Annotated in this window: 57 protein-coding genes and 1 riboswitch (2 of these 58 only partly in view); of the genes, 22 read left to right on the forward strand and 35 right to left on the reverse strand. The window is 67.9% G+C overall.

The annotated features are described in order from the left end of the window. The 4 genes from dapD to J0J01_RS23300 all read right to left on the reverse strand — a co-directional run. Nucleotides 1-341 carry the 5' portion of a 2,3,4,5-tetrahydropyridine-2,6-dicarboxylate N-succinyltransferase gene (gene dapD, locus J0J01_RS23285; RefSeq protein ID WP_296385058.1) on the reverse strand. Its footprint begins 619 nt before the window's first position, so the window shows 341 of its 960 coding nt (coding positions 1-341); it begins with the start codon at nt 339-341; its stop codon lies beyond the left edge, outside the window. Between the two features lie 59 nt (nt 342-400). Then, the gene (locus J0J01_RS23290; RefSeq protein WP_296385060.1) at nt 401-778 is read right to left on the reverse strand and encodes a hypothetical protein; all 378 of its coding nucleotides are present in this window, start codon (nt 776-778) and stop codon (nt 401-403) included. 103 nt (nt 779-881) lie between these two features. Then, on the reverse strand, nt 882-1709 hold the full coding sequence (locus J0J01_RS23295) for an NAD(P)-dependent oxidoreductase (RefSeq protein ID WP_296385062.1): 828 nt from the start codon (nt 1707-1709) through the stop codon (nt 882-884). Continuing rightward, a complete protein-coding gene (locus J0J01_RS23300; RefSeq protein ID WP_296385063.1) occupies nt 1706-2419 on the reverse strand; it encodes a FadR/GntR family transcriptional regulator in 714 nt (237 codons plus the stop codon). The genes J0J01_RS23295 and J0J01_RS23300 overlap by 4 nt, the downstream gene beginning before the upstream one ends. A 194-nt stretch (nt 2420-2613) precedes the next feature. Here J0J01_RS23300 and J0J01_RS23305 point away from each other — a divergent pair, with 194 nt between their 5' ends. Next, nucleotides 2614-3036 (forward strand): GNAT family N-acetyltransferase, encoded by a 423-nt coding sequence (locus J0J01_RS23305; RefSeq protein ID WP_296385065.1) that lies wholly within the window; start codon nt 2614-2616, stop codon nt 3034-3036. A gap of 22 nt (nt 3037-3058) precedes the next feature. On the opposite strand, the gene J0J01_RS23310 is transcribed toward J0J01_RS23305, so the two are convergent. From J0J01_RS23310 to J0J01_RS23325, 4 genes are all read right to left on the reverse strand, one after another. Further along, on the reverse strand, nt 3059-3241 hold the full coding sequence (locus J0J01_RS23310) for a hypothetical protein (protein ID WP_296385066.1): 183 nt from the start codon (nt 3239-3241) through the stop codon (nt 3059-3061). 345 nt (nt 3242-3586) lie between these two features. Further along, a complete protein-coding gene (locus J0J01_RS23315) occupies nt 3587-4855 on the reverse strand; it encodes a hypothetical protein (protein ID WP_296385067.1) in 1269 nt (422 codons plus the stop codon). Between the two features lie 123 nt (nt 4856-4978). Next, nucleotides 4979-6283 carry a tetratricopeptide repeat protein gene (locus J0J01_RS23320; protein ID WP_296385068.1) on the reverse strand — a complete coding sequence of 435 codons (1305 nt, stop codon included), beginning with the start codon at nt 6281-6283 and terminating at the stop codon, nt 4979-4981. A 282-nt stretch (nt 6284-6565) separates the two neighbouring features. Beyond that, the gene (locus J0J01_RS23325) at nt 6566-7792 is read right to left on the reverse strand and encodes a Zn-dependent hydrolase (protein WP_296385070.1); all 1227 of its coding nucleotides are present in this window, start codon (nt 7790-7792) and stop codon (nt 6566-6568) included. 80 nt (nt 7793-7872) lie between these two features. On the opposite strand from J0J01_RS23325, the gene J0J01_RS23330 reads away from it, so the two are divergent. After that, nucleotides 7873-10011: a protein-disulfide reductase DsbD domain-containing protein gene (locus J0J01_RS23330; RefSeq protein WP_296385072.1), complete on the forward strand. Its 2139-nt coding sequence runs from the start codon at nt 7873-7875 to the stop codon at nt 10009-10011. A 9-nt stretch (nt 10012-10020) separates the two neighbouring features. Next, nucleotides 10021-10653 carry a thioredoxin family protein gene (locus J0J01_RS23335; protein WP_296385074.1) on the forward strand — a complete coding sequence of 211 codons (633 nt, stop codon included), beginning with the start codon at nt 10021-10023 and terminating at the stop codon, nt 10651-10653. Between the two features lie 61 nt (nt 10654-10714). Here J0J01_RS23335 and J0J01_RS23340 read toward each other — a convergent pair whose 3' ends face one another. The 4 genes from J0J01_RS23340 to ugpB form a co-directional block, all read right to left on the reverse strand. After that, nucleotides 10715-11806: a sn-glycerol-3-phosphate import ATP-binding protein UgpC gene (locus tag J0J01_RS23340; RefSeq protein ID WP_296385076.1), complete on the reverse strand. Its 1092-nt coding sequence runs from the start codon at nt 11804-11806 to the stop codon at nt 10715-10717. A gap of 1 nt (nt 11807) precedes the next feature. Next, nucleotides 11808-12659, reverse strand: coding sequence for a sn-glycerol-3-phosphate ABC transporter permease UgpE (ugpE, locus tag J0J01_RS23345; RefSeq protein ID WP_296385078.1), 852 nt, complete (start codon nt 12657-12659; stop codon nt 11808-11810). A 13-nt stretch (nt 12660-12672) separates the two neighbouring features. Next, nucleotides 12673-13554, reverse strand: a complete 882-nt coding sequence (gene ugpA / locus J0J01_RS23350; RefSeq protein ID WP_296385079.1) for a sn-glycerol-3-phosphate ABC transporter permease UgpA — start codon at nt 13552-13554, stop codon at nt 12673-12675. A 96-nt stretch (nt 13555-13650) separates the two neighbouring features. Further along, nucleotides 13651-14967 (reverse strand): sn-glycerol-3-phosphate ABC transporter substrate-binding protein UgpB, encoded by a 1317-nt coding sequence (gene ugpB, locus J0J01_RS23355; protein ID WP_296385081.1) that lies wholly within the window; start codon nt 14965-14967, stop codon nt 13651-13653. Between the two features lie 173 nt (nt 14968-15140). On the opposite strand from ugpB, the gene J0J01_RS23360 reads away from it, so the two are divergent. Next, on the forward strand, nt 15141-15848 hold the full coding sequence (locus J0J01_RS23360) for a DUF2927 domain-containing protein (protein ID WP_296385083.1): 708 nt from the start codon (nt 15141-15143) through the stop codon (nt 15846-15848). Here J0J01_RS23360 and J0J01_RS23365 read toward each other — a convergent pair. After that, nucleotides 15845-16534, reverse strand: coding sequence for a glycerophosphodiester phosphodiesterase family protein (locus J0J01_RS23365; protein WP_296385086.1), 690 nt, complete (start codon nt 16532-16534; stop codon nt 15845-15847). The genes J0J01_RS23360 and J0J01_RS23365 overlap by 4 nt on opposite strands. A gap of 83 nt (nt 16535-16617) precedes the next feature. Between J0J01_RS23365 and J0J01_RS23370 the strand changes: the two genes are divergently transcribed. The 3 genes from J0J01_RS23370 to J0J01_RS23380 all read left to right on the forward strand — a co-directional run bounded on the left by J0J01_RS23370 (nt 16618) and on the right by J0J01_RS23380 (nt 18954). Continuing rightward, nucleotides 16618-17382, forward strand: coding sequence for an SDR family oxidoreductase (locus J0J01_RS23370; protein WP_296385088.1), 765 nt, complete (start codon nt 16618-16620; stop codon nt 17380-17382). Between the two features lie 114 nt (nt 17383-17496). Beyond that, nucleotides 17497-18189 (forward strand): hypothetical protein, encoded by a 693-nt coding sequence (locus tag J0J01_RS23375; RefSeq protein ID WP_296385089.1) that lies wholly within the window; start codon nt 17497-17499, stop codon nt 18187-18189. Between the two features lie 84 nt (nt 18190-18273). Then, on the forward strand, nt 18274-18954 hold the full coding sequence (locus J0J01_RS23380) for a hypothetical protein (RefSeq protein WP_296385091.1): 681 nt from the start codon (nt 18274-18276) through the stop codon (nt 18952-18954). Between the two features lie 12 nt (nt 18955-18966). Here the strand turns inward: J0J01_RS23380 and J0J01_RS23385 are convergent, their stop codons facing one another. The 10 genes from J0J01_RS23385 to J0J01_RS23430 form a co-directional block, all read right to left on the reverse strand. Beyond that, nucleotides 18967-19473, reverse strand: a complete 507-nt coding sequence (locus J0J01_RS23385; protein ID WP_296385093.1) for a hypothetical protein — start codon at nt 19471-19473, stop codon at nt 18967-18969. An 8-nt stretch (nt 19474-19481) separates the two neighbouring features. Then, the gene (locus tag J0J01_RS23390; protein WP_296385094.1) at nt 19482-20939 is read right to left on the reverse strand and encodes a saccharopine dehydrogenase NADP-binding domain-containing protein; all 1458 of its coding nucleotides are present in this window, start codon (nt 20937-20939) and stop codon (nt 19482-19484) included. A 91-nt stretch (nt 20940-21030) separates the two neighbouring features. Beyond that, nucleotides 21031-22161, reverse strand: coding sequence for a type III PLP-dependent enzyme (locus tag J0J01_RS23395; RefSeq protein WP_296385096.1), 1131 nt, complete (start codon nt 22159-22161; stop codon nt 21031-21033). A 400-nt stretch (nt 22162-22561) separates the two neighbouring features. Then, complete coding sequence (locus tag J0J01_RS23400; protein ID WP_296385098.1) at nt 22562-23827, reverse strand: MFS transporter; 1266 nt, start codon at nt 23825-23827, stop codon at nt 22562-22564. Then, nucleotides 23824-24972 (reverse strand): dATP pyrophosphohydrolase, encoded by a 1149-nt coding sequence (locus J0J01_RS23405; protein WP_296385100.1) that lies wholly within the window; start codon nt 24970-24972, stop codon nt 23824-23826. Before J0J01_RS23405 ends, J0J01_RS23400 begins: the two co-directional genes overlap by 4 nt. A 4-nt stretch (nt 24973-24976) precedes the next feature. Continuing rightward, a complete protein-coding gene (locus J0J01_RS23410) occupies nt 24977-25897 on the reverse strand; it encodes a metallophosphoesterase (protein WP_296385102.1) in 921 nt (306 codons plus the stop codon). A 10-nt stretch (nt 25898-25907) separates the two neighbouring features. Next, nucleotides 25908-27149, reverse strand: coding sequence for an aminotransferase class I/II-fold pyridoxal phosphate-dependent enzyme (locus J0J01_RS23415; protein WP_296385104.1), 1242 nt, complete (start codon nt 27147-27149; stop codon nt 25908-25910). A gap of 6 nt (nt 27150-27155) precedes the next feature. Next, a complete protein-coding gene (locus J0J01_RS23420) occupies nt 27156-27449 on the reverse strand; it encodes an acyl carrier protein (protein ID WP_296385106.1) in 294 nt (97 codons plus the stop codon). Nucleotides 27450-27736: 287 nt separating this feature from the next. After that, entirely contained in the window at nt 27737-28639 is a 903-nt protein-coding gene (locus tag J0J01_RS23425; protein ID WP_296385108.1) for an NAD-dependent epimerase/dehydratase family protein, read from the reverse strand. A 1-nt stretch (nt 28640) separates the two neighbouring features. Further along, nucleotides 28641-30377: a fatty acyl-AMP ligase gene (locus tag J0J01_RS23430; protein ID WP_296385110.1), complete on the reverse strand. Its 1737-nt coding sequence runs from the start codon at nt 30375-30377 to the stop codon at nt 28641-28643. Between the two features lie 152 nt (nt 30378-30529). On the opposite strand from J0J01_RS23430, the gene J0J01_RS23435 reads away from it, so the two are divergent. From J0J01_RS23435 to J0J01_RS23450, 4 genes are all read left to right on the forward strand, one after another. Beyond that, a complete protein-coding gene (locus J0J01_RS23435) occupies nt 30530-31726 on the forward strand; it encodes an aspartate aminotransferase family protein (protein WP_296385112.1) in 1197 nt (398 codons plus the stop codon). A 6-nt stretch (nt 31727-31732) separates the two neighbouring features. Next, complete coding sequence (argF, locus tag J0J01_RS23440; protein WP_296385114.1) at nt 31733-32659, forward strand: ornithine carbamoyltransferase; 927 nt, start codon at nt 31733-31735, stop codon at nt 32657-32659. A gap of 136 nt (nt 32660-32795) precedes the next feature. Continuing rightward, the gene (locus J0J01_RS23445; protein ID WP_296385116.1) at nt 32796-33731 is read left to right on the forward strand and encodes an Hsp33 family molecular chaperone HslO; all 936 of its coding nucleotides are present in this window, start codon (nt 32796-32798) and stop codon (nt 33729-33731) included. Nucleotides 33732-33984: 253 nt separating this feature from the next. Then, nucleotides 33985-35499 carry an ABC transporter substrate-binding protein gene (locus tag J0J01_RS23450; RefSeq protein WP_296385118.1) on the forward strand — a complete coding sequence of 505 codons (1515 nt, stop codon included), beginning with the start codon at nt 33985-33987 and terminating at the stop codon, nt 35497-35499. Between the two features lie 142 nt (nt 35500-35641). Here the strand turns inward: J0J01_RS23450 and J0J01_RS23455 are convergent, their stop codons facing one another. Genes J0J01_RS23455 through nikR form a run of 6 tightly spaced genes read right to left on the reverse strand, consistent with a single transcriptional unit; the run spans nt 35642 to nt 40454 of the window. Then, entirely contained in the window at nt 35642-36835 is a 1194-nt protein-coding gene (locus J0J01_RS23455) for a mandelate racemase/muconate lactonizing enzyme family protein (RefSeq protein WP_296385120.1), read from the reverse strand. Nucleotides 36836-36845: 10 nt separating this feature from the next. Next, the gene (locus tag J0J01_RS23460; RefSeq protein ID WP_296385123.1) at nt 36846-37715 is read right to left on the reverse strand and encodes a 2-dehydro-3-deoxygalactonokinase; all 870 of its coding nucleotides are present in this window, start codon (nt 37713-37715) and stop codon (nt 36846-36848) included. Next, nucleotides 37697-38869: an acetylornithine deacetylase gene (argE, locus tag J0J01_RS23465; RefSeq protein ID WP_296385124.1), complete on the reverse strand. Its 1173-nt coding sequence runs from the start codon at nt 38867-38869 to the stop codon at nt 37697-37699. Before argE ends, J0J01_RS23460 begins: the two co-directional genes overlap by 19 nt. Before the next feature lie 19 nt (nt 38870-38888). Continuing rightward, nucleotides 38889-39512 carry a GTP cyclohydrolase I FolE gene (folE, locus tag J0J01_RS23470; protein ID WP_296385126.1) on the reverse strand — a complete coding sequence of 208 codons (624 nt, stop codon included), beginning with the start codon at nt 39510-39512 and terminating at the stop codon, nt 38889-38891. A 25-nt stretch (nt 39513-39537) separates the two neighbouring features. Continuing rightward, on the reverse strand, nt 39538-39930 hold the full coding sequence (apaG, locus tag J0J01_RS23475) for a Co2+/Mg2+ efflux protein ApaG (protein WP_296385128.1): 393 nt from the start codon (nt 39928-39930) through the stop codon (nt 39538-39540). 56 nt (nt 39931-39986) lie between these two features. Then, the gene (nikR, locus tag J0J01_RS23480; RefSeq protein WP_296385130.1) at nt 39987-40454 is read right to left on the reverse strand and encodes a nickel-responsive transcriptional regulator NikR; all 468 of its coding nucleotides are present in this window, start codon (nt 40452-40454) and stop codon (nt 39987-39989) included. Between the two features lie 42 nt (nt 40455-40496). Between nikR and J0J01_RS23485 the strand changes: the two genes are divergently transcribed. Next, nucleotides 40497-42551 (forward strand): TonB-dependent receptor, encoded by a 2055-nt coding sequence (locus J0J01_RS23485; RefSeq protein ID WP_296385132.1) that lies wholly within the window; start codon nt 40497-40499, stop codon nt 42549-42551. Here the strand turns inward: J0J01_RS23485 and J0J01_RS23490 are convergent. Then, a complete protein-coding gene (locus tag J0J01_RS23490; RefSeq protein WP_296385134.1) occupies nt 42548-43039 on the reverse strand; it encodes a PaaI family thioesterase in 492 nt (163 codons plus the stop codon). The genes J0J01_RS23485 and J0J01_RS23490 overlap by 4 nt on opposite strands. Before the next feature lie 59 nt (nt 43040-43098). On the opposite strand from J0J01_RS23490, the gene J0J01_RS23495 reads away from it, so the two are divergent. Then, nucleotides 43099-43551, forward strand: coding sequence for a MarR family winged helix-turn-helix transcriptional regulator (locus J0J01_RS23495; RefSeq protein WP_296385136.1), 453 nt, complete (start codon nt 43099-43101; stop codon nt 43549-43551). Nucleotides 43552-43577: 26 nt separating this feature from the next. Here J0J01_RS23495 and J0J01_RS23500 read toward each other — a convergent pair whose 3' ends face one another. Beyond that, a complete protein-coding gene (locus tag J0J01_RS23500) occupies nt 43578-44189 on the reverse strand; it encodes a TenA family protein (RefSeq protein ID WP_296385138.1) in 612 nt (203 codons plus the stop codon). A gap of 3 nt (nt 44190-44192) precedes the next feature. After that, a complete protein-coding gene (locus tag J0J01_RS23505) occupies nt 44193-45401 on the reverse strand; it encodes an O-succinylhomoserine sulfhydrylase (protein WP_296385140.1) in 1209 nt (402 codons plus the stop codon). A 62-nt stretch (nt 45402-45463) separates the two neighbouring features. Continuing rightward, nucleotides 45464-45539, reverse strand: a riboswitch (SAM riboswitch). A 49-nt stretch (nt 45540-45588) separates the two neighbouring features. Here J0J01_RS23505 and J0J01_RS23510 point away from each other — a divergent pair. Genes J0J01_RS23510 through J0J01_RS23520 form a run of 3 tightly spaced genes read left to right on the forward strand, consistent with a single transcriptional unit; the run spans nt 45589 to nt 46963 of the window. Then, nucleotides 45589-46317 carry an aminoglycoside phosphotransferase family protein gene (locus J0J01_RS23510; protein WP_296385142.1) on the forward strand — a complete coding sequence of 243 codons (729 nt, stop codon included), beginning with the start codon at nt 45589-45591 and terminating at the stop codon, nt 46315-46317. 11 nt (nt 46318-46328) lie between these two features. Beyond that, on the forward strand, nt 46329-46589 hold the full coding sequence (locus tag J0J01_RS23515; protein ID WP_296385144.1) for a type II toxin-antitoxin system prevent-host-death family antitoxin: 261 nt from the start codon (nt 46329-46331) through the stop codon (nt 46587-46589). Beyond that, entirely contained in the window at nt 46586-46963 is a 378-nt protein-coding gene (locus J0J01_RS23520; protein WP_296385147.1) for a type II toxin-antitoxin system VapC family toxin, read from the forward strand. Before J0J01_RS23515 ends, J0J01_RS23520 begins: the two co-directional genes overlap by 4 nt. A 7-nt stretch (nt 46964-46970) precedes the next feature. Here J0J01_RS23520 and J0J01_RS23525 read toward each other — a convergent pair whose 3' ends face one another. Both J0J01_RS23525 and J0J01_RS23530 read right to left on the reverse strand, forming a co-directional pair. Then, a complete protein-coding gene (locus tag J0J01_RS23525) occupies nt 46971-48668 on the reverse strand; it encodes a thiamine pyrophosphate-binding protein (RefSeq protein ID WP_296385149.1) in 1698 nt (565 codons plus the stop codon). Continuing rightward, entirely contained in the window at nt 48665-48982 is a 318-nt protein-coding gene (locus J0J01_RS23530) for a hypothetical protein (protein ID WP_296385151.1), read from the reverse strand. The genes J0J01_RS23525 and J0J01_RS23530 overlap by 4 nt, the downstream gene beginning before the upstream one ends. A gap of 92 nt (nt 48983-49074) precedes the next feature. Between J0J01_RS23530 and J0J01_RS23535 the strand changes: the two genes are divergently transcribed. After that, the gene (locus tag J0J01_RS23535; RefSeq protein ID WP_296385153.1) at nt 49075-49740 is read left to right on the forward strand and encodes an RNA-binding protein; all 666 of its coding nucleotides are present in this window, start codon (nt 49075-49077) and stop codon (nt 49738-49740) included. Nucleotides 49741-49858: 118 nt separating this feature from the next. Beyond that, nucleotides 49859-50578, forward strand: coding sequence for a DUF1194 domain-containing protein (locus J0J01_RS23540; RefSeq protein ID WP_296385155.1), 720 nt, complete (start codon nt 49859-49861; stop codon nt 50576-50578). Here J0J01_RS23540 and J0J01_RS23545 read toward each other — a convergent pair. Continuing rightward, nucleotides 50553-51887: a hypothetical protein gene (locus J0J01_RS23545; RefSeq protein ID WP_296385157.1), complete on the reverse strand. Its 1335-nt coding sequence runs from the start codon at nt 51885-51887 to the stop codon at nt 50553-50555. The two genes, J0J01_RS23540 and J0J01_RS23545, sit on opposite strands and share 26 nt — an antisense overlap. Before the next feature lie 54 nt (nt 51888-51941). Here J0J01_RS23545 and J0J01_RS23550 point away from each other — a divergent pair, with 54 nt between their 5' ends. The 4 genes in view from J0J01_RS23550 to J0J01_RS23565 are tightly spaced (at most 30 nt apart) and all read left to right on the forward strand, a layout consistent with a single transcriptional unit that may run on beyond the window. Beyond that, the gene (locus tag J0J01_RS23550; protein ID WP_296385160.1) at nt 51942-52685 is read left to right on the forward strand and encodes an aldolase; all 744 of its coding nucleotides are present in this window, start codon (nt 51942-51944) and stop codon (nt 52683-52685) included. A 22-nt stretch (nt 52686-52707) separates the two neighbouring features. Continuing rightward, complete coding sequence (locus J0J01_RS23555) at nt 52708-53319, forward strand: hypothetical protein (RefSeq protein ID WP_296385162.1); 612 nt, start codon at nt 52708-52710, stop codon at nt 53317-53319. 30 nt (nt 53320-53349) lie between these two features. Further along, nucleotides 53350-53898, forward strand: coding sequence for a carboxymuconolactone decarboxylase family protein (locus J0J01_RS23560; RefSeq protein WP_296385164.1), 549 nt, complete (start codon nt 53350-53352; stop codon nt 53896-53898). 13 nt (nt 53899-53911) lie between these two features. Next, nucleotides 53912-54372 carry the 5' portion of a LysE family translocator gene (locus J0J01_RS23565; protein WP_296385166.1) on the forward strand. It continues 154 nt past the right edge of the window, so only the first 461 of its 615 coding nucleotides appear in the window; it begins with the start codon at nt 53912-53914; its stop codon lies off the right edge, out of view.

The raw sequence follows: 54372 nt of genomic DNA on the forward strand, positions 1-54372 counted from the left end.
GCCACGGTCTCGATCTTCTGGAACAGGCCGTCGAGGTTGATCGTGTTCGGCTTGACCAGCCGGTGGCTCAAGAGATGCAGGCGCAGATAGGCATCGTGGGCGTCGACCGGCGGATCCGGCAGCGCGGCGATGTCGGTGCGGATCGGCACGATCTCGACCTGGCGCACCTCGTCGGCGCGCGCATTGCCCGCGGCATCGCGCTGGTAGAGCCGCGTCGTCGCCGGCTTGCCGCCGGCAGGAGCCAAATTGGGTTCGGGAAACCAGGCATCGAGCACGATGCCGTTGCGCGACAGGGTCGCAAAGCCTTCGCCGGTCGCGCCGGATGTGATGAACACGCTCATGGCCTCCCTCCGGCGGCAGTATCGCCGGCCGGAGGGAGCAGTGTCACCGTCTAGTAACGCTAGAACTTGATCTCGACCTTGCGGTCGGCCGGGCTGCTGAGGCCGTCCGCCGTCCTGGCGACCGGCAGGGCGGCCTCCGTCTTCACGACGATGGCCTTCGCCGCCACGCCGTGGCGCTGCAGCTCGGCCTTCACCGGTGCCACGTTCTCGGGCCGGCCGATCAGCGTGACGCGCGCGCTGCCCGCCTCGGCGGCAGCCGTCCGCACGGTCGATGCCGCGGTCGGCGAGAGGTGGCCGCCCTTGTCGGCGAACACCAGGAAGTCGCGCTGCGGCGTCGGCACGGCGCTCGCCATCTCGGTCTGCGCCGTCGCGCCTGTCGCGAGCAGGCCGCCCACCAGGACAGCCAGACCGTGCAAAGCGATATCCTTGTTGCGCATGGGGTTGTCTCCTTCTCAATCGGTGCCCCATGCAACGCGGGAAACGAGGCGAAGGAGCGGTAGATCGATCGCTGTTTTTATGACCTTCCCGGGGAACCTTTGCTCAGGGTCCCGCACGCTTCACGTCGTTGGTGAACTCAGCCGAGGTGAAAGTGCCGCCCTGGAAGACGTCGCCGACCGGATCGGGCCCGATCTTCTTTTGCTCGGCCTCGGCATGGGCGCGATGGTCCTCAGCCCTGCCGGTCGGGCGATAGCCGAGCTTGTGCGCCCGGCTGTTGTCCCACCACGAAGCCGCGTTGTCCGACGCGCCGTACATGATCTCGAAGCGGATGTCGGGATGCTCCAGCCCGATCTGGAAGAGCTGCACGAGATCCTCGGGCGAGACCCAGATCGACAGCCGCCGCACATCGAGCGGCTTGTAGCCGACATTGCCGATACGCAGGCAGGTCACGGCCATGCCGTGCTTGTCGGCGTAAAGCGCGCCCAGCGCCTCGCCGAACGCCTTGCTGACGCCGTAGCGGCTGTCGGGCCGCACCGTGACGTCGGTGCCGATCTTGCGCTTGCGCGGATAGAAGCCGACGGCGTGGTTCGACGACGCGAAGATCACGCGCTTCACATCCGCCGTACGCGCCGCCTCGAACAGGTTGTAGCAGCCGATGATGTTGGCGTTGAGGATCTGGTCCCAGCTCCCCTCGACCGAATGGCCGCCGAGATGGATCACGCTGTGCGCGCCCTTCACGACCGCCGCCACCTCCTCCGGCCTGGTCAGATCGGCCTTCACGAAGGTCTCGTTGGCCTGCAGGTCCTTGGGCTCGACCCGGTCGCTCAGCACCAGGCCGGGATAGAGCTTCGCCAGCAGCGGCCGCGTCATGGTGCCGATGCCGCCGGCCGAGCCGGTGAAGACGATGCGCCGCGACTTGTCCAAACTCATGGCTTCGATCCTTCTGCAAGCTTGCGGTAGCGCTCCAGCGAGCGCGTGAGATGATCGCGCATGGCGCGGCGCGCCTCCACCGGATCGGCGGCGACGATGCCGTCGACGATGCGATGGTGTTCGTTCTGGATGCGCTCGAGGTAGGCGCGGCGCTCGACCGGCGTGTCGACCGAGAGCCGCACGCTCTGGCGCGGGATGACGTGGCTGCCGAGGAAGGCGAGGAAGCGCGGGAACTGCGCGTTGCCCGTCGCCTCGGCGATGGCGCGGTGGAAGGCGAAATCCTCGGCGACGGCGCCGTCGCCCGATTTCAGGGCGCGGTCGATGTCGCGCAGCGCGCCACGCACCTGCACCACCTGCTTGCGGCTCGCGCGCTCGGCGGCGAAGCCCGCCGCCTCGACCTCGACCGCGAGGCGCAGCTCCATGACGTCGAGCACGGCGGCGAGGCTGCCGGACGGCGGCGCGGCGATGCGGAACGGCCCGGTCGGATTCTCGGCGACATAGGCGCCCGAGCCGCGGCGCGTCACCACCAGCCCGTCGGCGCGCAACGCGGCCACCGCCTCGCGCACAACGGTACGGCTGACGCCCATGCTCGAGGTCAGCTCCTGCTCGGTCGGCAGCCGATCGCCGGGCGCGAGGCGTCCGCCGCGGATGTCGGCACCGAGCCGCGCGAGGACCTTCTCGGCAAGATTGCTGGAACGCTTGTCCGCCATCGGGGGTGATGCTAGCGCGGCTGAAGTTGTCAGACAACTTTATAAGATGACAGCCGGGCGGCCCCTGCTGGACGAGTTTTTCCGGCCCTACTGCCAGTTCTGCACCAGCATGGCCGCCGCGCTGCGGGGTCAGTGGCGCACACCCGTTTCCGGCCGCTTGTTCCCCGGCAAGTCCTGAGGCATATGCGCGGGCCATGCCGGGAATCGTCCGACGCGCCATCGAGGCCGACCGCGAACGCATCAGCGAGATCCGTTTCTCCGTGAAGGAGAACGTCCTGCGCGACCGCAGCCGCGTCACCCACGACATGATCACCTGGTTCATGACCAACCCGGGCATCTGGCTGTGGGAAGAGGACGGCAAGGTGCTGGGCTTCTCTGCCGCCGACACGCGCGACGGCACGATCTTCGCGCTGTTCATCGATCCTGCGCACGAGGGCCGCGGCATCGGCCGCGCACTGTTCGCCAAGGCGCTCGACAGCCTGCGCGAGGCCGGCCATCGCGAAGGCTCGCTCACCACCCAGCCCGGCAGCCGCGCCGACCGCTTCTATCAAAAGGCCGGCTGGAAGGTGATCGGCACCAGCGAGCGCGGAGAGCGCATCTTCCTCGGCGTGCTCTGACCGGCGGCCGGCCCGCCGCCGGCTAACGCTCGCGACGGACGCTGCTGGCTATCGTCCCGGGAAGGGCCTCGGTCAGTCCCGCCGCGCCGGCCGCATCGTTTTGGTCCGCCTCGAGGCTTGCCTGACGATCCAGCCCGAAGGCCAGCAGGCTCGTCAGGACCAGCGCCACGAGCAGCACGGCCGTCATCGCGACGATGCCCTTCATCACCACATCCATGGCCGGCCTATCCCACGGGCACGCTCGTGAGAAGATGGCGTCGTTTGAGCATGAAAATCTCCGTTCGCCGCCGCTACCGGTGCGGGGCGTCAGTCCTGAATCGAGGGGAAAAGACCGGCCTGGAAGCCGCGGTGTGTCAGACGGTGAAGCGGGCGCAGCCGGGACACGAACGACAGGAGAGTACGCAAACGGACATGGATCGTGTTCCTGTGACGCCTTCACAATTGGCCGCGAGCGCCGCCGCGGTCAATGAAACGTCTCGGTCGCTTTTGCGACGCCGGACGGCATGAAATGCTTCGCCCTCGGCCCAAAGCGCGATCGTCTGAAGGCTTGCTAGTGAAGGACGCGGCCGGCACGGGGCGCAGGCGGCGCCCAGGCGCCGAGCACCACCTCCGCAACGACGTCGAGCGGCGTCGATTGGCGCACTCGACGGCGCACCGCCCCGCCAGGATTGAAATGGGCGACTGGTGTTTCGAACGCCGTCGGCAGGATCGCAAATCCCAGCACGTGATCGGCCTGCGTGACGAGCGCCGGATCGGTGCGCAAGGCGACCTCACTGGCCAGACCGGCCTTGGCATCCTTCCAGCCAAGCGCCTCGACTTCCGCCGAGCCGCCGCCCGCCCAATCCGCCGTCCCTTCGATCACCTCGATCGCGTCGAGACAGGCGCGCCGGACGAACGGCGATGGCGTGGAAGCCGCATCGGCCAGTCGCTGCAGGACGCGCAACTCTGCCGCGATCGCCGGCGCCAGTGCCGGATTTCCCAGGGCGATCGCCGCCAGGCCGAACAAGGCGTCGAAGGCCTTGAAGGGATGCGGCGCCGCTTCAAGCTTCGCGAGATAGCACGCCACGACCGGCTCGCCGAAAGCCGCTGCGGAACGGGCGGCGCAGGCCGCGAGCCACGTCGTGCGTTCGCGCAACAACGTGAAGCTCGGCGTCCAGTTCACCCAGTCGAACTGGCGCGCCATTTCGCCGAGCCACGGGCTCGCCGCCGCATCCGAGGCAAGCAGGAAGAACTGCGCGGCGGCGTGCATCCGCTGCCAGTACTGACGCAGCAGGTGCGACGGCACCGGCATTCCGGCATGAAGGCTCGGCACGATATGCGCGCGCAGCAGGTCGAGCGTGACGGCAATGGAAGCCGCCGTCTTGTAGGCCACCTGCTCGAGCGCGGGGGCCCACGGCAAGAGCGCCGCGAACTCCTGCCGCGAAGGCGTCTCTGCCGGCCCCAGCAAAGGGCCAATGAGCTTCGTCGCATCGGCCAATGCCGTCGATCGGGCAAGGGCGCCCGCCATCGCGCGCGCGACGGTCCGACCGTTGGCGCGAAGCGTCTCCCCTTCCACCAGGGCAATGCCCTCCGACTTGTGCCTCGCCGCCACGACACGGTCGGCCTCCACGGTCAGCCAGACATCCTGCCCGGGCTGGCTGACGGCGAAGGCGGACCCTGCTGTGGCGCCCGCCAGGCCCCGCAACTCTTCCTTCAGGCCGCGGTCGGCGCCCATCGCCAAGGCGACGGCCAACATGCGCGTGATCTCGGTGTCGCCGACCCTGTCGCGCAACTCCTTGGCCCGGAAGGTCTGCCGCTCGTTCGCCTGCATGATGCTCATGCATCGAAGATCGATCCGGCCTGGCTGGTCGTAAATGATCGGGAAAACCAAAGTGACGGCGTCACGAGGAAACGCTTCCTGCGCGCCGCCTGGTGACGGGCAAAATCTTCCGTCGCGCGACCTTCACCGCATCGCTGCGGCGCCCACGACAGGAATGCCGGAAGCACCCGGCCTCCTGCTGCCGAGCAGATCGCGTGCCTCGCCCGGCCGGTTGGCGCCGAGATAGGCCCGCAGCAAGGTGAAGTCGATCAGGTCGTGTTGCGCGCGGCTGCCGCCGATGCGTTCGTTCTCGCCGGCGAGCGGCGCAAGCGCCTCGATCGCCGCGGAAAAATCGCCATGCGCGAACGCGGCGAAGCCGGGCGCCAGCGCAGGGAGATAGGAGCCGGAGGGGTATCGCCCCTCAGGGGCCAGGGCTTCGATCTGGCGGGCCCGCGTGTCGGGCCCGGCCGCTTCGCGCGCGACGGCCTCCGCCAGGATGACATGCAGGTCGGCCAGCGCGCTGCCCGGCCGCGGCAGCGCGCTCTTTGCGTAGGCATGCAGCGCAGCCCAGGCCGCGGCGTCGCGCGGATGGCCGGCGAGTTCGGAGCGCCACAGGAAAGCGGCGCCATCGGAGACCTTCTGCTGCGGTCCGCCGCTGTGCCGGTCGAGCACGATGGCGTCGCGATAGAGGCGTGACGCCTCCGTCCAGTCGCCGGCCTGGATCTCGAACAGCGAGAGATGCCAGCTCAGATGGCCGTGGAAGAAGCCATCCCGCGGGTAGGTCGTGAGCCACGCGGAGAGAAAGCGACGCCCCGCATCGAGATCGCCGCTCTCGTAGCAAATGTGGGCGAAGCCATGCGCGCCATGCGCGTTGTTCGGGTGCGCCGCCACCGACCGCTCGATCTTCTCGCGCGCCGGCCCCAGCCGCCCATCCTCGGAGAGCGCCATGGCGTGATAGGAGACGAACCAGGAATCGTCGCCATAGGCCGGGGCCAGGCTGTCCATCAGCTCGGCGATCTGGCGCTTCTGCCCGAGCCGGCCGGAGCTGCCGATCAGGCCGTTGGGATTCGCGGCCGTGTTGACGACCAGCGCGTCGCGCGGCCACGCCGCGAGGTGCTTGTACAAGGCCGCGAGCGCCGCCTCGGTCCGGCCCGCGAACACCAGATCGAAGAACGCGATGTGACTGGCCTCGCGCTCGGACACGCCCGCCGCCAGCGCCTTGGCGCCCGCCAGGGCCTCGCGCGCCGCCGCGGCGTCGCCCTGTCTCAGCAGGATCTGCGCCTTGCCGGCATGGGACATGGCAAAGCCGGGATCGGCGGCGATCGCCCGGTCATAGGCCTCGATGGCGCCCGGGTAGAAGGTCAGCGCCAGACCGGAGGCCTCGACGTAGGCATCCCGCGCGGCGGCCGACGCCGTGGTCAAGTCAAGGCCGTAGCGATCCTTCAGCATGAGCCGTTTTCCCCCCGCGGGTTGCGAACAAAGATCGACAGGAATTTACTCTCAGGCGTTGGCCACAACCAGCCGTCGCTTGCCGGGGAAACACACGGAAATTCGCCGGTCGCCTCGCCCGCGCGGGTGCGAATCGCGTCCTGTCAACCCGCATGCTGCCGATCGCGATCGATTCGAATCCGATGCCGTGCCGACGGCGATCGCCTCGGCGCGGTACAATGCCGGCCATGCCATCCGAAGCCTCGCCTCACGAGTCTGAGACGGTCGGGACTCGCCGGACTCTCAGGACTCGGCCAGCTCGAGCATCAGGTTGAGCAGCACCTCGGCGCCGACCGCGAGGTCGGCCGCCTCGGTGTGCTCCTTGACGTTGTGGCTCAGCCCCGCGACCGAGGGCACGAAGATCATCGCCGTGGGGCAGATGCGCTGCATCATCTGCGCGTCGTGGCCGGCGCCCGACGGCATGCGCCGCGTCGACAGCGCAAGAGCCTTGGCATGATGCTCGACGCGGTCGACCAGGCCGCCATCGAAGATCACCGGCTCGAAGCGCGCCAGCACCTTGGCCTCGACCTCGACCCGCTCGGCCGCCGCGACCTCGGCGATGTGCGCAGCGACCTTCGCCTCGGCTTCCTTCAATTTGGCCTCGTCGGTGTTGCGCAGGTCGACGGTGAAGACGCAGCGGTTGGGCACGACGTTGATCAGGTTGGGCCGCAGCGCCAGCGAGCCGACGGTCGCGACCTGGTGGCCGCCCATCTCCCAGGCAAGCTTGCGCGCGAACAGGTTCACCGAAGCCGCGAGATAGCCCGCGTCGCGGCGCAGGCGCATCGGCGTCGTGCCGGCGTGGTTAGAGACGCCGGTGACGGTGTACTCGGTCCACGAGATGCCCTGGACACTCTCGACCACGCCGATCGTCACCTTCTCCTCGTCGAGGATCGGCCCCTGCTCGATGTGCAGCTCGAGGAAGGCGTGCGGCTTCAGAGCGCCCGGCTTGGTCGCCCCGAGATAGCCGATGCGCCGCAGCTCGTCGCCGACCGCGACGCCGTCCTTGTCGGTCGCGGCATAGGCTTCGTTGAGGCGGAGGCCGCCGGCATAGACCAGGCTGCCCATCATGTCGGGCGTGAAGCGCGCACCTTCCTCGTTGGTGAAGACGGCGACGGCAATCGGCCGGCGCGTCGTGACCTGCGCCTCGTTCAGCGCGCGCACGACCTCCAGCCCGGCGAGGACGCCATAGTTGCCGTCGTAGCGGCCGCCGGTGCGCACGGTGTCGATGTGGCTGCCGGTCATCACCGGGGCGGTATTCTCGCGCCCGGCGCGCAAACCGACGACGTTGCCGATGGCATCGATGCGCACCTCGAGGCCGAGATCCCTCATCCAGCCGGCCACCAGGTCACGGCCGGCCTTGTCCTCGTCAGTGAGCGCGAGCCGCGCGCAACCGCCGCCCTCGATGGCCCCGACGCGGGCCAGAGTATCGAGCGTGTCCAAAAGATGGCGGGCGGAAAGAGTTGGTGTCATGACACAGGCACCCTATCACGGCCCGGTGATCCGTCTTGGCTTGCCAGAACGTACCGGCAGGGTCACTTAAGGGCGTGATCATGGCCCGTTTGCTTGCTTTCCTGCTCGCCCTCGTCGTCGCCGGACCTGGGTTCGCGCAGTCGTCCCCGCCGGCGTCCGTGGTGAAGACGGAGAACATCCGCGCCGAGCTGGTTTCCGAGGTTTCCGAGGTTTCCGCCGGCCAGCCGTTCTGGGCCGGCCTGCGGCTCACCATCCGGCCGAAGTGGCACACCTATTGGAAGAACCCCGGCGATTCGGGCCTGCCGACCGAGATCAACTGGAAGCTCAGCGGCGCCAAGGCCGATCCGATCGTCTGGCCGGCGCCCAGCTTCTTCAACATCGGCGGCGTCATCAACTACGGCTATCACGACGATGTCCTGCTGCTGACCAGGATCACGCCGGCCGCCGACGCGTCGGGCCAGCTCGCGCTCAACGCCGACGCCACCTGGCTGGTGTGCGAGGACGTGTGCATTCCCGAAGAGGGCAAGTTCACGCTCATCCTGCCGGTCGGTTCGTCGAAGCCGGCCGATGCCGATACCCGCGCGCTGTTCGACAAGGCGCGCCGTACGGTACCGACGGAGAGCCCGTGGCCCGCGCGCTTCGGGCTCTCGAAGGCGGGCGATCCGACGCTCGAGGTCGCGGCCAAGGGGCTGAAGCCCGAGACGATCCGCGACGCCTACTTCTTCCCCGCCGAATGGGGACCGGTCGCCAACATGGCGCAGCAGAAGGCTGTCGTGACGGCGAACGGCATCACGATTCCGCTGAAGAAGGGCGACGCCAAGGCCGATACCTCGGCCAAGGCCGCCGCCCCGCAGCAGATCGCGGGCACGCTGGTGCTGACCGAGAAGACCGGCGACGGCGAGCAGCGCCAGGCCTTCGACGTCACCGCCAAGGTCGATCCCAATTTCGTGCCGGCATCGCCGCTGTCGGCGAGCGGCGGCGAATCGATCTCGCTGGTGCAGGCGCTGCTGTTCGCGCTGCTGGGCGGCCTGATCCTGAACCTGATGCCCTGCGTGTTCCCGGTGCTGGCGATGAAGGCGGCGGCCTTCGCGCGGCTGGCCGGCCACGAGTGCAGCGCGATGCGGCGCGATGGTCTTGCCTATACCGGCGGCGTGCTGGTCGCCTTCGCGGCGATGGCCGCGGTCGTGGTCGCGATCCGCTCGAGCGTCGGCGACGTGAGCTGGGGCTTCCAGTTCCAGTCGCCGATCTTCTCGCTGCTGATCGCCTACCTGTTCTTCGTCGTCGGCCTCAACCTCGCCGGCGTGTTCGAGATCGGCGGCAGCTTCGCCTTCGGTCAGGGTCTGACCGCAAAGCGCGGCGTCACCGGCGCCTTCTTCACCGGCGTGCTGGCGGTCGTCGTGGCGACGCCCTGCACCGCGCCGTTCATGGCGGCGGCGCTGGGCTTCGCGCTCAGCCAGCCGGCGCCGCAGACCGTGGCCGTGCTGCTCGCCATGGGCGTCGGCCTCGCCCTGCCTTATCTCGCGCTGTCGATGACGCCCGCGTTGCAGCGGCTGATGCCGCGGCCCGGCGTATGGATGGACCGGCTGCGCCAGTTCCTGGCCTTTCCGATGTTCGCGTCGGCGGTCTGGATGATCTGGGTGTTGACTCAGCAGACCGGTCCGGACGGCGTGATCTATGCGCTGGGCGGCATGGTGCTGATCGGCTTCGCGATCTGGCTGCTGCGGCTCAGCTCCCCCGGCTCGATCGGCACCTGGGTGCGGCGCGGGCTGGCCGCCGCCGCGGTGCTGCTGGCGCTGGGTGCCGTGCTCAAGCTGGAGGATGGCCCGGCGACGGCGGCGTCGGCCGCGGGCGGCCCCTCGCAGGGCGTCAATTTCGAGGGCTGGGAGAAGTTCTCGCGCGCGCGCATGACCGAGGCCGCAGCGGCCGGCAAGCCGGTGTTCGTCGATTTCACCGCCGCCTGGTGCATCACCTGCCTGGTCAACGAGCGGGTGGCGCTGGAAACGCCGGCGACCCGCAAGGCGTTCGAACAGACGGGGACCGTGAAGCTGAAGGGCGACTGGACCAACCGCGATCCCGAGATCACGTCCTTGTTGAAGGAACTGGGCCGCGCCGGCGTGCCCTTGTATCTCTATTGGGCACCGGGCGCCGAACGCCCCAAGATCCTGCCGCAGGTGCTGACCGAAGCGGCGATCCTCTCCGAACTGCACGCCAGGCGCTAGGAGGTCTGCATGTCGAAGCTCATCGTCCCGCGTCGCTCTCTTCTCATCGGCGGCGCCGCCGCGGCGCTCGCTCCCGCCGCCGCCTTCGCCACCAGCGATCTCGGCAAAGCGGCCCCCGCCTTCTCCGCCACCGACAGCAACGGCAAGACCTGGTCGCTCGCCGAGCTCAAGGGCGAGGTCGTGGTGCTCGAGACCACCAACCAGGACTGCCCCTACGTCCGCAAGCACTACAGCTCGGCCAACATGCAGACCCAGCAGCGCGAGGCCGCGGCCAAGGGCGTGGTCTGGCTGACCGTCGCCTCCTCGGCGCCCGGCGAGCAGGGCTTCGTCACCGCCGCGCAAGCCAACGATCTCACCAGGACGCGCAACGCCGCGCCGGCCGCTTTCCTGCTCGATCCGCAAAGCAAGATCGCCCGCGCCTACGGGGCGACCGTGACGCCGCACATGTACGTCATCGATGCCTCGGGCCTGCTGGTCTACAAGGGCGGCATCGATTCGATCCCGTCGTCGAGCGTGTCCGACGTGCCGAAGGCCAAGCAGTATGTCCGTGTCGCGCTCGACGAGGTGCTGGCCGGCAAGCCGGTGACCGACGCCTCGACCCGGCCCTACGGCTGCACGCTGAAGTACGGCAGCAACGCCTGAAGGAGCGCGTGCGATGCCGCACGACGGCTGACAGCCTCCGGATCAGCGGCACCGCCGCGCCTCAGGCATCGGCGATGCGCCGCCCGGTCTGCGAATCGAACAGGTGTAGCCGGGTGGCGCCGATCGAGAAGCGGTGGACCTCGCCGAGCGCGGCCGTGACATGGCCGCCCTGGCGCACCGTGACCAGCTCGCGCGCATCGCCGAAGCGGCCGTGCAGCAGGGTGTCGGCGCCCAGCGGCTCGGCCATCTCGATCTCGAACTCGAGCGGCCCGTCGCTCGCCGGCAGCAGGTGCTCGGGCCGCAGGCCCAGCGCCAGCGGCGTGCCGGCGACGGCCGAGGTCGCCACGGCGAGCGGCAGGCTGACCGGCTTCGCCCCGGTGCCGGCAAGATCGACCGACTTCTGGTCGGCGCCGACCTTGGCGGCGAGGAAGTTCATCGCCGGCGAGCCGATGAAGCCCGCGACGAACACCGAGGCCGGCTTGTCGTAGACGTCCATCGGCGTGCCGATCTGGTCGGCGACGCCGGCATTCATGACGATCAGCCGGTCGGCGAGCGTCATCGCCTCGACCTGGTCGTGCGTGACGTAGATCGAGGTGACATCGAGCTCACGCTGCAGCCGCTTGATCTCAAGCCGCATCTGGACGCGCAGCTTGGCGTCGAGGTTGGAGAGCGGCTCGTCGAACAGGAACACCGCCGGCTCGCGCACGATCGCGCGGCCCATCGCGACACGCTGGCGCTGGCCGCCCGAGAGCTGGCGCGGCAGCCGCTCGAGCAGCTTCTCGAGCTCGAGGATCTTGGCCGCCTTGCGCACGCGGGCGTCGATGTCGGCCTTGGGCAGACCGCGGATCTTCAGGCCATAAGCCATGTTCTTGTACACGCTCATGTGCGGGTAGAGCGCGTAGTTCTGGAACACCATCGCGATGTCGCGGTCCTTGGGCTCCAGGTCGTTGACCACGCGGTCTCCGATCGCGACCTGGCCGCCGGTGATGCGCTCCAGCCCCGCCACCATGCGCAGCAGGGTGGACTTGCCGCAGCCCGAGGGACCGACGATGACGATGAACTCGCCGTCGGCGATCTCCATGTCGATGCCGTGGATGACCGCGACCTTGTTGTCGTAGGTCTTCTTGACCCCGCGCAGATGGACTTGCGCCATCCTATTTCTCCGTCTCGACCAGGCCGCGCACGAACTGGCGCTGCATGAACACCACCACGATCACCGGCGGCAGCATGGCGAGCATCGCCATCGCCATCAGCAGGTTCCACTGCGGCACCGCGTCGGTCACCTGGACCTGGCGCGAGACCGTGACGACCACGGTGTAGAAGCTCTCCTTGGTCGTGATCAGCAGCGGCCAGAGATACTGGTTCCAGCCGTAGATGAACTGGATCACGAACAGGGCCGCGATCGAGGTCCGGCTCATCGGCAGCAGGATGTCGAAGAAGAAGCGCATCGGCCCTGCGCCGTCGACCCGCGCCGCCTCGGCGAGCTCGTCGGGCACGCTGAGGAAGAACTGGCGGAACAGGAAGGTCGCGGTCGCCGAGGCGATCAGCGGGACGATCAGGCCGGCGTAGGAATCGAGCATGCCGAGGTTGGCGACGACGCCGTAGGTCGGCACGATGCGCACCTCGACCGGCAGCATCAGCGTCACGAAGATCGCCCAGAAGCAGGTCATGCGCAGCGGGAACTTGAAATAGACGATGGCGAAGGCGGCGATGATCGAGATCAGCAGCTTGCCGATCACGATGCCCAGCGACATCACCATGCTGTTGAACAGCGTCATCGCCAGCGGCACGCTGCCGACCTTGCCGCCGTAGCCGTTGAGGATGACCTCGCGATAGTTCTCGAACAGGTGCGTGCCCGGCCAGATCGGCACCGGCGGACGCAGCATGGTCGCCTGGTCGTGGGTCGAGGCGACGAAGGTCATCCAGATCGGGAAGGCGATGACCAGCACGCCCAGCAGCACGACGAGGTGGCTGAACGCCGTCAGCCAGGGGCGGTTCTCTACCATGTGGAGTTGGGCATCAGTAATGCACCCGCCGTTCGATGAAGCGGAACTGCACGACGGTCAGCAGGATCACCACCAGCATCAGGATCACCGACTGCGCCGACGAGCCGCCGAGATCCTGGCCGCGGAAGCCGTCGTTCCACACCTTGTAGACCAGGATGTTGGTCGCCTGCCCCGGCCCGCCCTGGGTCAGCGAGGCGACCACGCCGAAGGTGCCGAAGAAGGCGTAGATGATGTTGACCACCAGCAGGAAGAAGCCGGTCGGCGAGAGCAGCGGGAAGGCGATGTCCCAGAAGCGCCGGCCCGGTCCCGCGCCGTCGATCGCCGCCGCCTCGATCAGCGACTTCGGGATCGACTGCAGGCCGGCGAGGAAGAACAGGAAGTTGTAGCTGACCTGGTTCCAGACCGCGGCGATCACGATCAGGATCAGCGCCTGGTTGCCGTTGGTCACGTAGTTGAAGTCGATGCCGATGCCGTGGAGCAGCCACGACACCGTGCCGACCGAAGGATTGAACAGGAAGCCCCACAGCACGCCGGCGACGGCCGGGGCGACGGCATACGGCCACACCAGGATGGTCTTGTAGGCCGAGGCGCCGCGGATGATGCGGTCGGCCATCACCGCCAGCAGCAGCGACAGGGCGAGCCCCACCGCCGCCACCAGGAAGCTGAACACCAGCGTGACCCGCACCGAATCGTAGTAGGCGGGCTCCTTCAGCAGGCTGGTGAAATTCTCGAACCAGACGAACTTGGTGTTGCCGCCGAACGCGTCCTCGACCACCACCGACTGGAACAGCATCTGGGCCGACGGCCAGAAAAAGAAGACGATGGTGATGACCATCTGCGGCGCCACCAGAAGATAGGGCAGCCACCGCTCGTTGAAAGTGACGCGCTTTTCCATCGGTTTTAGCCGCGCGGCCTTCCCCCTCCGCCCTTCGGGCGCCTCCCCCGTCTGACGGGGGAGGCAGGGAGGGGGCAGGCCGCCACGCCGTCTCTGCTACTTGTTCGCCGCTTCGAACTTGCGCAGCAGCTCGTTGCCGCGCTTGACCGCCTCGTCGAGCGCGGTCTTGGCGTCCTTCTTGCCCGACCACACCGATTCCAGCTCCTCGTCGACGACGTCGCGGATCTGCACGAAGTTGCCGATGCGCAGGCCCTTGGAGTTGTCGGTCGGCGGATTCAGCGTCAGCTCCTTGACCGCGACGTCGCGGCCCGGGTTGGCCTTGTAGAAGCCCGCGTCCTCGGTCGCCCTGGCGGCGGCCAGCGTGATCGGCACGTAGCCGGTGTCCTGGTGCCACTTGGCCTGGACCGGCGTGCTCGAGAGATACGTCATGAACTTGGCGACGCCGGCATACTCGGCCTTCGGCTTGCCCTGCAGCACCCACAGGGTGGCGCCGCCGATGATCGAGTTCTGCGGCTTCGGACGCACGGCCGGGTCGTACGGCATCATGCCGATGCCGACCTTGTCCTTGCCCAGCGCCTTCTCGGCGCCCGCGGCCGAGCCCGACGAGCCGACGCGGAAGGCGCACTCGCCGCCGTTGAACAGCGAGTCCGACTTGCCTTCGCGGCCGCCGTAGACGAAGCGCTTGTCCTTGCTCCAGTCGGCCAGGCGCTGGATGTGCTTGATGCGCGGCTGGTCGTTGAATTTCAGCTCGATGTCGGTGCCGCCGAAGCCGTTGGCCTTGGTGGCGAACGGCAGGTCGTGCCAGGCGCCGTAGTTCTCGATCATCGTCCAGGTCTGCCACTGCGGCGTGAACCCGCACTTGCCGCCGGCAGCGACGACCTTGCCGGCCATCTCGCCCAGCTCGTCCCAGGTTGTCGGCGGCTTGTTGGGATCGAGGCCGGCCTTCTGCAGCAGCTCCTTGTTCCAGTAGAGCACCGGCGTCGAGGAGTTGAACGGCATCGACAAGAGCTTGCCGTCGGTCGTCGAGTAGTAGCCGTAGACCGGGCCGATATAGGCCTTGGGATCGAACGGCTCCTTGGCGTCGGCCATCACCTGGTAGACCGGATAGATCGCGCCCTTGGCGGCCATCATGTTGGCGGTGCCGACCTCGAACACCTGCACGATGTGCGGCGCCTGCTTGGCGCGGAAGGCGGCGATCGCCGCGGTCAGGGTCTCGGTGTAGGAGCCCTTGTAGACCGCCGTGACCTTGTATTCCTTCTGCGAGGCATTGAAGCCGGCGGCGAGCTCGTTGACCGTGTCGCCCAGGTTTCCGCCCATGGCGTGCCAGAACTGGATCTCGGTTTGCGCGGCAGCGCCGTGCGCGCTCGCCATGACGGCGACCGCCGCAACGGACGACAGCAGAATGCGTGACATGCTCGAAAAGCCTCCCAAATGAGTCCCGGCCCGGCCCCTGTATCGGCGGGACCCGAGACTTCAATGCGACTGTCTTATTTCAGTTAGATTACAGTCCCTCAAGACTATCCCCCGGCGCAACCCCCTTTTCAGCGGCAACCGGGCTAGGATGGGGCGCGGCGCGGGGGCGCACGATGATGCGATTTCTGGCCTGTCTTCTGCTCGCGGCCGGTCTGCTGCCAGCGCCCGTCGGCGCGCAGTCGCGCGACATGCTGGCCGATGCCGCGCGCGCCTTCGACGAGAGCGCGCTCAGGCTCGGCGACGACGACGCCCGGCCGATCGGCGTCCGCAAATGGCTCGAGCCGATCAAGCTCGGCTTCGACAATCCCAGCACCCATCCCGACCTCGTGCGCATCACCCGCGAGGCGGTACGCACGATCGCGGTCGAGGCCGGCGTGCCGGTGGTCGACCTGTCGGCGAGCAGCGGCGCCAACTTCGTCGTCTACTTCGACGAGAACGGCGTGAACGGCAAGGCGGGATACTGCTTCGCCAACAGCTGGTGGAAGAGCTGGGCGATCAATCGCGGCGAGCTGCGCATCAATCCGACCCGCATGCGCGACATCGACCGCTGCACCGTGCACGAGGCGATGCACGCCTTCGGCTTCAACTCGCATCCGCATGCCGCCGACAGCATCCTGAGTTACACCCACGGTCGGCGCGCGCTCAGCCCGCTCGACCTGCATCTGATCCACACGCTCTACGATCCGCGTCTCACGCTGGGCATGAAGCCCGCGCCGGCCTCGCAGCTCGCCTGCCGCATGCTCGGCGAGCGGCTGGGCGCCGCGGCGGCCGCCATCGAGGCGGTCTGCCGCGACCGCAAGGGGCCGACGCCGGCCCTTTAAGCTATCGCGCGCAGGATCACGTCGGGCGCGTCGGTGATGATGCAGTCGGCGCCCATGCCGACGATCGCGCGCGCCTCGTCGGGATCGTTGACCGTCCAGACCGACAGCGCATGGCCCGCGCGCTTGATCGCCACCGCGGCGGCCGCAGTGAGCTTGCGCCTGCCGACATTCATGCCGGCGGCGCCGACCGCTTGGGCGCGCGCCTCCCAGTCCTCGCCGAGCTCGCCGATCAGCAGCGCGCGCGCGAACTCCGGTGCCGCCGCCATCGCCGCCTTCAGCGAAGCGTCCTTGAAGCTCGACAGCAGCGGCGACGGCAGCGCACTCGGCCAGACGCGGCGCAGCGTCTCGACGGCGACGCGCGCGGTCTCCGCCTCGCGGCCCTCGCATGGCTTGATCTCGACGTTGCAGCCGAGCCCCAGCTCGCGGAAGCAGGCGATCGCCTGCTCGAAGGTCGGCACGTCGGCCGGCAGCTCGGCGCGCGGCGTCTCGGCGACCAGGCGGGCGATGCCCATGGTGCGCTCGAGCGAGGCGTCGTGCATCACGATCGGCACGCCGTCGGCGCTGAGCTTGACGTCGATCTCGACCCAGGTCGCGCCGCGCCGCCTGGCCTCATGGAACGAGGCCAGCGTGTTCTCCGGGGCATAGGCCATCGCGCCGCGATGGCCGATCACGCGAGGCAGTTGCAAGGGGGGTAGTTGCAGCATTCGCCAATCCAACGCTTACTCGGATTCATTAAAGACGACCGTGCAATAGACGAGCGTTCCCCCCGATGTCGACGTTTCCCGATCAATTCCGCCTCGACGGCCGCACCGCCCTGGTCACCGGCTCGGGCCGCGGCCTGGGCTGGGAGATGGCGCGCGCGCTGGCCGAGGCAGGAGCGCGCGTGCTGCTGCACGGCCGCGCCGCGGAGCGCCTAGCGAACAGGGTCGACGCCCTGCGCCAGGCCGGCCATGCCGCCGACGCCGTGGCCTTCGACATGGCCGACCGCGCCGCGATGCGCCAGGCGCTGGCCGGGATCGGGCCGGTCGACGTGCTGATCCACAATGTCGGCGAGCGCGACCGCCGGCCGTTCGACCAGATCGAGCCGGACGATTTCGCCCGCCTGATCGACGTCGACCTGTCCGCCGCCCATGCCCTGGTCAAGCTGGTGGTGCCGGGCATGGTTGAGCGCGGCTGGGGCCGGGTGATCCTGGTGACCTCGATCGCCGGCCAGCTCGCGGTGCCCAGCGCCTCCTCTTATATCGCCGCCAAGGGCGGGTTGGCGGCCCTGGCCCGGGCGCTGGCCGCCGAGCTCGGCGCCAAGGGAGTCACCGCCAATGCCCTGTCCCCCGGCTTCTTCGCCACCGAGACCAATGCCGAGCTGATGGCCTCGCCGATGGGCGAGCGCCAGCGCGAGCGCTGCCCGGCCAAGCGCTGGGCCCAGCCGGCCGAGATCGCCGGCGCCGCCCTGTTCCTGGCCTCCCCGGCCGCCTCTTATGTCAACGGCCATACATTAGTGGTGGATGGCGGTGTCTCTGCAACGTACCTGTCGTGAGATAGCGTCGATTCGCCCCCTGGGCATCACGCTTTCCTGAGCGGTCCAACCTTGTCAGGTGCGGTGCGAAATGGCACAAACGAACTCGTCTTCTAGGTGGGGGGTGGACGCAACATGCGTTGGATCACGAAGTCACTCGCGATCGCGGTCGCGGGCGTTCTGCTCGTCGGCGGCGCTCCAAATAGACCGGCATTCGCACAGCTCGATAGTGCAACGACGAACACGCTGAACGCGGCGATCGCCAGCGGCGACGCCAATGCCGTCGCCGTCGTCATGGCCAATGTGGCTGCCGGCGGCAACGCCGCGGCCATCAACGCCGCCGCGGCGGCCATCGTCAATTCGGGCAGCCCGAGCCTGATTGCCTCCGTCGTCGGCAGCAACCTGGTCGCCGGTGGCGCCGGCGGTGCGGCACTCGGCACCTCGCTGGCGGGCACCGGGAACGCGACCCTGATCGCACAGGTCATCGCACAAGCCCCACCGGCGATCGCGAATAACGTCGTCTCGGTCGTGGGCGGCGCCGTTGCGGCAAGCCCCAACGCCGTGGCCTTGGCCCCGGCTGTTGCGGGGGCGATCACCGCTAACGGCGGTTCCAACGCGGCCATCGCCAGCTTTACGGGCCAGGTGAACGCTACCAACCCGACTGCGGGCGCTGCGGTGCAGGCTCAGACCGGTATCGCCCCGGCGCCGCCGCCGCCGCCGCCGCCGCCGCCGCCTCCCCCGCCGCCGCCTCCCCCGCCGCCGCCGCCTCCGCCGCCGCCGCCGCCCCCCCCGCCGCCTCCGCCGCCGCCGCCGGTCGGCAGCCAGTGAGGTAGCATGGGGCGCTCGCCAACGGGCGTCGCGCAAGGAAAGCCTGAGAAGCGGGGCCGCCGCAGGTCAATCGACAAGATCGGATTGACCGCGGCGGCCCTCGCTTTTGGGCTCGGCGTCTCGTTGCTGGCGCTGGCCGTTCCGCGGTCCATCACCGCCACCACGATCGCAAGCGGCCCTGCCGGCTTGTCCGCGCTCCTGTCGGGCCAGCGGATTGCGTTGGGGGAACTGCAAGAGAGCCGCGACACGCTGCAGAAGGCGCTGCGCTGGGATCGACCGGCGCGATACGTGGCCAACCTCAGCGTCGTCGAGCTCGAGCTGGCGCTGGCCTACCCGGACGACAGCCCGCAGCACGCGACCTGGCTGACGCAGGCCGAGGAGCGCACGATCGAGGCGCTGAAGGCCAATCCCGCCGACGGACGGTCGTGGCTGCGGCTCGCCATCATCCGAAGCTTCCGCCAAGCCCCGTCGCGCGACATCGTCGCGCCGCTGATGACCTCGCTCGACATGTCGCCCAACGACCACTCGCTCTGGCGCCAGCGGATCGGGCTGCTGATGTACTACTGGGGCGACTTCTCGCCCGACGAGGTCGACATCATGCGCCACCAGGTGCGGACGATGTGGGACGATCCGAGATTCCGCATCGTCCTCCTCGATGCGGCGATGCGCTATCGCGTGATCGGCCGCCTCGTCGGCGCCTTGACCCCCGATTGGGAGGCGATCAAGGAGCTGGAGGCCATGCAGCGCGCGGTGGCCGGCCCCTGATCCCAGGACGGCTCAGTCGGCTCCGGAGCGGCGGTGTATCCTGTGTCGCGCCGCGGCGCGCAGCGCGATCGCGGCTGCGCCGATCACGCCGCAGGCCAGGCAGGCCTGGTAGAGGGTCTCGACGTAGACCAGCCCGAGCAACGGATTGCCGGTGGCCAGCGGCCACAGCGGATGCATGTCGCGGTGGATTAACCCGTCCAGGACGACATGCGACCAGGTGCCGACCAGCGCGCTGACGCCGGCGACGGTCCAGCCGATCGAAGCGTCCCGCGCGCCGAGGCGGCGCAGGACGAACGCGCTCGCCGGCCGTCCGACGACCGCCGCAACCACTGCGACGCCGAGCGCACCGACAAACGTGTGAGCCGGGCCATGCAGCACCGGATCGCCCCGGACCATGTGCACCAGCGGCTCGAGGTCGATCAGGACCTGCGAGCCGCCGAAGATCATGAAGCTGAAATGCCGGCCCCCGATCGCCTTGAAGACGGCGCCCGGCCCCAGGTGAAAGGGGGTGAACGGCATGGTCGGCCTCAGGTCACCCGGAAGTTCCTGAACTGCCAGGGATCGTCGCGGTCGAGGTCCTCGGGGAACAGCTGCTCGCGGTCCTGCAGTGGCGTCCAGGTGCCGTACTTGCCGACCATCGGGCCGAGATACGGCATGCAGATCTCGAGGTTGCGCTCGAAATCCATCTCGTCGGCCTCGACGATGCCGCGCTCCGGATTCTCCAGCGCCCAGACAATGCCCGAGAGCACCGGCGCGCAGACCTGGATCGAGGTCGCGTTGTTGTAGGGCGTGACCTCGCGCGCCTCGTGGATGTCGAGCTGGCTGCCGTACCAGTAGATGCCCTTCCGGTGGCCCATCAGCAAGACGCCCAGCTCGTCGCGGCCGTCGGTGATCTCGTCGACCATCAGGCGCTGCTGCTTCTGCTGCTGCAGGCTCTTGCCGGCGCACTCGTGCATCGACATGATCGCCTGGTCGCACGGATGGTAGGCGTAGTGCACGGTCGGCCGGTAGGCGACGGTGTCGCCGCCCTCCCCATTCCCATCCCGGACCGTGTAGTAGTCGGCCATCGAGATCGACTCGTTGTGGGTGATGATGAAGCCGTGGAACGGCCCCTCGAGCGGCGTCCAGGTGCGGACGCGCGTCACCAGGCCCGGGCGGTTCAGGTAGATCGCCGCGCCGCAGCCGAACTCGTGGCGCGCGCCGTCGACCGGCAGCACCTTCTCGTGCGTGCCCCAGCCCATCTCGGCCGGCTGGCTGCCTTCCGAGACGAAGCCGTCGATCGACCAGGTGTTGACGAACTCGCCGACCTTCTTGGGCTTCTTCGAGACCTGGGTGTCGCGCTCGGCGACGTGGATCACCTTGACGCCGAGATCGCGCGCCAGCTCGCCCCAGCCCTCGCGGCCGGTCGGCTTGACCGCACCCATGCCGGCATCCTTGGCGAGGTTGACCAGCGCCTTCTTGACGAAGTGCGAGACCAGGCCCGGGTTGGCGCCGTGCGCGATCACCGCCGTCGGGCCGCCCTGGTACCTGGGCTTCAGCGCCAGCATGGTCTCGCGCAGCGCGTAGTTGGAGCGCAGCGAGACCGGGAGGTTCGGGTCGGTGTAGCCGCCGGGCCAGGGCTCGATGCAGGTGTCGAGGTACAGTGCCCCCTTCTCCTGACAGAGCTCGACCAGCGCGGTGGAAGCGACCTCGACCGACAGGTTGACCACGAAGTCGCCCTTGCCGACCTTCTTGTCGAGGGTCTGGCGCAGGTTGTCCTTGGTCAGGCGCTTCCTGATGAAAGTGACGCCGAACTTCTTCATCTCCTTGAGGCCGCCGCGGTCCTCGGCCGAGATCACGGTGATCTGCTCCGGCTTGATGTCGATGTGGCGGAAGATCAGCGGCAGCACGCCCTGGCCGATCGAGCCGAAGCCGATCATGACCATGCGGCCGCCGAACGCGACGTGCTTCTTGAACGCATTCTTCTTGGACTTCTTCGCCATCATGCCCCCTGTCCGGTGCAATTGAATTGGGTCGTTAAACGGCAACGGGGCCTTTCTCAAGGCCCCGTGTTTCGTCTCCGTGAAGGAAGAGAGGCTAGATGCAGATCGCCTTGAGCGGCTGGAAGCCGTTGAAGGCGATCGACGAGTAGGTCGTCGTGTAGGCGCCGGTCGACAGGATCTCGACCTTGTCGCCGGGCTTCAACGACAGCGGCAGCTTGTACTCGGTCTTCTCATAGAGAATGTCGGCCGAGTCGCAGGTCGGGCCGGCCAGGACCACCGGGCCGACACGGGTGCCGTCGCGCGGCGTGCGCAGGCGGTACTTGATGCTCTCGTCCATGGTCTCGGCGAGCCCAGAGAACTTGCCGATGTCGAGGTAGACCCAGCGCTTGCGCTCGTTGGCGGCCTTGCGGCTGACCAGCACGACCTCGGACTGGATCACGCCGGCGTCGCCCACCATGGAGCGGCCCGGCTCGATGATCACCTCCGGCATGTGGTTGCCGAAGTGGCGCACCAGCGCGCGGGTCACCGCCTCGCAGTAGGCCTCGATGCCGTTGACCTCGGCCCGGTAACGGGCGGGGAAGCCGCCGCCCAGGTTGACCATCCTCAGGTCGACGCCCGCCTCGGCGAGGGCGAAGAACATCTGCGACACCTGGCCGAGGGCGCGATCCCACTGCTCGAGGTCGGTCTGCTGGCTGCCGACATGGAAGGAGATGCCGTAGGCGTCGAGCCCCCACTCCTTGGCCTTGCGCAGCAGGTCCTTGGCCATCTCCGGCGCGCAGCCGAACTTCTTGCTGAGCGGCCACTCGGCGCCGCCGCAATCGACCAGCACGCGGCAGAACACCTTGGCGCCCGGCGCGACGCGGACCAGCTTCTGCAGCTCCGCCTCGCTGTCGAAGGCGAACAGGCGCACGCCCTGCTGGTAGGCCCAGGCGATGTCCTTCTCCTTCTTGATGGTGTTGCCGAAGGAGATGCGGTCGACCGAGACGCCGGCGGCCTGGACGAGCTCGATCTCGCCGCGCGAGGCGGTGTCGAACTTCGAGCCCAGGGTGGCGAGGCGGCCGAGGATCTTGTCGGCCGGGTTGGCCTTCACCGCGTAGAAGATGTGCGCGGCCGGCAGCAGCTCCCGCATGCGGCGGTAGTTGTGCTCGACCACGTCGAGATCGATCACCAGGCAAGGGGTCTCGGGCTGCTGCTCTCGGAGATAACGCGAAATACGCTCGGTCATTGCTGGGGGGTTCCCCGTCTAACTTGTCGGAAGATTCGAAAAGGTGAGTAACGCGACGGCGGTGCCTGACAGGCAGCGCTCGTCAGCCGATACTCGACGGGTTCTGTTTCGAAATGGCCCGGTCAAGCCCCGGGCTGACGACATGGTAGCGGGGAACACGCCCCGCGCGGCAAGCAAACATATCAGAAGCTCCCTTCCGGACCCGGCTTACGCCGGCACTGCCAAAAAGGACGCTTTCCGTCGTTGCGTAACCACTATGGGCCAGCGGCACGTGCGTGGGCGTCTTGGTTTGGTATCTACAACTAATGTACGCGGTTACAAGCAGATTCTTCCCCGCCGTGGAAATTTTTGGGGGTCTTGTGGTGCAAAGAACACACGAGCGCCCGGCGAGGTTACCCGCTCACACCTTCGGCGTCGTCGAGCCCGGCAGCCGGATCGTCGCGGCGAGCGCGGTGAGCGGCAGCAGCGCCAGCGCGGCGACGATCAAGGCGGTCTGCACGCTCCACTGGTTGGCGATCTTGCCCCACAATATCGAGCCGGTAACCATGGCACCGAAAAACACCATCTGGTGTACCGCCATGCCGCGCGCCCGCATGAAGTTGGGCAGTATCATTTGTACGGAGGCGCCGTTGTTGGCGATCACGGTCATCCAGCAGGCGCCGTTCAGGGTCACCACGATGCCGACGACGACCGGCGTCATCTCCAGCGCCGCCGCCATCATCGCCGCCGCGGTGATCCCCATGGCCCAGATGTTGGCACGGTCGGCGCCGAACAGGCGGTTGACGGTCGGCATCGACAGCGCGCCGGCCACCGCGCCGACGCCGAACACGGCGTAGAGGACGCCGAAGGAGAACTCGTCGAGCTCGAGCTCGAAGCGGCCGATCACCGGCAGCAGCGTGCCCATGGCGATGCCCGGCACGAAGAAGCAGAGGCCGCGGGCGAAGATCGCCTTCAGCTCGGCCGAGCCGCGGACGAAGGCGATGCCGGTGCGGGCAGCCTCGAGGAAGCCCTCGCGGCGTTGGCTGGCGCGCGCCTCGGCCGAGCGCTTCCAGGCCCGCATCGCCGCGATCACGCCGATATAGGTGAGGGTGTTGATGGCGAAGAGCAGGAAGACGCCGACCAGGCCGAGCAGGATCTGGCCGATCACCGGCCCGATCGTGCGCGCCAGATTGAAGCCGGCGGAATTCAAGGCGATGGCGGGGCGAAGCTGCGGCCCCGAGACGATCTCGGGCACCACGGCGTGCCAGGCCGGCGCGTTCATGGCGTTGCCCAGCCCCATGCAGAAGCTCAGCGCCAGCAGGTTCCAGGCGGTCAGGTGGCCGAGGAAGGCCAGGGCGGCCAAGGTGGCGGCCACGGCCATCATCCAGAACTGGCAGACGATGATGTAGCGCTTGCGCTCGAAGCGGTCGGCCAGGATGCCGGCGAAGAAGCAGAACAGGAACATCGGCAGCGTGCCGGCGGCGGCCAGCAGCGCCACGAACAGCGGGTCCGAGCTGAGGCTGGTCATCTCCCAGGCCGCGCCGGTGCTCGCCATCCAGCCGCCGATGTTCGACATCAGGTTGGCGATCCAGATGCCGCGGAAGGCCGGATTGGCGAGGGGCGCGAGAGCGGACGGGTGGCGGATGGCGGCCGGTTTGGTCTCCGACGCGGGAAGCGTCTCCGTCACACCAGCGGCTTCTCGTAGAGGCGATGGGTCTTGTAGCGGACGCCGCCGACCGAGCGGATGATGTTGTTGGTCGCCTTGTTGTCCTCGAGGATCCAGCCGAGCTCGGCGGTCTTCTTGCCCAGCCGCTTGCCGTTCTGGCGCAGCTGGTCGATCGCCATCATGGCCAGGCCCGCGCCCATCAGCGGATGGTTGCGGTATTTCTTGCGCACGCCCATCAACGGCACGCGGGTGCTCTCGGGACCGGCAACCTTGAGTCGCCACACCAGCTTCAGAAGGTTGATCGGGTTCAGGCGGCCGTTGAAATCGGCGATCGCCTCGTTGAGGTTGGCGAGCGCCACGATGAAGGCCACCGCCTCGTCGTCGACCTCCACGAACACCGCGAGCTCCGGCACGATCACCGGCCCGAACGCCTTGGCGGCATGGTCGATCTCGGCCTGGGTGAAGGGCACGAAGCCCCAGTTGTCGCTCCAGGCGTCGTTGAAGATGCTGACCAGGGTGCGGACCTCGGCGTCGAACATCTTCATGTTGGCGGTGCGGACCTTGACCCGGCCCTCCATGCCGGCGCGCGCCATCAGCTTCTTGCCGATGGTCTCGGGCGCGTTCTGGACATCGTAGTTGTAGGAGAACACGTCCTTGATCTTGGCGTAGCCGTTGGCCTCGACCCGCGGGCCCGAATAGGGCGGATCGTAGGGCACCATCAGGATCGAGGGGCTGTCGAAGCCGTCGATCAGCAGCCCGACCTCCTCGTTGACCGACAGGCTGAACGGCCCGGTGGCGCGCCTCATGCCCTTGGCGCGCAGCCAGTCCTCGGCGGCCTCGAACAGGGCGGCGAAGATCGCCGGATCGTCCTCCGCCACCAGGCAGCCGAAATGGCCGGTGTCGTCCTTGTAGCGCTCCAGGTAGGCGCGATCGATCTGGGCGGTGATGCGGCCCACCACCTTGCCGGCGCGGCGGGCGAGGAAGAACTGGACCTCGACGTGCTTGAACAGCGGGTTCTTCTTCGGCGAGAAGGCCTCCTGCCGCTCGGTGTTCAGGTGCGGGATGTAGCCCTTGCGGCCTTTGAACAACCGCACCGGGAGCTGGATGAAGGCGTTGAGGTCGGACTTGCCGTCGACCGGCGTGACCACGATGTCGGAAGAAGCCATCGCCTCACGCTACCATGGCGCGGCGGCCACCACTGTGGAACACAAGGTCGCCATCGGGCTCGCAGCCGCTGTTGTCGGCGTTGAGCGCCCTGATCCGGACCTGCAACCGCCAGCCCTCGCCATCGCGCTCGATGTGAAGCAGGTGCCAACGCGCCCGCCCGTATTTGCTCTTGCGCGCCGCCGAGGCCGAGCTGACGCCCAGCACCGGCACCGCGCCGTTAGGGCCGGCGATGTGCGCGATCTCGCTGCGGTGATTGTGGCCGTGCAGGACCGCCTCGCAGCCGACGCGGCGGATCATCGCCTGGAAGGCCGAGGCATCGGTGAGATGCTTCCAGCGCGACTGGTCGGTGAGCGGCGGATGGTGGATCAGCACGATCCGGCACAGGCCCTCGGCGCCGGTCTCGGCCAGCAGCTTCTCGGCGCGTGCGATCTGCCCCGCGCCGAGATCGCCGGTCGCCAGCAACGGCGGCTTCGGCACACCGGTCGACAGACCGATCAGGGCAATGCCGTCGCGGCGACGGATCGTCGGGAAGACATCGAAGCCCGCCGCCGGCTGCTGGCCGTCGCTCGCCATGTAGGCGCCCCACAGCCCGAGGCTCTCGGCCCAGGGCGTCGACACGTAGACATCGTGGTTGCCGGGGATGATGGTGATGCGGTCCGGCGGGCCGAAGGCGGTGAGCCAGTCGGCCGCGCGGCGATATTCCTGCGGCAGGGCGATGTTCACCAGGTCGCCGGTCAACGCGATGTGGTCGGGCTGCTGCGCCTCGATGTCGGCGACGATGCCGGCGAGCGCCTCGGGGACATGCAAGTGCACGCGATGGCGCCACCAGTTGACGTAGCCGGTCGCGCGCTTGTTGAGGAGCTGCCCCATCCGCGCCTGCGGCATCGGCAGGTGCGGGTCGGAGAGATGAGCGAGCGTGAACATCGCGGGGCCGCTAGCGGCTGCCGCCCGCGACCTTGAGTTGGGGACCGATCACGCCCATCTGGCGGCCGATCCCGGTCATGACCTCGATCATGTGCTGGAGCTGCTCCTTGGTGTGCACGGCGCACAGCGAGCAGCGCAGCAGCGACACGCCGTTGGGCGTGGCCGGCGGCACGGCGACGTTGACGTAGATGCCGGCGTCGAGCATGGCGCGCCAGAAGCCGATCGCCATCATGCGGTCGGGCAGATGCACGCCCACCACCGGGCCGTACTCGGGGCCGAGCTTGAAGCCCTGGGCGACCAGGCCGTCATAGAGCGTGTGGACGTTGTCCCAGAGCTGCTGGCGCAGCTCGGCGCCGCGGGTCCGCACGACGCGCAGCGCCTGGCGCACCGACGCCACGATCGACGGCGGCAGCGAGGCGGTGAACATGTAGGCGCGCGTGGTGACGCGCAGGATGTCGAAATCCGGATCGTTGGAGACGCAGTAGCCGCCGATCGCGCCCAGGGTCTTGGAGAAGGTGCCGACGATGAAGTGGCAATCGTCGAGCACGCCTGCCGATTCGCAGAGGCCGCGCCCGTTGTCGCCGAGCGCGCCCAGCGAATGGGCCTCGTCGACCAGCACGTAGGCGCCGTACTTCTTGCAGACCTCGACGAACTCCTTGAGCGGCGCCGAATCGCCCAGCATCGAGTAGATGCCCTCGAGCACCACCAGCCGGTTGCCCGGCTTGTCGCCCCCATTCTTGTCCTTGAGCCGACGCAGGCGCGCATCGAGGCTCGCCGGGTCGTTGTGCTTGAAGCGCACGACCTCGGCCTGGGTCTGCTTGCAGGCGTCGTAGATCGAGGCGTGGCTGTCGGCGTCGATCAGCAGGAAGTCGTCCTGGCCGACCAGGGTCGAGATCACCCCGAGATTGGCCTGGTAGCCGGTCGTGAAGACCATGCAGTGCTTCTTGCCGTAGAACTCGGCGATCTCCTGCTCCAGCGCCACATGCTCGCTGTACGAGCCGTTGGCGATGCGCGAGCCGGTCGTGCCGGTGCCTTCGGCCTGGATCGCGTCGATCGCCGCCTGCATGCAGGACGGATCGAAGGTCAGGCCGAAGTAGTTGTTGGTCCCGACGGTCAGGCACGTCTTGCCGTTGATGATCGCCTCGGTCGGCGACAGCACCCGCTCCATGCGGATCTGGAACGGGTCGGCACCGGTCGTACGGACGTCGCGATAGGCGTCCAGCAGACCGGCATGGCGGTCGAACAGGCCCATGGCGAACTAACGCCGGGCGGCGAGCTTCAGGATCGTGTCGGCCAGCTCGTCGACGGTCTGGATCTCGGCGACGACGTTCATCGGGATCGACACGTCGAAGCGATCCTCGAGCTCCATGACCATGTCCATGACCGCGAGCGAGTCGATGGCGAGGTCCTTGGAGATGGCGGTCTCGCCACGGATGACCTGGGTGTCACTGGTGCGGAACGGAGCGAGCTGGGTGCAAATCTCTGCCATCACCTCGCCACGCACAGGCACGCGGCGGAGCAGGACAGACGTGCCGTCGTTTTCGACGATCATGTTTTCGGCAGTACGCAAAGTGGATATCTCCCGGGGAGCTGAGACGCGCCTTATGTGGCGGATGCCCGAATCCTTGTGAAATAACAATTTGTTACGCCGTATTTCAGGGTCTTTCGCGCGTCCCAAATGCGGCGCCGTTGTCCGGCGCGAAGCCGGCCGAACGCCGGACACATCCGATGCCGATTCCATAAGGGTTTTGGCCGAGAATCCGGAATCCGGCGCCACCCCCTCGGCCGGACGCTTCCGGACGCGCCGGACGGGCGGACGCGAGACTGCAAATTTCTAGCCTAGAGCCAACCATGGCGGCGGTACCACAAGATCGTGTGTCTAAATCCCTCCTGAAGACCATAGCGCACCGGGTCGCCGGGCAGCCGGGGCTCGTGCACAGTCCAGTCAGGATGAAATAATTCCCGGACCTTTTCTGAGGTCAAAATCTGGGGACCGGGCCGCAGGCTGTTCAGGAAAGCGACGCCGCTCATCAGCCCCTGCCCGACCCGGATCGTCCGAACCGGCCGGCCGAAGGCCTCGCCCGCTGCCGCCGCCATGTCGGCATGGCCGTAAGCGCCGAGATGGCCATCGTCTATTTCGTACATCCCGGAAGGCACGGGCCGGTCGAGGGCAAGGGCCAACCCCTCGGCCAAGTCCTCGACATGGATCAGGGACAGTCGGGCCCCCGGCCGGTCGGGCTGCAAAGCGAAACCGTTCTTGGCCATCTTGAAGTAGGCCAGGGTTTCGCGATCTCCCGGACCGTAGACCGCCGGGGCCCGGACGGCGAGCCAGCGACCGGAGCGGCGGGCCACCTCCTCCTCCGCCGCTCGCTTGCTCGCCGCATATGACGAGAGCTGCGGCTCCCGCGCCGCCAGGGAAGACAGAAGGAGGAACGGCATATCCGGCGCCAGCGCCGACAGCCGGGCGGTGCCGTCGCGGTTGACCCTGTCGAAGTCGATCGGGCGGCGCGCCTTGATCAGGCCAGCAGCATGGACCACCGCGTCGGCGCCGGTGACCAGCGCCTCGAGGCTCGCCTCGTCCGACAGGTCGCCCCAGACGATCTCGGCCTCGACGCCTGCGAGCGACGGCAAGGGCGTCCAACGGCGGATGAGCAGGCGCAGTTTCCAGCCGTGGCGGGCGAGCGCGGCGACGAGATGCGGACCGACAAAGCCCGTCGCCCCGGTAACCGCGACCTTCGGCACGTCAGGCCGCGGCAGGCTTGGGCGCGTAGCGGCCGGCGAGGTAGTTGGCCTTGGTGCGGCTGCGCGACAGCTTGCCCGACGAGGTCGTGGGCAGCCCCATGGTCGGCGGCACCAGCACGACGTCGCAATCGACCGCGACCGCCTCGCGCACGGCGCCTGCCACGTCGCGTGCCAGCGCCGCTTTCGCCTCGTCGCCCGCCACGCGGGCCAGCACCGCGACCACCACGCGCTCGCCGTCGGCGGTATCGATCGAGAAGGCCGCCGCATCGCCGCTCTTCACCACCTTCTGGGCCTCGATCGCCCATTCGATGTCCTGCGGCCAGACATTGCGGCCGTTGACGATGATCAGGTCCTTGGCCCGGCCGGTGACCACGATCTCGCCGTTCAGCGTGTAGCCGAGGTCGCCGGTGTCGAGCCAACCATCCGACAGCACCTCACGGCTGGCTTCGGGCTCCTGGAAGTAGCCCGGCATGATGCTCGGGCCCTTCACGAAGATGCGGCCGACCGCGCGATCGCCCAGCACACGGCCTTCGTCGCGCACCTCGAGCCGATGGCCCGGCAACACCCCGCCGCAGACCACGAAGCGGCGGGCGCGATGGCTGTCGCTGGGGTTCGCTGCCGGTTCGGCGCGCTGCGCCTCGGCGAGTGCCGTGCGGTCGACGGTGTCGGTGCGCATGCCACTGCCGCCCGGGCAGAAGGTGATGGCGAGGCAGACCTCGGCCATGCCGTAGCTCGGGATGAAGGCCGAGGGCCTGAAGCCTTTGGACTCGAAGGTCTGCGCGAAGCGGTCGAGCACGTCGGCGCGCACCATGTCGCCGCCGATGCCGGCATGGCGCCACGACGACAGGTCGAGATCGGCCGGCACCTGCATCGCGCCGCGGCGCACCGCGAGATCGTAGCCGAAGCTCGGGCTGTAGGAGATGGTGCCGCGGTTCTTCGAGATCAGGTTCAGCCACTGCATCGGCCGGCGCGCGAAGTCGCGCGGCGTCAGGTAGTCGATCGAGAGCTGGGCGGAGAGCGGCGAGAACAGGAATCCGATCAGACCCATGTCGTGATAGAGCGGCAGCCAGCTCGTGGCCCGGTCGCCTTCGACGACATCGAGGCCGCCCGGCCCGGTGATGCCCTGCAGGTTGGCCATCAGCGCCGCCTGGGTGATCTGCACGCCGTGCGGCTGGCGCGTGCTGCCCGACGAAAACTGGATGTAGCAGGTGTCGTCCGCGCCGAGCGGCCGCAGATCGACCGGCTTCTCCGGCAGCGACTCGATGGCGCCCATGCCGCCCTGGAGACGAACCGCCGGAAATTCCTTCGCGGCATCGGCAAGAAAGCCGGCCAGCTCGTCCAGGCCGACCGCAGCCACCGCGCCCGACGCGGCGAACTGACGGCGCAGCTGCTCGAGATAAGCCTCCTTGCCGCCGATCCCGACCGGGATCGACACCGGCACCGGCAGCAGGCCGGCATACTGGGCGCCGAAGAAGGCGTCGAAGAAGCCCACCCAGGTGTCGGCCGTGATCAGCAGCCGGTCGCCCATGGCAAAGCCTGCGCCGATCAGCTTGCGCGCGACGACATGGGCCCGCTCGCGGATCTCCCGCCAGGGCAGGGCCGAAAGCGGCTCGCCGCGTGCACTATAGAAGGTGACGCCGGTGTCTCCGCGGGCCGCGTAATCCAGCATTTCCGGCACCGACCGGAAGGCCGCGCGGCGCAAGGCAAGCGTGGGATTGGCTGTAGGAAGCGGGGTCATGACATTTTGCCGAGGGGAAGCGGGTCTCTAGCAGAGGGGATTTCGCCCCTCAAGTTGCGTTGACACCCCCCTCCCCCTCGACGGATAGTGCCCAGCCCCCGCAAAAGCGGGGCTTTTTCCTTTGGAGGAGGTCTATCGTGATAACGGCTGTTATGCCGACGTACGGTCGCAAGGACGTCGTGTTCGAACGCGGAGAGGGCAACTATCTCTACGCGACGGACGGCCGACGTTACTTGGACTTTACCTCGGGCATCGCCGTGAACGCGCTGGGCCACTGCCATCCCGCCCTGGTCAAGGCGCTGACCGAGCAGGGCAAGAAGCTGTGGCACACCTCCAACCTGTTCCGCATCGGCAACGGCGAGAAGCTGGCCAAGCGGCTGACCGAGGTGTCGTTCGCCGAGACGATGTTCTTCTGCAACTCGGGTGCGGAAGCGATCGAGGGCGGCATCAAGCTGATCCGCAAGTATCAGTTCATGAACGGCCAGCCCAAGCGCTACAAGATCATCTGCTTCCAGGCGGCGTTCCACGGCCGCCTGCTGAACGCGCTCGCCGCCACCGGCAACGAGAAGTACCTCGAGGGCTTCGGCCCGCCCGCGCCCGGCTACAAGCACGCGCCGCTCAACAACACCAACGTCGTGCGCGACATGATCGACGACGAGACCGCCGGCATCCTGGTCGAGCCGATCCAGGGCGAAGGCGGCATCCGCACCACGACCACGCAGTTCCTCAAGGACCTGCGCGCGATCTGCGACGAGTTCGGTCTGCTGCTGTTCTACGACGAGATCCACACGGGTTTCGGCCGGACCGGCAAGATGTGGGGCTACGACTGGTCGGGCGTGAAGCCCGATGTCGCGGCGATCGCCAAAGGCATGGGCGGCGGCTTCCCGATCGGCGCCTTCATGGCGACCGAGAAGGCGGCGGTCGGCATGGTGCCGGGCACGCACGGCTCGACCTATGGCGGCAATCCGCTGGCCACGGGCGTCGCCAACGCCGTGCTCGACGAGCTGCTGAAGCCCGGCTTCATCGATTCGGTGCGCGAGAAGGGCGAGTACCTGAAAGGGCAGCTCGAGGGCCTCGTGAAGAAGCACCCGTCGGTCTACGTCGAGCAGCGCGGCATGGGCTTCCTGCAAGGCGTCCAGTGCTCTGCGAAGGTCCCGGCCGGCGACATGGTGAACAAGCTCCAGTCGCTCGGCCTCCTGGTCCCGCCCGCCGGCGAGAACGTGATCCGCGTCTTCCCGGCGCTGATCGCGGACAAGGCGGCGCTCGATGAGGGTATCGAGATCCTGAGCAAGGCTGCGGAGTCCTTCGAGGCGGCGGCCCCCCAAGGTGCGAACCGGGCTGCCGAGTAGGCGGCCATGGCAACCCCCAAGCACTTCCTCGACCTCGACCAGGTCGATCCCAAGACGCTTCGCCAGATTCTCGATCGCGGCAAGGCGATGAAGAAGCAGCGCGCCAACGGCGGCCATGACAAGCCGTTGGGCGGCAAGACGCTCGCGATGATCTTCGAGAAGCCCTCGACCCGCACCCGCGTGTCGTTCGAAGTCGGCATGCGCGAGCTCGGCGGCCAGACGATCATGCTCGGCCGCACCGACACCCAGCTCGGCCGCGGCGAAACGATCGCCGACACCGCGAAGGTCCTCAGCCGTTATGTCGACATCATCATGATGCGCACGACGGTCGAGGAGAAACTGCTCGAGATGGCGAAGTACGCAACCGTACCGGTGATCAACGGCCTGACCGACAAGACCCATCCCTGCCAGCTCATGGCGGACGTGATGACCTACGAGGAGCATCGCGGTCCCATCCAGGGCAAGGCGGTGGCCTGGTCGGGCGACGGCAACAACATGGCGACCTCGTGGATCCATGCCGCCGTCCAGTTCGACTTCGAGCTGCGCATTGCCTGTCCGACCGAGCTCACGCCGCCCAAGGACGTGGTGCAGTGGGCGGAGAAGTCGAAGGGCCGCATCAGCATCGGCCACGATCCCGAAGCGATGGTGAAGGGCGCGGACTGCGTCGTCACCGACACCTGGGTGTCGATGGGCGACGAGGATCCGCAGAGCCCGAGCGCGGCGCGACGACACAACCTGCTGCGCGGCTACCAGGTCGACAAGCGGCTGATGGAGACGGCGAAGAAAGACGCCATCTTCATGCACTGCCTGCCGGCCCATCGCGGCGAGGAAGTCACCGCCGACGTGATCGACGGGCCGCAGTCCGTCGTGTTCGACGAGGCCGAGAACCGCCTGCACGCGCAGAAGAGCATCCTCGCCTGGTGCCTCTCCTGACACCCAGATTCCCCTCCCCCGTCTGACGGGGGAGGGCTAGGGTGGGGGAAAGACACAGTATGATCCCCCCCTTTTCGTCATCGATCTCGCTGCCGTCCCCCTCCCCGACCCTCCCCGGTATGACGGGGGCGGGAGGATGAGCGCTGACGCGGCCCTCCCCTTCCAGCTCGATGCGCTGGGCGTTCGCGGCCGCCTGGTGCGGCTGGGGCCGGCGCTCGACGCCATCATCGAACGCCACGGCTATCCCCTGGCCGTGGCGCGGCCTCTGGCCGAGGCGATGGTGCTGTGCGCCACGCTGGCGACGTCGCTCAAGTACGACGGCATCTTCACCCTGCAGATCGCAGGCGACGGGCCGATCCGTCTGCTGGTCACCGACCTCACGACCGACGGCGCGCTGCGCGGCTACGCCCAGTTCGACAGCTGGAAGCTCGCGGTGGCGCTCGGCGTCGGCAACAGCGAGGCGCCCGAGGGCTATGTGCCCAAGCTGTTCGGCCGCGGCCGGCTCTCCTTCACCGTCGACCAGGGCCAGCACACCCAGCGTTACCAGGGCGTGGTGCCGCTCGAGGGTGCGACGCTGGCCGACTGCGCCCACACCTATTTCCGCCAGTCCGAGCAGCTCCCGACCGGCATCAAGATCTCGGCCCGGCGCGCGATCGTCGACGGCACGCCGCATTGGCGCGCCGCCGCGCTGATGGTGCAGCAGATGCCGCAGTACGAGGCCGGCCGCATCCATGTCGACCGCGAGCAGCGCGAGGACGACTGGCGGCGCGCGGTCATCCTGATGGCCTCGGCCACCGACGCCGAGATGCTCGATCCCGCACTGCCGGCCGAGACCCTGCTCTTCCGGCTGTTCCATCAGGAGCAGCCGCGACAGTTCGCCAGGCGCCCGTTCGTCGCGCGCTGCCGCTGCAGCCGCGAGCGCATCGACCGCGTGCTGCGCTCGATCAAGCGCGAGGAGCTCGACGACCTCAGGGATTCCAAAGGTAACGTCTCGGTGAAGTGCGAGTTCTGCTCCACCGAATACGCCTACGACGATCGCGACCTCGACCGGATCTACGCCTCGGCCGCGTAGTTCGCTGGGAGCGCGGCGCTCCGTGCCGCTCATGAGCGCGACTAGAGCGATTTCCGGGCAGATGGAACCGCTCGTGGTTCCATCTGCCCGGAAATGCGCGCACGGGCGTTGTTGTTGCAGCAGGCATATTCCGTTCGGCTGATTCCAGCCGAACGGAATATGCTCTAGGCGCGGAGGCTACTCCGCGCCTGTCGCGCGCTCCCCGCTATGACGACCGGCGCATTGTGGCATAGGGTGTGCACGGGAGGAGTCCATGCACACGTCGTTTCGTTCCACCGCCCTGGCGCTGGCACTGGCGCTGTTCGCCCTGCCCGCCTGGGCACAGTCGCCCCTGCGGATCGGCATCGGCGACGATCCGGACGCGCTCGATCCGTCGACGTCGCGTACCTACACCGCGCGCATCGTTTTCGCCTCGCTGTGCGACAAGCTGTTCGACATCGACGCCAAGCTGAACATCGTCCCGCAGCTCGGCCTCAGCCACGAGACCTCGGCCGATGGCAAGGCGCTGACCATCAGGCTCAGGCCGGGCGTCGTCTTCCACGACGGCGAGCCGTTCGACGCCAAGGCCGCCAAGTACAGCCTCGACCGCCACCTCACCATGAAGGGCTCGTTCCGCAAGCCCGAGCTGGCGCTGGTCGACAATGTCGAGGTGGTCGATCCGATGACCATCCGGCTCAACCTCAAGAAGCCGTTCTCGCCCTTGCTGGCGCAGCTCACCGACCGCGCCGGCATGATGGTGTCGCCGAAGGCGGCCGAAGCCTCGGGCGACAAGTTCGCGCTGAAGCCGGTCTGTGCCGGCCCCTACAAGTTCGTCGAGCGCGTCCAGCAGGACCGCATCGTCGTCGAGAAGTTCGACCGGTACTGGAACAAGGACCAGGTCTTCATCGACAAGATCACCTATTTGCCGATCGTCGACGCCACGGTGCGGCTCGCCAACCTGCGCTCGGGCTCGCTCGATATGATCGAGCGCGTGCTGGCGACCGACATCAAGACGGTGCGCGACAATCCGAAGCTGCGCCTCAGCAAGGCGGTGTCGATCGGCTGGTTCGCGCTGCTGGTCAACGTTGCCAACGGCCCGGCCTCGGACAACCCGCTGGGCAAGGATCCGCGGGTGCGACAGGCGTTCGATCTCAGCATCGACCGCGAGACGCTGAACCAGGTGGTGTTCAACGGCGAGTTCGTGCCGGGCAACCAGTGGGTCAACCCGCAGCATCCCTACTATCAGCAGAAATTCCCGGTGCCGAGGCGCGACCTCGCCAAGGCCAAGGCGCTGATGAAGGAGGCCGGCATCACGGGCCGCGTGCCGATCGACTTCATGGTCAGCAACACGCCCGAGGTGCGGGCCGTCGCCGAGGTGGTGCAGGCGATGGCCGCCGAGGCCGGCTTCGACCTCAAGATCCGCGTCACCGAGGTCGCCACTGCGCTGAAGGAAGGCGAGGACGGCAAGTTCCAGCTCTACCAGAACACCTGGAGCGGCCGCATCGATCCCGACGGCAACTCGATCATCTACCAGGCCTGCGGCGCGCCGCAGAACATGGGGCACTACTGCGACAAGGAGGTCGACGCGCTGCACGAGCAGGCGCGCGCGACCAGCGATCCGGCCGAGCGCAAGAAGATCTACGAGAAGCTGACGGAGAAGTTTCTGGCCAACGGCTGGATGTTCTACCTCTACCACCCGCAATACCTGATCGCGCACACCGAGCGACTGGAGGGCTTCGTGCCCGTCCCGGACGGCATCATGCGCGTGGTCGGCGTCAAGCTGAAGTAGCGAGCGGCGAGCTCGCGAGCTAGAGCGATTTCCGGGCAGATGGAACCGCTCGCGGTTCCATCTGCCCGGAAATGCGCGCACGGGCGTTGTTGTTGCAGCAGGCATATTCCGTTCGGCTGATTCCAGCCGAACGGAATATGCTCTAGATGCCACCGCTTGCCGCCTTGGGCGGGCGTGCGCGCACGGCGGCTTCATTCACCTCGACGCCCCAGCCCGGTCCCGTGGGCAGAACGTAGTCGCCGTCTTCGATGGTCGGCGACACGGTGAAGAACTCATCGCGCCACTTCACGCTGTCGATGTCGATCTCCATGATGCGGAAGTTCGGCACGGCGGCGCAGAACTGTGCGCTTATGGCGCTCGCGAGATGTCCGTAGAAATTGTGCGGTGCGACGTTGACTTCGTAGACATCGGCCATCGCCGCGATCTTCAAGGACTCGTAGAAGCCGTTCCACACCACGTCGACGATCGCGGTGTCGAAAGCGTACGCCTCGAAATACGGCCGGAAGTCGCGGCGCTCGAGCAGCGTCTCGCCCGAGGCGATCGGCACTGGCGAGTCTCGCCGGATCAGCGCGATCGACTGCGGATCGTGCGCGTCGAGCTCGAGCCAGGTGAGCTTGGTCGGCCCGACCGCCTCGGCGATACGACGGAAGCCCTCGGTACGGAAGTGGAAGTTGGTGTCGAGCATGATGCCGACATCGGAGCCGCAGCCCTTGCGGAAGGCCTCGACGGTCCTGGCGGCGCTGCGGGCGATGAAATCGTCCCAGTTGCGCTCGGGGAAGCCGCGGCCGACCACGAAGCCCGGGCGATAGGCGGTGACGGTGCCGTCCGCCAGCTCGATGGCGATGTTGGTCTTGAGACAGCGGTAGCCCTTGGCCTTCACCTCGGCGCCGACCTTGGTGAAGTCGGCGTAGGTCTTCACCGCCGGCGCGCCGACCAGGTCGGCGTTGCGCATGCGGTAAGAGCCGCAATGCGACCAGTAGACCGGGATGCGGTCGCGGATCTTGCCGCCGAACAGCTGATAGACCGGCACGCCCAGCGCCTTGCCCTTGATGTCGAGCAGCGCGTTCTCGATCGCGGCGATCGCCTGGCGCACCACGCCGCCCCGCGACTGGGTCGAGCGCGTCGCCAGCACGGCGTTGATCCATTCGAGCGCCATCGGATCGCTGCCGATCACGCTGGGCATCAGCGCATCGATCACGCCGGCCAGGCCCGGGCTGCCGAAGCTCTCGTTGTACTCCGACCAGCCGACGATGCCGTTGTCGGTGACGAGCTTGAGGAAGGAGAAGGTCCGCCAGCCGGCGTCGCACTTGAACGTCTCGTAGCTCTTGACCTTCATGGCTCCCCCCTCATGGCTGCAGAGCCCTCAAGCCGACCCACGTGGCTTCCGCTCCGAACGTGCGCACCGTCGCTCCCCTTTCGCCAAGGGCAAGAGCATAGCGCTCGACGAGCGCCGACGCGCCAATCACGACCACCTCGGCCGGCAGCTTCTGCCGGCTGAGCTCCTCGCCGATCAGCAGGCCGGAGAGATAGCTCGCCGATTCAGGCGGCGACAGTCGATCGAACAAGCCGAGCGCCCTGACGCCGAAGGCGTTGTGCAGCAGGCCTTCGCCGTTACCCGCCCGTGCCACGCCGCACCGGAAGGCCGCCTCGTCGAACGGCGCCTCGGCGTCGAGCGTGCGCGCCAGGATCGAGTGCTTGCTGAACAGGCTGTAGACCTCGCCGGTCATGAAGGTGCGGAAGCCCGTCACCCGGCCGCTGCGCACGACGGCCCATTTGCTGTGCGTGCCCGGCAGGACGAAGAGACCGTCCGCGAGGCCCGCCAGCCGCATCGCGCCGAAGATCTGCACCTCCTCGCCGCGCATCACGTCGGGCACGTCGCCCTGCGCGTCGCTGAGCCCCGGCACGAGGGCGATCCGATCGGGCTCGATCCAGCGCAGATGCCGCGCCAGCTCGTCGGGCCCGGCGGGACAGGCGACGTAGGGCGCCTCGGCCCAGCCTTGCCGGCTGCCGGCCATGCCGGAGATCAGGCAGCGCGCGCCGGGCCTCATCCAGTCGGAGAATTGCGCGGCGAACACGCCGGCGAAGTCGCCGTTCGGCACATTGAGAATGCCGAGCGGCGCGCTCCTTTCCTCCAGCACCCCGCCTGCCGCGTCGAGCCGCGCGCCGCGCAGCGCGCTCGTCCCCCAGTCGACGGCGATCAGGTCCGACTGCACCATTCGGTCATGCGGCGCATGAAGCCCTCGCAGGCGGTGATCTGCGAGGCGAGGATGAACTCGTTGGGCTGGTGCGCCTGGGCGATGTCGCCCGGACCGCAGACCACGGTCGGCACGCCCAGCGTCTTCTTGAAGATGCCGGCCTCGGTGCCGTAGACGACGCTGCCCACGATGTTGGAGCCCGACCAGTTGGCGGCCAGCGTCTTGGCCTCTTCGTTGCCCTCGGGCGAGAAGCCGACGGTCGAGGAGCGCACGACGGTGTCGATCTTCGCCGCCGGATGCTTGGCCTTCATCTTGGGCAGCAGCTCTTCCTTGAGCCACAACAGCGCCTGCTCGCCCAGCGCCGTCAGCGGCCGGTGCGGCAGCTCGCGATAGCCCCACAGCACCTCGCACTCGCGCGCCAGGATGTTGCCGGCGGTGCCGCCGACGATGGTGCCGACATTGAAGGTCGGCGCCGGCGGGGTGAACTCGCTGGTCGGCGGGAACTCCCGGTCGAGCCGGTCCTGCAGCGTGTTGAGGTAGTGCACGAACTCCGCTGCGAAGTGGATGGCGCTGACTCCGAGATGAGTCATCGAGGAATGCGCCTCGAAGCCGGTGAACTTGGTGACGTACATCTGCGCGCCCTTGTGGGCGTGCACCACCGTCATCATGGTCGGCTCGCCGATGATGATGGCGCGCGGCCGCGGCACCTCGCGCGCCATCGCGGCGGCGAGCGAATGGGCGCCGATGCAGCCCACCTCCTCGTCGTAGCTCAGCGCAAAGTGGATCGGCTTCTTGAGCGGCGCCTTCAGGATCTGCGGCAGCATGGCGAGCGCGATGGCGTAGAACGCCTTCATGTCGCAGGTGCCGCGGCCGTAATACTTGCCGTCGTCCTTCAGCGTCAGCGTCCAGGGGTCGGTGTCCCACGGCTGGCCGTCGACCGGCACCACGTCGGTGTGTCCGGAAAGGACCACGCCGCCTTCGGCCATCGGCCCGACGGTAGCGAACATATTGGCCTTCTTGCCGTCCTCGCTGGGCACGAGCTTCGACTCGATCCCATGCCCCTTCAGGTACTCCTGGACGTACTCGATCAGGGCGAGATTCGAGTTGCGCGAGGTGGTGTCGAACGCCACCAGGCGACGCAGCATTTCGACTGAGTCGACGACTTCTCCGGCCAAACGAAACTCCTGCCTATGACTACGCGGTCCTGTGGCCGATCATAGAGAGGAACTCGCGACGCGTCTCGCCATTGTCGCGGAAGGCGCCCAGCATGCGGCTGGTCACCATCGCCACGTCGGACTTGTGCACGCCGCGCGTGGTCATGCACTGGTGGCCCGCCTCGATCACCACCGCGACGCCGCGCGGTTGCAGCACCTCCTGCAAGGTGTTGGCGATCTGGGCGGTCAGCTTCTCCTGGATCTGCAGGCGCTTGGCGTAGGCATCGACCACGCGCGCCAGCTTGCTGATGCCCACCACCCGCTTGTCCGGCAGGTAGCCGATATGCACCTTGCCGATGATCGGCACCATGTGATGCTCGCAATAGGACTCGAGCCGGATGTCGCGCAGCATCACGACCTCGTCGTAGCCGTCGACCTCCTCGAAGGTGCGCTGCAGCATCTCGACCGGATCCTGCTCGTAGCCGGCGAAGAACTCCAGGTAGGAGCGCACCACCCGGTCGGGCGTGCCGAGCAGGCCTTCGCGCTCGGGATTGTCGCCGGCCCAACAGATCAGCGTGCGCACCGCGTCTTCGGCTTCCTCCCGTGTCGGCCGCGCAACCGGGGCCGGTGGGGCCACCTCGCCCTTTTTCAACATCCTGTTCATCGTGCGTCTCCGCCCCAAGTTCGGTCTAGTTAAGCTGCCGCGCGCCGCCCGGCGTGTCGAGCGAGAAGGTCGGGATCTCGATGTCGAAGGCTTCACCGGCGTCGCTGATCATCTGATAGGTGCCGCCCATGAAACCCGAGGGCGTCGAGAGCGGCGTTCCGGACGTGTACTCGAAGACCCCACCCGGCTCCAGCCGCGGCGTCTCGCCGACCACGCCCTTGCCCTTCACGTCCTGACGGCGGCCGAGCCCGTCGGTGATCGTCCAATGGCGGCTCTGCAGCCGCACCGCCACGGCGCCCTTGTTCTCGATCCGCACCTGATACGCCCAGACATACTGCGACTTCCCCGGGTCGGACTGCTCCGGCAGATAGCGCGGCTGTACGGTGACGCGGATGGCGCGGGTTGTGGCGGTGTACATGGCAGACCCAGAGATGGGATTTTCCCGCCAAAAGGTCAAACCCGGCAAGGGATTGGTCAGACCCTGATGTGCTCGTGGGTATGGCTGCCACCGCCATGCGAATGATGGCCGTCGACCCGTGACGCCGGAATGACATGCAGCTCGCCATGGCGGACGCCGCGCTGGCTCACCGTATCGTCAGCCAGCGAACGCACCGCCTTGACCGGCCCGCGCAGGACCGAGACCTCGAGGCACGACCCGTGATCGAGATGGACATGCAGGGTCGCGACCTGCAGGTCGTGATGGCGATGCTGCACCTGCGTCAGCCGCCGGCCCAGATCGCGCGTCTCGTGGTCATAGACGTAGGCGAGTGTGGCGACGCAGAAGCCGTCGCCCTCCGCCGGCCTGTCGAGCTGCTCGCGCGTCCGATGCTCGCGCAGGATGTCGCGCAGCGCCTCCGAGCGGCTGGCATAGCGGCGCGCCTTCATGTGGCGGTCGAGGGCGGCGACCAGCTCGTCGTCGACCGAAAGGGTGATGCGCTGCATGACGGTTGTCTCCTCACAGGGCGCGTGCACAATCTAGCAGAAATGCATACGCGCGTGCTCCTCTTCTGCGGCTGCGCCCTGATGGCGACGGGCGCACGGGCGCAAACGCCGACCGGCGCATCCGTTGTTCTGCCCACCGTCACGGTCACGGCGCCGCGCGACCTCGAGGCCCAGCCGACCGATGCCGCGTCGGAGCAGCGCGTCTCCGGCGAGACGCTGAACACGCGACCAATCCAGCGGCCGGGCGAGATGCTCGAAGCGACGCCCGGCCTGATCGTCACCCAGCATTCGGGCGAAGGCAAAGCCAACCAGTATTTCCTGCGCGGCTTCAATCTCGATCACGGCACCGACCTCGCGATCGCGCTGGACGGCATGCCGGTCAACATGCGCACGCACGGCCACGGCCAGGGCTATGCCGACGTCAACTTCGTGATCCCCGAGCTGGTCGACAGCTTGCTGATCCGCAAGGGGCCGTACTGGGCGTCCGAGGGCGACTTCGCCTCGGCGGGCAGCCTGCATCTGCGCTACGCCGATCGACTGGAGAAGAACATCGTGTCGCTGACCGGCGGCAGCTTCGGCTACTGGCGCGGGCTCGCGGCCGGCTCGGTCAATCTCGGCCCCGGCGTGCTGATGGGTGCGGGCGAGATCGTGCGCTACGATGGCGCCTGGCAGGTGCCGGATGCCGCCCGCAAGTACAACGGCGTCCTGCGCTACACCGAGGGCACGGCCGACAACGGGTTCGCGCTGACCGCGATGGCCTACACCAACTCCTGGCACTCGACCGACCAGATCCCGCTGCGCGCCGTGCTGGACGGCAGCCTCGACCGCTTCGGCGCGGTCGACCAGACCGACGGCGGCGACGCACAGCGCTATTCGGTATCGGCGCGCTGGACGCGCCAGGACGAGAAGTCCTCGAGCAAGATCGAGGGCTACTTCATCTACCAGACGCTGAACCTCTACAACAACTTCACCTACTTCCTGAACGACCCGGTCAACGGCGACCAGTTCCAGCAGAGCGACAAGCGCAAGATCCTCGGCCTCAATGCCAGCCATACCCAGTCGCATCCGTTCTGGGGCTTCGAGGCCGCGACCACGCTCGGCCTGCAGGTCCGCTACGACGACATCGATGTCGGCCTGTTCAACACGGTCCAGCGCGTCGCGACCGGCACGATCAGCAACAGCCACGTGTCCGAGACCAGTGTCGGCCTCTACGCCGAGAACAAGGTCAAATGGAACGACTGGCTGCGTACCACCGTCGGCCTGCGCGGCGACATGTACTGGGCCTCGGTCGATTCCGACACGGCGGCCAACTCGGGCCAGATCAATGCCTTCCTGGCCAGCCCCAAGGCCGGCGTGGTGTTCGGACCGTTCGCGAACACGGAGTTCTATGTGAACGCCGGCCTCGGCTTCCACAGCAACGACGCGCGCGGCGCCACCCTCACCGTCGATCCGACGGACAAGGTGACGCCGCTGCGGCAGGCGCCGCTTCTGGTCCGCTCGCGCGGCGCCGAGATCGGCGTGCGCACCCAGGCGATTAAAGGCCTCGAGTCGTCGGTCGCGCTGTTCCTGCTCGAGTTCGATTCGGAGCTGGTGTTCGCCGGCGACGCCGGCACCACCGAGCCCAGCCGGCCGAGCCGCCGCATCGGCGTCGAATGGACCAACCATTACCGGCCGGTGCCTTGGGCGGTCGTCGACTTCGACCTCAGCTACACCCGGGCGCGGTTCACGGACGCCGATATCGTCGGCGACCGGATTCCAGGCTCGCCGCAGATGGTCGCCGCAGCGGGCATCACGCTCGGCGACGCAACGGGCTGGTTCGGCGGCCTGCGCTGGCGCTATTTCGGGCCGCGGCCGCTGATCGAGGACGGCAGCGTGTGGTCGGGCGCCACCTCGCTGTTCAACGCCCGCGCCGGCTACGTGTTCGAGAACGGGCTGAAGCTGCAGGTCGACGGCTTCAACATCTTCAACACCCAGGCCAGCCAGATCGACTACTACTACCAATCGCGGCTGCGCAACGAGGCGGCGCCGGTCAACGACATCCACTTCCACCCGGTCGAGCCGATGGCCTTGCGCGTCACGCTGGCCAAGGCGTTCTAGATCGGAAAGATCAGGCAGGTCGTGGTGCCGTGCGCCAGCAACCTGCCCGTGGCATCGACCAGGCGGCCCTCCGACGTGGCGATGCGCGAGCCGACATTGATGATCTTGCCTTCGGCCTGCACGAGCCCGGTCTTGTCGGTCATGGCGCGCACGTAGTTGATCTTGATCTCCAGGGTGGTGAAGCCGACGCCGGGCTTGAGCGTGGTGTGGATGCAGCAGCCCATCACCGAATCGAGCAGGGTCGCCGCGACGCCGCCATGCACGCTGCCGAGCGGGTTGTAGTGATCGAACACCGGCTCGTAGTCGAAGATGACGCGGCCGTGCTCGACCCGGCTCATCGAGAACCCCAGGGCACGGGCGATCGGCGGCGCGGGAAAGCGGCCGTCCATGATGCCCTTCATGAGACCGAGGCCATCGAGTGCCCGGACCTGATCGATCGGCGTCACGCCATAGCCAGCCGCGGGCTCTTTGATCGCCGTGTTGTCCATTAGGTGCATATACACATTAATCTTTGCTCGAACAAGGCCGTCGCGGTAACCTGCCGGCCATGTCGGCCTCCGCCTCCCTGCGCCTGTCGCCCGCCGAATGCACCTGCTTCCGCATCCGCAGTGCCGCGCGCCGGGTGACGGCGATCTACACCCAGCACCTCGCGCCGACCGGGCTGAAGATCTCGCAATTCTCGCTGCTCGGCTTCGTCGCCGCCGAGGGGCCGGTGTCGATCGGCCGGCTGTCCGAGCGGCTGGCGACGGATCGCACCACACTGACCCGCAACCTCAAGCCGCTGCTGGCCGACGGGCTGGTCGAGCGGGCGAGCTCCGGCGACAAGCGCCGGCACGAGCTGGTGGCGACGCCGGCGGGCCGGGCGCTGTTCAAGAGGGCGCTGCCGCTCTGGGCAAATGCCGAGCAGGAAGTGCGCGCGGCGATGGGGACCAAGCTCACCGCCGACCTGCACGGCGCGCTCGACCGCTCGATGGAGAAGCTGGCCTCACTGTCGTCCTGAGCGAAGCGAAGGACCTGACAGGGCGCTCAACGATTGGCGTCGAAGAAGCCGTATTCCAGCTCCATGGCGCGCCGGTAGTTGGCGCGCACCACCGGGCTGTCGACCGCATGCTGGTCGAGCAGCTCTTCCAGCCGCACGGCCAGTGCCTCGAAGCCGGGATCGGCATAGGTCTTCACCCAGTCGGCATAGGCCGGCGCCACCTCCTTCTTGGCCAGCGTCTGGCCGAGGAAGGCGTAGAGCCGCATGCACGGCGTCATGCCGGCGATGGTCTCGCCGAGCTGGCCCTGGCGCGCGGCATGCAGCAGGAAGCCGGTGTAGGCGCTGGTCGCCGGCAGCGGCGTCACGTCGTCGAGCGACACCTGCAGCTTCTCGGTGTAGCTCTTGTGCAGCTTCAGCTCGTCGACCACGCCGGCGATCAGCTCGGCGAAGCCGAACAGATCCTCGCGGCTCGTGCCGTGCGCCAGGCAGAAGGCATAGGCGCGCGCGAAGGCGTCGAGGAAATAGGCATCCTGCGCGACGTAGCTCTTGAAGTCGGCGACCGGCAGCGATCCGTCGCCCAGCCCCTGCACGAAGGGATGGGCGAGGATCTTCGCCGCCCAGTCGGCGTTGGCCTGCCAGAGCGTGGCCGCCAGCGACATCGGCTAGGCCAGCGCCTGGGTCAGATCGGCGATGACGTCGTCGGCATCCTCGAGGCCGACCGAGATGCGCACGGTGCCGTCGCCGATGCCGAGCTTGGCCCGCTCCTCGGCGCCGATGCGCATGTGCGTGGTCGTCGCCGGATGGGTGACCATGCTCTTGGCGTCGCCCAGGTTGTTGGAGATGTCGACCAACTGCAGCCGGTTCAGCGCTTCGAAGGTCGCGTTCTTGCCGCCCTTGATGTCGAAGGTGACGACGCCGCCGAAATTCGACATCTGCCTGGCTGCCAGCGCGTGCTGCGGATGGTCGGGCCGGCCGGGATAGAGCACGCGGCCGATCTTCGGGTTCTTGGCGAGCGCGTCGGCGACCTTGCGGGCGTTGGCGCAGTGCCGGTCGATGCGCAGGCCCAGCGTCTCCAGGCCCTTGACGAACACCCAGGCGTTGAACGGGCTGATCGAGGGACCGGTGTTGCGGGTGATCGGCTGCAGCTTGTCGATGATGAAGGAGCGGCTGCCCAGGATCGCGCCGCCGAGCGCGCGGCCCTGGCCGTCGATGTACTTGGTCGCCGAGTGGACCACGACGTCGGCGCCGAACTCGAGCGGCCGCTGCAGGATCGGCGTGGCGAAGGCGTTGTCGAGCACGACCTGGGCACCCGCCTTGTGCGCGAGATCGCACACCGCCTTGACGTCGACGATGTCGAGCATCGGGTTCGACGGCGACTCGAACAGCACGGCCTGCGCCGGCGTCGACAGCGCCTTCTCCCACTGCGCGAGGTCGCCACCGTCGACGAACTCGCCCTTGATGCCGTACTTCGGCAGCAGCTCGTTGATGATGTAGTGGCACGAGCCGAAGAGCTGCCGCGCCGCGACGATGCGATCGCCAGACTTCAGCAGCGCCAGCAGCGCATAGAACACCGCCGACATGCCGGTCGCGGTGGCGATGCACGCCTCGGCGCCCTCGAGCGCGGCGAGGCGGTCCTGGAACATCGAGACCGTCGGGTTGCCGAAGCGCGAATACTGGAAGTGCGTGCTCTCGCCCTTGAACGTCGCCTCGGCTTCCTCGGCGCTGTTGTAGGCGTAGCCCGAGGTCAGGAAGAGCGCTTCCGACGTCTCATCGAAGCTGCTGCGCCTCAAGCCGCCGCGCACCGCACGGGTCTGCGGCTTCCACTTCTTGATGTCGGGCGCCGGCTTCTTGCGTTGGATCGTGCCGTCCATGTTCCCTCTCCGCGCGCTCCCGCACGCAACAAAAAGCCCCCGACCGGGAAAGGGCGGGGGCTTTTTTGAGCGCTCCGACCTTTTAGCGAGGTTTAACGTGGCCGCAAGCCGGTCGGCTCAAATTCCACGGTGTTGCGGTTCTATAGGCGCGATGACCCAAGCACGCAAGCCCTATATTGGCAAGGCCATGGCCGTGACATTGAAGCCCACCGTCGCGATCTCGGACGCCCAGGCGCAGGCGATCGTCGATCGCGTCGCGCCCGGCCGCCGGTTACGGCATCTCGCGGCCCTGCTGTCGGGCGAGATCAGCGCGGTGTTCGAGATCGCGCTCACCGACCGGCCGCCCCTGGTGCTGAAGGTCTATCCCGAAGCGCTGCACTGGAAGATGCGCAAGGAGATGCTGGTTGCAGGCCTGCTCGACGGACGGACGAGCGTGCCGGTGCCGCGCATCCTGCAGGCCGACGACAGCAAATCGCTGATCGCTCTCAACTTCGTCGTGATGACACGCCTCGACGGCGAGAGCGTCCTCGGCCTCGAGCAGCGGCTCGAACGCTCCCAGATCCTCGCGATCTACGAGCAGATGGGCCGCGCCTTGCGCGAGATCCATCGCATCGCAATGGACTCGTTCGGCTACATCGGCACCGACGGCATCGTGACGCCGTCCACCAGCAATCGCGCCTACATGCTCTCCCGGTTCGAGCGAAAGCTCGGCGGCTTCGATCAGTTCGGCGGCAATCCTGCGCTCGCGGCGCGCCTGCGCAGCTATGTCGAGCGCAGCGCTGTGTTGCTCGACGGCTGCACGCGGCCGAGCCTGTGCCACTACGACTTCCACACCGGCAACGTGCTGGCGGTCGGCGACCGCCCGCGCGCCGACAGTCTCCTGCCCGACCTTGAAAAATACGCCATGCTTAGCTAAGTTAGCTAATCATGAAATACGTCAACACCCACGAGGCGAAGACCCAGCTTTCGAAGCTGATCGCCGCGGCGCGCGACGGCGAGGAGATCGTGATCTGCCAGGCTGGCAAGCCCGTGGCGCGCCTGACGGCGATCCAAGGCGAGCGCAAGGTTCCTCAGTTCGGAATCTGGCGAGACAAGATCGTTTTCAAGCCCGGATGGGACTCGCCCGAAGCCAACGCCGAAATCGAAGAGATGTTCGAGGAAGCGATCAACAAGCCGGAGCCGGAGTGAGACTGCTTATCGACTCTCACACGTTCCTCTGGATTCTCGGACGGCCTGAAGCACTTTCAAACACCGCGCGGCAGGCGCTTGGCGATCGCGACAATGAACGCGTCGTAAGCGTTGCATCGCTTTGGGAGATCGGCATCAAGGTTTCGACCGGCAAGCTCATCGCACCGATGGAGCTCGACGCGGCGGTTCCTTTCGCGGCGGCGACGGTGCTGCCGATCTCCACAGCGCACATCAAACGCGTCCAAGCGCTTCCATTCCATCACCGCGACCCATTCGATCGCATGATGATCGCGCAGGCGATCGAGGAAGGGCTGACGATCGTGACGCGCGATCGGATCTTCGCGGCTTACGGCATGCCGGTGCTGACGGCCTGAGCGGCCGTCAGTGCTTCTGCTGGCGCAGCCGCTCCAGCGACTGCTCGCGCAGCTTGGTCAGCGTGATGCGCGAGGTCAGCGCTTCGGCGTCGGTCTTCACATGGATGATCGCGGGCTTGCCGGCGGCGAGCGCACGCTCGAAGGCCGGCGCGAAGTCGGCGGTCTTCTCGACCGTCTCGCCGTGTCCGCCGAAGGCGCGCGCGTAGGCGGCGAAGTCGGGGTTCTTGAGCTCGGTGCCGTGGACGCGCGTCGGATACTCGCGCTCCTGGTGCATGCGGATGGTGCCGTACATGCCGTTGTCGATCACCGCGATCACCACGTTGGCGCCGTGCTGCACCGCCGTCGCGAACTCCTGGCCGTTCATCAGGAAGCAGCCGTCGCCGGCCAGCGACACCACCATGCGCTCGGGTGCGGCGATCTTGGCCGCCACTGCCGCCGGCACGCCGTAGCCCATCGCGCCGCTCGTGGGCGCGAGCTGGGTCTTGAAGCCGCGATACTGGAAGAAGCGGTGAAGGAAGGCCGCGTAGTTGCCGGCGCCGTTGGTGACGATCGCATCGTCGGGCAGGCGCTGGTTCAGCCAGGCGATGACCTCGCCCATGTTGACCGTGCCGGGCAGCGGGCCGGGCTTGATGTTGTCGAGATACTCGGCGTGGCCGTCCTTGACCGAGGCCGCCCACTTCTTGCCGTCGACCGGCTTCATCGCCTTGGCTGCCGCGGCGAAGCCCTGCATGCCCGCGTTGATCGGGAGCGTCGCCTGGTAGACACGGCCGAGCTCCTCGGCGCTGGCATGGACGTGCACCAGCTTCTGCTTCGGGACGGGAATGTCGAACAGCGTGTAGCCGCCGGTCGTCGCCTCGCCCAGCCTGGGGCCGACTGCAATGATGAGGTCGCAGGCGCGCAGCCGCTTGCCGAGCGCCGGCCCCACCCCGACGCCGAGATCGCCGACATAGTTGGGATGGCGGTTGTCGAACAGGTCCTGGTTGCGGAACGAGGCGCAGACCGGCAGGCCGTTGGCCTCGACGAAGGCGCGCATGTCCTTGCAGGCCTCGGCGCTCCAGCCGCCGCCGCCGACGATCACCATCGGCCGCTCCGACCGCTCGAGCAGTCCGCGCAGCTTGCCCATGTCGTCAGGCGACGGCGCGCCGCGGGCGATCTTGTAGGGACCGGCATCGGCGACCTCGACCTCGTCGACCAGCATGTCCTCGGGCAGCGCCACCACGACCGGACCCGGCCGGCCGTTGAGCGCGCGATGGAAGGCCTGGCTGATCAACTCGGGAATGCGGCGGGCGTCCTCGATCTGGGTCACCCACTTGGCCATCGGCCCGAACATGTGGCGGTAGTCGATCTCCTGGAAGGCCTCGCGGTCGGTCGTCTCGCGCGCGACCTGGCCGACCAGCAGGATCATCGGCGTCGAATCCTGGAAGCCGGTATGCAGCCCGATGCTGGCGTTGGTGGCGCCCGGGCCGCGGGTCACGAAGGCGACGCCCGGTTTGCCGGTCAGCTTGCCGTAAGCCTCCGCCATGTTGGCCGCGCCGCCTTCCTGGCGGCAGATGACGTAGCGGATCGAATTGCGCTGCGCATAGAGCGCATCGAGCGCGGCGAGATAGCTCTCACCCGGCACGCCGAAGATGGTGTCGGTGCCGTGAATGCGCAGCTGATCGATCAGGACCTGCGCCCCGCTGCGGCGCGGATGTGTCGTCGTCATCTTTTCCCCTTAGCTCGTAGGTGAGCGCGCGAAACCGGCACCATATCTTGAATCGTGCGTTGCCACTCGCGCACCCCGTCGGCGGCGGGCGAACACGAACGGTTGAAGACGATACCGACCTCCCGGAATTCACGATCGAGCATGATTGTGTGACGTGCGTCGGCGCTTCTCAACCCTTGTGGACTCGGCCGCGGAATCAGCGCATAAGTGCGGCATAGCGACACTGGCCGAAGAGTATCCAAAGGAGTCTTCGGCAAAGACGCGAGAGAGCGCGAAATACCGGTCAACGTCTTCCCCGTGAGCTTCTTGGTCATCTCGTCAATTGTCTTCGAAACGCTGGGACTGAAACTGTTCAGCAAGCGCGCGCCGGACTCCGCTCGTTCCTTCCTCCAGCCCCGAGCCTTGAATGAGTCGTAAATTGTTTGTGGGCAATCTGCCCTATTCGGTCACGTCCGAGCGTCTGCAAGAAGCTTTCTCCCAGTTCGGCACCGTAACCTCTTCGAAAGTGATCGTGGATCGCGAGACCGGCCGCAGCCGCGGCTTCGCGTTCCTCGAGATGGAAACCGACGATCAGGGCGCTGCAGCGATGCAGGCCATGAACGGAGCTCTCCTCGACGGCCGCTCGATCGCCGTCCGTGAAGCCGTCGAGCGTCAGCCCGGTGGTGGCGGCGGCGGCGGATTTGGCGGCGGTGGTGGTGGCGGCCGCGATGGCGGCGGCTTCCGTCCGCGCGGTCCGCGTCCGCCCTATGGCGGCGGCGGGGGTGGCGGCGGCTACGGTGGCGGCGGTGGCGGTGGCTATCGCGGCGGCGGTAGTGGCGGCGGCTACGGCGGCGGTGGCGGCGGCGGTGGATACCGCGGCGCGCCGTCCGGCGACGGTGGCCCGATGCGCGACCGGCGTGCGGACTTCTCCGGCGGCGGTGCCGGCGGTGGCGGATTCGATCCGAACGCCGGTGCTGGCGGTGCTGGCGGCGGTGGCGACGCGGGTCGTCCGCAGCGTCGCCGCGAAGGCGGCCCGCCGCGCCGCGAGCGCGATTACGAGCCGCGCAAGCGCGGCTTCGACGACGACCAGTGACCTTCATAGGTCACCAGTAAAATCTGAGGCGCATAAGCGCTGAAGGAAACGCCGGAGCCCCGCTCCGGCGTTTTTCTTTTGCGTCCGGTTCTTGCATGATCGTCAGGCGGAGGCGGACATGAAGCGACGAACCGCACTTGTGGGCTCGCTGGCGACATTGGCCAGCCCGATCGCGGCGCGTGCGCAGACCGCGGTCGACCTGCAGCTGGTGCTGGCGGTCGACGTGTCGCGCTCGATCGACGAGGTCGAGGCCGAGCTGCAGCGCCGCGGCTATGTCGAGGCGCTGACCAGCCAGCGCGTGATCGACGCCATCCTGTCGGGCGAGCAGAAGCGGATCGCGCTCTGCTATACCGAATGGGCCGGCACGCATTACCAGGTCGTGGTGATCGACTGGACAGCGATCGACAGCCCGGCCGCCGCGCGCCGCTTCGCCGAGAAGCTGGCCGAGGCGCCGCGCACCTCGCAGAGCTGGACCGCGGTCGGCGCCGCGCTCGCCTTCGCCGGCCAGCGCTTCGACAATTCGGGCTTCGAGTCCAAGCGCCGGGTGATCGACGTCTCCGGCGACGGCCGCACCAACGACGGTCCGCCGGCTGAGCTGGTGCGCGACCGGCTAGTGGCGCAGGGCATCGTCATCAACGGCCTGCCGGTGATGATGAACCGCAGCAACTTCGGCCGCCCGCCCGACAGCGGCCTCGACAAGTACTACGAGGAGAACGTGATCGGCGGACCCGGCTGCTTCATGATCCCGGCGGCGAGCTTCGACGATTTCGGCCGCGCCGTGCGCAGCAAGCTGGTGCGCGAGATCTCCGCGATCAGCCCGCGTGCAACACCTGCCTGAGCCGATCGAACGGCGCCGGATCGCGCATCAGCTGCACCGGCATGCCGAGATGGCCGAGGCGGTAGCGGAAGACGTTCGCGTCGGGCAGCCGCCATTGCCGCGCCAGGGCGAGGCCGTGCGGATAAGGCACCCAGCGGTCGGTCTCGCCCAGCACCGAGACGATGCGCGACGGATCGAGCACCGGCCGCTCGGTCGGATCGATCGCCTGGGCGAGCGGCGTCAGCATCTCGCGCGTCCAGCCGGCCGCCTGCAGCGCGCGATCGATGCCCAGCAGCGCCGGCAGCTCGCCACCGAAAGTCACCTCCTCGAGCCGGCCGGAATGGCTGATCAGCATCATCGCATCGGGCCGCGCCTCGGCCGGCCAGCGATCGCAATGGCTCGCGACCTGCTGCGCCACGAAGGAGCTGAGAGAGATGCCGGCGACCGCGACCCGGCCGCCGAAGCGGCCGCGCGCCCAGGCCGTGATCAGCGCCGTCTCGAGCGCCTGGCCGACGATCAGGTCGCGCGTGCCGCCCGGCGCCAGCGCGAAGAACGGCTCGCCGCCGTAGAAGCCCGGCATCGTGCGCATCCCGTGATAGGGCGAGATCGGCTCGATCACCCGCCAGCCCATCGCCGCCAGCTGCCGGCCCGAATCGCGGCCGGCCGCGAACTGATCGAGCTCGAGGCAGAGCCCGCTGCCGAAGATCAGGGTCTCGCGCGCGCCCTCCACCGGCTCGATCAGCCGCGCGTACACGGCCTCGCTGCCCGGCCGCTGCATCAGAGCCGGCGACGGCGTCGGCGCGCGCAGCCAGCATTCGCTCAAGCCCTCGCGCACGAAGGGACGCGAGACCTCGATCGACCGCGCGTCGAACGCCGTGCCATAGAGCGCCGCTGGATCGACCGCGAGCGCATCGGGCGGATCGATCCGCCAGCGCGCGAGCGGCGGCCGGCGCGGAAACAGCAAGGGATAGAACATGCCGCGCGTCATCTGATGCAGCGTCGCGGCGCGGCGGCGGCGGCCGTCGAGCGCCCCCGGATCGGCGGCCTGCCCGGCATCGAAGATCGCTGTCTCCCAGGCCTGCCGTGCGACGTCGGCGGCCCGCCTCAGCCGGCTGTGATGCGCCAGCAACGGCCGCAGCGGAACCGACGACCAGAAAGCCGGCAGCGATCCCATCTCCCCGCGGAACCGCGCTACGTCTTCGCCGGCCGCATTGGCCGCCGCCCACAGCCGCGACAACGGCATGTAGCGCCGCAGCCCGAACAGCCCCGCGACGTCGAGCCAGGGCCGCGCCAGCAGGGCGCCGAGCGGCGACTCCAACAGGACATTCATCGACAGATACCGTATCGCACGGCATCATTGGCCGGTTTTGGAGGAGCGTAGAGGATGTTCGTCAACGATCCCGTGACGCAGGCGCGTCTCGACCTGACGACGGCGCTGCGGGCGGCCGCGCGGCACGGGCTGAGCGAGGGCGTGTGCAACCATTTCAGCATGGCCGTGCCCGGCCGGAAGGATCTGTTCCTGGTCAATCCGCAGGGGCTGCACTGGTCGGAGATCACACCGGCTGATCTGGTGATGGCCGACGGCGAAGGCAACGTCATCGAGGGCAAGTATCCGGTCGAGGCGACCGCCTTCTTCATCCACGCCCGCATCCACCAGGGCAACAGGAAGGCCCAGGTGGTGCTGCACACCCACATGCCCTACGCCACCGCGCTGACCTCGATCCAGGACGGGCGGGTCGAGATGTGCACCCAGAACGCCTTCCGCTTCTGGAACCGCATCGCCTACGACGAGATGTATGCCGGCGTGGCGCTCAGCAACGACGAGGGCGACCGCATGTGCCGGGCGCTCGGCGTCAAGGACATCCTGCTCCTGCGCAATCACGGCGTGATCGTCACCGGCCCGACCGTGGCGCAGGCCTATGACGATCTCTACTACCTCGAGCGCGCGGCGATGGTGCAGGTGCTGGCGATGCAGACCGGCCGGCCGCTGCACAACATCGACGAGCAGCTCGCCGAGTTCACCGCGCGGCAGATCGCCGACGGCGCCGGGCAGGCCGACCTGCATTTCGAATCGCTCAAGCGCCTGCTCGACCGCGACGAGCCGGGCTGGCGCCGCCTGGCGGCCTAGAGGACGACACGGGGAGAAGACAATGCGTATCGCGACCAGCCTGATGGCTCTGTTGGCCTTGGCGGCGTTTCCGGCCCATGCCCAGCTCGTGGCCCCTGGCAACACGCCGGGAGTCGCGGGCGGCCCGAAGCTCGGGCAGCTCGAGATCAAGGCCTATGCGGGAGCGATCCCCAAGGCCAAGACGGCCGTGCAGCTCACCTCCGACACCTCGCTGTCGCGCAACCTGCGCCGCCAGGTGATGATCCGGCTGGCGCGCCGCGGCAACGACGTCGGCTTCTCCGGCGGCAATGTCATGCGCATGGACGTGAGCTACTTCGACTTCAACAGCGGCACCGGCGACAGGCCCACGATCGGCGGCAATCCCGGCTATGACGGCCCGGGCGCCAACCCGCGTCCCGAGCTGCCGCGCAACAAGTTCGAGCAGCGCAACGGGTTGCAGGGCTCGGTCAGCTCGCCGACGCTGCGCATCGTGCTGACGCTCTATTCGGTCGACGGCGGCAAGGTGCTGTGGGCCGCCACCACCTCGTGCCCGACCTATGCCGGCACGGCCGAGAACACCGGCATCGCCATGATCGACACGATCTTCGACCAGGCCGACAAGAACCGCGTCGCCGACGCCGGCTGCCCGCTCTAGCAACCAAGCCCTCTCCAGGAAGGAAACGCCATGCCGCGTCTGACGCCGCTCGACCTCAACAAGCTCACGCCCGAGCAGAAGAAGGCGGCCGACGCCATCGTCGCCGGCCCACGCGGCGGCCTGCGCGGGCCGTTCGAGCCGTGGCTGCGCCGGCCCGAACTCGCCGACCGGGCGCAGAAGCTCGGCGAGTATTGCCGCTTCAACAACTCCCTGCCGCGCGATCTCTCCGAGCTCGCGATCTGCCTGGTCGGCCGGCACTTCAAGGCGCAGTACGAGTTCTACGCTCATGCGCGGCTGGCCAGGGAAGCCGGCCTCTCCGCCGAGATCGTCGAGGCTGTCCGGACCCGCCAGACGCCGCCCTTCACCCGCGAGGTCGAGCGCGTGGTGTACGACTTCGTCACCGAGTACCTCGAGACCAACCGCGTGTCGGCGGCGAACTACAAGCGCGCGGTCGATGCCTTCGGCGAGCCGGGGGTGGTCGATCTGGTGGGCGTGAGCGGCTACTACATGCTGGTGTCGATGACGCTCAACGTCTTCGAGATGCCGCTGCCGCCGGGCGAGCCGGAACCCCTAGCATAGTGCCGCTCGCCTGATGAGCTTTCTCCTCTTCCTCGCGGCGGCGTCGATCATCGCGCTGTCGCCGGGGCCGGGAATCTTCTACGTCGCCGCGCGGACGATCGCCGGCGGCCGGGCCGAGGGCCTGGCCTCGAGCTTCGGCACCGCCATCGGCGGGCTGGCGCACGTGGCCGCGGGCGCGGTCGGCGTGTCCGCCCTCGTGATGGCCAGCGCCGAGGCCTTCACGCTGCTCAAATGGCTGGGCGCGCTCTATCTGATCTGGCTCGGCTGCAAGACGATGCGCGAGGCGCGCATCGACGTTCCGGCCGGCGGCGCCACGGTCGGCAGCGCGCGGGCCTTTCGCGACGGTATCGTGGTCGAGGCGCTCAATCCGAAGACGGCGGCCTTCTTCCTCGCCTTCCTGCCGCAGTTCGTCGATCCGTCGGGCGCGATCTGGCTGCAGTTCCTGCTGCTCGGCCTGGTCTCGGTGGTGCTCAA

This window comes from Reyranella sp. (assembly GCF_017305915.1).
Taxonomy (GTDB): Bacteria; Pseudomonadota; Alphaproteobacteria; order Reyranellales; family Reyranellaceae; genus Reyranella.

Coding starts and splice junctions, on each gene's coding strand:
- J0J01_RS23290 (WP_296385060.1), bottom strand. CDS start 778: ATGCGCAACAAGGATATCGCTTTGCACGGTCTGGCTGTCCTGGTGGGC.
- J0J01_RS23295 (WP_296385062.1), bottom strand. CDS start 1,709: ATGAGTTTGGACAAGTCGCGGCGCATCGTCTTCACCGGCTCGGCCGGC.
- J0J01_RS23300 (WP_296385063.1), bottom strand. CDS start 2,419: ATGGCGGACAAGCGTTCCAGCAATCTTGCCGAGAAGGTCCTCGCGCGG.
- J0J01_RS23305 (WP_296385065.1), top strand. CDS start 2,614: ATGCCGGGAATCGTCCGACGCGCCATCGAGGCCGACCGCGAACGCATC.
- J0J01_RS23310 (WP_296385066.1), bottom strand. CDS start 3,241: ATGAAGGGCATCGTCGCGATGACGGCCGTGCTGCTCGTGGCGCTGGTC.
- J0J01_RS23315 (WP_296385067.1), bottom strand. CDS start 4,855: ATGAGCATCATGCAGGCGAACGAGCGGCAGACCTTCCGGGCCAAGGAG.
- J0J01_RS23320 (WP_296385068.1), bottom strand. CDS start 6,283: ATGCTGAAGGATCGCTACGGCCTTGACTTGACCACGGCGTCGGCCGCC.
- J0J01_RS23325 (WP_296385070.1), bottom strand. CDS start 7,792: ATGACACCAACTCTTTCCGCCCGCCATCTTTTGGACACGCTCGATACT.
- J0J01_RS23330 (WP_296385072.1), top strand. CDS start 7,873: ATGGCCCGTTTGCTTGCTTTCCTGCTCGCCCTCGTCGTCGCCGGACCT.
- J0J01_RS23335 (WP_296385074.1), top strand. CDS start 10,021: ATGTCGAAGCTCATCGTCCCGCGTCGCTCTCTTCTCATCGGCGGCGCC.
- J0J01_RS23340 (WP_296385076.1), bottom strand. CDS start 11,806: ATGGCGCAAGTCCATCTGCGCGGGGTCAAGAAGACCTACGACAACAAG.
- ugpE (WP_296385078.1), bottom strand. CDS start 12,659: ATGGTAGAGAACCGCCCCTGGCTGACGGCGTTCAGCCACCTCGTCGTG.
- ugpA (WP_296385079.1), bottom strand. CDS start 13,554: ATGGAAAAGCGCGTCACTTTCAACGAGCGGTGGCTGCCCTATCTTCTG.
- ugpB (WP_296385081.1), bottom strand. CDS start 14,967: ATGTCACGCATTCTGCTGTCGTCCGTTGCGGCGGTCGCCGTCATGGCG.
- J0J01_RS23360 (WP_296385083.1), top strand. CDS start 15,141: ATGATGCGATTTCTGGCCTGTCTTCTGCTCGCGGCCGGTCTGCTGCCA.
- J0J01_RS23370 (WP_296385088.1), top strand. CDS start 16,618: ATGTCGACGTTTCCCGATCAATTCCGCCTCGACGGCCGCACCGCCCTG.
- J0J01_RS23375 (WP_296385089.1), top strand. CDS start 17,497: ATGCGTTGGATCACGAAGTCACTCGCGATCGCGGTCGCGGGCGTTCTG.
- J0J01_RS23385 (WP_296385093.1), bottom strand. CDS start 19,473: ATGCCGTTCACCCCCTTTCACCTGGGGCCGGGCGCCGTCTTCAAGGCG.
- J0J01_RS23390 (WP_296385094.1), bottom strand. CDS start 20,939: ATGATGGCGAAGAAGTCCAAGAAGAATGCGTTCAAGAAGCACGTCGCG.
- J0J01_RS23395 (WP_296385096.1), bottom strand. CDS start 22,161: ATGACCGAGCGTATTTCGCGTTATCTCCGAGAGCAGCAGCCCGAGACC.
- J0J01_RS23405 (WP_296385100.1), bottom strand. CDS start 24,972: ATGGCTTCTTCCGACATCGTGGTCACGCCGGTCGACGGCAAGTCCGAC.
- J0J01_RS23410 (WP_296385102.1), bottom strand. CDS start 25,897: ATGTTCACGCTCGCTCATCTCTCCGACCCGCACCTGCCGATGCCGCAG.
- J0J01_RS23415 (WP_296385104.1), bottom strand. CDS start 27,149: ATGGGCCTGTTCGACCGCCATGCCGGTCTGCTGGACGCCTATCGCGAC.
- J0J01_RS23420 (WP_296385106.1), bottom strand. CDS start 27,449: ATGATCGTCGAAAACGACGGCACGTCTGTCCTGCTCCGCCGCGTGCCT.
- J0J01_RS23430 (WP_296385110.1), bottom strand. CDS start 30,377: ATGACCCCGCTTCCTACAGCCAATCCCACGCTTGCCTTGCGCCGCGCG.
- J0J01_RS23435 (WP_296385112.1), top strand. CDS start 30,530: ATGCCGACGTACGGTCGCAAGGACGTCGTGTTCGAACGCGGAGAGGGC.
- argF (WP_296385114.1), top strand. CDS start 31,733: ATGGCAACCCCCAAGCACTTCCTCGACCTCGACCAGGTCGATCCCAAG.
- J0J01_RS23445 (WP_296385116.1), top strand. CDS start 32,796: ATGAGCGCTGACGCGGCCCTCCCCTTCCAGCTCGATGCGCTGGGCGTT.
- J0J01_RS23450 (WP_296385118.1), top strand. CDS start 33,985: ATGCACACGTCGTTTCGTTCCACCGCCCTGGCGCTGGCACTGGCGCTG.
- J0J01_RS23455 (WP_296385120.1), bottom strand. CDS start 36,835: ATGAAGGTCAAGAGCTACGAGACGTTCAAGTGCGACGCCGGCTGGCGG.
- J0J01_RS23460 (WP_296385123.1), bottom strand. CDS start 37,715: ATGGTGCAGTCGGACCTGATCGCCGTCGACTGGGGGACGAGCGCGCTG.
- folE (WP_296385126.1), bottom strand. CDS start 39,512: ATGAACAGGATGTTGAAAAAGGGCGAGGTGGCCCCACCGGCCCCGGTT.
- apaG (WP_296385128.1), bottom strand. CDS start 39,930: ATGTACACCGCCACAACCCGCGCCATCCGCGTCACCGTACAGCCGCGC.
- nikR (WP_296385130.1), bottom strand. CDS start 40,454: ATGCAGCGCATCACCCTTTCGGTCGACGACGAGCTGGTCGCCGCCCTC.
- J0J01_RS23485 (WP_296385132.1), top strand. CDS start 40,497: ATGCATACGCGCGTGCTCCTCTTCTGCGGCTGCGCCCTGATGGCGACG.
- J0J01_RS23490 (WP_296385134.1), bottom strand. CDS start 43,039: ATGGACAACACGGCGATCAAAGAGCCCGCGGCTGGCTATGGCGTGACG.
- J0J01_RS23495 (WP_296385136.1), top strand. CDS start 43,099: ATGTCGGCCTCCGCCTCCCTGCGCCTGTCGCCCGCCGAATGCACCTGC.
- J0J01_RS23500 (WP_296385138.1), bottom strand. CDS start 44,189: ATGTCGCTGGCGGCCACGCTCTGGCAGGCCAACGCCGACTGGGCGGCG.
- J0J01_RS23505 (WP_296385140.1), bottom strand. CDS start 45,401: ATGGACGGCACGATCCAACGCAAGAAGCCGGCGCCCGACATCAAGAAG.
- J0J01_RS23510 (WP_296385142.1), top strand. CDS start 45,589: ATGGCCGTGACATTGAAGCCCACCGTCGCGATCTCGGACGCCCAGGCG.
- J0J01_RS23515 (WP_296385144.1), top strand. CDS start 46,329: ATGAAATACGTCAACACCCACGAGGCGAAGACCCAGCTTTCGAAGCTG.
- J0J01_RS23525 (WP_296385149.1), bottom strand. CDS start 48,668: ATGACGACGACACATCCGCGCCGCAGCGGGGCGCAGGTCCTGATCGAT.
- J0J01_RS23530 (WP_296385151.1), bottom strand. CDS start 48,982: ATGACCAAGAAGCTCACGGGGAAGACGTTGACCGGTATTTCGCGCTCT.
- J0J01_RS23535 (WP_296385153.1), top strand. CDS start 49,075: ATGAGTCGTAAATTGTTTGTGGGCAATCTGCCCTATTCGGTCACGTCC.
- J0J01_RS23540 (WP_296385155.1), top strand. CDS start 49,859: ATGAAGCGACGAACCGCACTTGTGGGCTCGCTGGCGACATTGGCCAGC.
- J0J01_RS23545 (WP_296385157.1), bottom strand. CDS start 51,887: ATGAATGTCCTGTTGGAGTCGCCGCTCGGCGCCCTGCTGGCGCGGCCC.
- J0J01_RS23550 (WP_296385160.1), top strand. CDS start 51,942: ATGTTCGTCAACGATCCCGTGACGCAGGCGCGTCTCGACCTGACGACG.
- J0J01_RS23555 (WP_296385162.1), top strand. CDS start 52,708: ATGCGTATCGCGACCAGCCTGATGGCTCTGTTGGCCTTGGCGGCGTTT.
- J0J01_RS23560 (WP_296385164.1), top strand. CDS start 53,350: ATGCCGCGTCTGACGCCGCTCGACCTCAACAAGCTCACGCCCGAGCAG.